At 65.4% G+C, this 47,159-nt stretch carries 36 protein-coding genes; 26 read left to right on the top strand and 10 right to left on the bottom strand.

What is annotated here, in order from left to right:
• Positions 1–70: 70 nt before the first annotated feature.
• Positions 71–535, bottom strand: a complete 465-nt coding sequence (iagB, locus tag HA052_RS21330) for a type III secretion system invasion protein IagB (RefSeq protein ID WP_166453493.1) — start codon at positions 533–535, stop codon at positions 71–73.
• Positions 532–2,226 (bottom strand): HilA/EilA family virulence transcriptional regulator, encoded by a 1,695-nt coding sequence (locus tag HA052_RS21325; protein ID WP_166453492.1) that lies wholly within the window; start codon positions 2,224–2,226, stop codon positions 532–534. Before HA052_RS21325 ends, iagB begins: the two co-directional genes overlap by 4 nt.
• 614 nt (positions 2,227–2,840) lie before the next feature.
• On the opposite strand from HA052_RS21325, the gene HA052_RS21320 reads away from it, so the two are divergent.
• From HA052_RS21320 to HA052_RS21295, 6 genes are all read left to right on the top strand, one after another.
• Positions 2,841–3,242, top strand: a complete 402-nt coding sequence (locus HA052_RS21320; RefSeq protein WP_166453491.1) for a hypothetical protein — start codon at positions 2,841–2,843, stop codon at positions 3,240–3,242.
• 57 nt (positions 3,243–3,299) lie between these two features.
• Positions 3,300–5,909, top strand: a complete 2,610-nt coding sequence (locus HA052_RS21315) for a hypothetical protein (RefSeq protein WP_166453490.1) — start codon at positions 3,300–3,302, stop codon at positions 5,907–5,909.
• 34 nt (positions 5,910–5,943) lie between these two features.
• Positions 5,944–6,786 (top strand): IQM protein middle domain-containing protein, encoded by an 843-nt coding sequence (locus HA052_RS21310; protein WP_166453489.1) that lies wholly within the window; start codon positions 5,944–5,946, stop codon positions 6,784–6,786.
• A 317-nt stretch (positions 6,787–7,103) separates the two neighbouring features.
• Positions 7,104–8,633: a hypothetical protein gene (locus HA052_RS21305; protein WP_166453488.1), complete on the top strand. Its 1,530-nt coding sequence runs from the start codon at positions 7,104–7,106 to the stop codon at positions 8,631–8,633.
• A gap of 362 nt (positions 8,634–8,995) precedes the next feature.
• A complete protein-coding gene (locus HA052_RS21300) occupies positions 8,996–9,376 on the top strand; it encodes a DUF1484 family protein (RefSeq protein ID WP_166453487.1) in 381 nt (126 codons plus the stop codon).
• Positions 9,377–9,401: 25 nt separating this feature from the next.
• Positions 9,402–9,797, top strand: a complete 396-nt coding sequence (locus HA052_RS21295; protein WP_166453486.1) for a hypothetical protein — start codon at positions 9,402–9,404, stop codon at positions 9,795–9,797.
• A 169-nt stretch (positions 9,798–9,966) separates the two neighbouring features.
• On the opposite strand, the gene HA052_RS21290 is transcribed toward HA052_RS21295, so the two are convergent.
• The 3 genes from HA052_RS21290 to HA052_RS21280 form a co-directional block, all read right to left on the bottom strand.
• On the bottom strand, positions 9,967–12,603 hold the full coding sequence (locus HA052_RS21290; RefSeq protein WP_166453485.1) for a patatin-like phospholipase domain-containing protein: 2,637 nt from the start codon (positions 12,601–12,603) through the stop codon (positions 9,967–9,969).
• A gap of 130 nt (positions 12,604–12,733) precedes the next feature.
• The gene (locus HA052_RS21285) at positions 12,734–14,611 is read right to left on the bottom strand and encodes a GMC family oxidoreductase (protein ID WP_166453484.1); all 1,878 of its coding nucleotides are present in this window, start codon (positions 14,609–14,611) and stop codon (positions 12,734–12,736) included.
• A 10-nt stretch (positions 14,612–14,621) separates the two neighbouring features.
• Entirely contained in the window at positions 14,622–17,072 is a 2,451-nt protein-coding gene (locus HA052_RS21280; RefSeq protein ID WP_081548854.1) for a hypothetical protein, read from the bottom strand.
• Between the two features lie 403 nt (positions 17,073–17,475).
• Between HA052_RS21280 and invF the strand changes: the two genes are divergently transcribed.
• From invF to HA052_RS21185, 19 genes are all read left to right on the top strand, one after another.
• Positions 17,476–18,255, top strand: coding sequence for an AraC family transcriptional regulator InvF (gene invF, locus HA052_RS21275; RefSeq protein WP_166453483.1), 780 nt, complete (start codon positions 17,476–17,478; stop codon positions 18,253–18,255).
• A complete protein-coding gene (sctC, locus tag HA052_RS21270) occupies positions 18,252–19,991 on the top strand; it encodes a type III secretion system outer membrane ring subunit SctC (protein WP_166453482.1) in 1,740 nt (579 codons plus the stop codon). The genes invF and sctC overlap by 4 nt, the downstream gene beginning before the upstream one ends.
• Positions 19,981–21,111 (top strand): YopN/LcrE/InvE/MxiC type III secretion system gatekeeper, encoded by a 1,131-nt coding sequence (locus tag HA052_RS21265; RefSeq protein ID WP_346774577.1) that lies wholly within the window; start codon positions 19,981–19,983, stop codon positions 21,109–21,111. Before sctC ends, HA052_RS21265 begins: the two co-directional genes overlap by 11 nt.
• A gap of 106 nt (positions 21,112–21,217) precedes the next feature.
• Positions 21,218–23,281, top strand: a complete 2,064-nt coding sequence (locus tag HA052_RS21260; protein WP_166453481.1) for an EscV/YscV/HrcV family type III secretion system export apparatus protein — start codon at positions 21,218–21,220, stop codon at positions 23,279–23,281.
• A 15-nt stretch (positions 23,282–23,296) separates the two neighbouring features.
• Complete coding sequence (spaK, locus tag HA052_RS21255) at positions 23,297–23,704, top strand: SPI-1 type III secretion system chaperone SpaK (RefSeq protein ID WP_166453480.1); 408 nt, start codon at positions 23,297–23,299, stop codon at positions 23,702–23,704.
• On the top strand, positions 23,701–24,990 hold the full coding sequence (gene sctN, locus HA052_RS21250; protein ID WP_166453479.1) for a type III secretion system ATPase SctN: 1,290 nt from the start codon (positions 23,701–23,703) through the stop codon (positions 24,988–24,990). The genes spaK and sctN overlap by 4 nt, the downstream gene beginning before the upstream one ends.
• Complete coding sequence (locus HA052_RS21245; protein ID WP_166453478.1) at positions 24,974–25,426, top strand: SpaM family type III secretion system protein; 453 nt, start codon at positions 24,974–24,976, stop codon at positions 25,424–25,426. Before sctN ends, HA052_RS21245 begins: the two co-directional genes overlap by 17 nt.
• Complete coding sequence (locus tag HA052_RS21240; protein WP_166453477.1) at positions 25,414–26,493, top strand: SpaN/EivJ family type III secretion system needle length determinant; 1,080 nt, start codon at positions 25,414–25,416, stop codon at positions 26,491–26,493. The genes HA052_RS21245 and HA052_RS21240 overlap by 13 nt, the downstream gene beginning before the upstream one ends.
• Positions 26,493–27,386 carry a YscQ/HrcQ family type III secretion apparatus protein gene (locus tag HA052_RS21235; RefSeq protein WP_166453476.1) on the top strand — a complete coding sequence of 298 codons (894 nt, stop codon included), beginning with the start codon at positions 26,493–26,495 and terminating at the stop codon, positions 27,384–27,386. The genes HA052_RS21240 and HA052_RS21235 overlap by 1 nt, the downstream gene beginning before the upstream one ends.
• The gene (locus HA052_RS21230) at positions 27,376–28,035 is read left to right on the top strand and encodes an EscR/YscR/HrcR family type III secretion system export apparatus protein (RefSeq protein WP_166453475.1); all 660 of its coding nucleotides are present in this window, start codon (positions 27,376–27,378) and stop codon (positions 28,033–28,035) included. Before HA052_RS21235 ends, HA052_RS21230 begins: the two co-directional genes overlap by 11 nt.
• A 187-nt stretch (positions 28,036–28,222) precedes the next feature.
• Complete coding sequence (locus tag HA052_RS21225; protein WP_166453474.1) at positions 28,223–28,483, top strand: EscS/YscS/HrcS family type III secretion system export apparatus protein; 261 nt, start codon at positions 28,223–28,225, stop codon at positions 28,481–28,483.
• Between the two features lie 5 nt (positions 28,484–28,488).
• Complete coding sequence (gene sctT, locus HA052_RS21220) at positions 28,489–29,265, top strand: type III secretion system export apparatus subunit SctT (protein WP_166453473.1); 777 nt, start codon at positions 28,489–28,491, stop codon at positions 29,263–29,265.
• 1 nt (position 29,266) lies between these two features.
• Positions 29,267–30,430 (top strand): EscU/YscU/HrcU family type III secretion system export apparatus switch protein, encoded by a 1,164-nt coding sequence (locus HA052_RS21215; RefSeq protein ID WP_166453472.1) that lies wholly within the window; start codon positions 29,267–29,269, stop codon positions 30,428–30,430.
• 266 nt (positions 30,431–30,696) lie between these two features.
• Positions 30,697–31,200, top strand: a complete 504-nt coding sequence (sicA, locus tag HA052_RS21210; protein ID WP_081548835.1) for a type III secretion system translocator chaperone SicA — start codon at positions 30,697–30,699, stop codon at positions 31,198–31,200.
• Positions 31,197–32,951 carry a type III secretion system translocon subunit SseC family protein gene (gene sctE, locus HA052_RS21205; RefSeq protein ID WP_166453471.1) on the top strand — a complete coding sequence of 585 codons (1,755 nt, stop codon included), beginning with the start codon at positions 31,197–31,199 and terminating at the stop codon, positions 32,949–32,951. Before sicA ends, sctE begins: the two co-directional genes overlap by 4 nt.
• Positions 32,952–32,967: 16 nt before the next feature.
• Positions 32,968–34,227, top strand: coding sequence for an IpaC/SipC family type III secretion system effector (locus HA052_RS21200; RefSeq protein ID WP_166453470.1), 1,260 nt, complete (start codon positions 32,968–32,970; stop codon positions 34,225–34,227).
• Positions 34,228–34,367: 140 nt separating this feature from the next.
• Positions 34,368–35,549 (top strand): type III secretion system needle tip protein SctA, encoded by a 1,182-nt coding sequence (gene sctA / locus HA052_RS21195; RefSeq protein ID WP_166453469.1) that lies wholly within the window; start codon positions 34,368–34,370, stop codon positions 35,547–35,549.
• 374 nt (positions 35,550–35,923) lie between these two features.
• Positions 35,924–38,872 carry a hypothetical protein gene (locus HA052_RS21190; RefSeq protein WP_166453468.1) on the top strand — a complete coding sequence of 983 codons (2,949 nt, stop codon included), beginning with the start codon at positions 35,924–35,926 and terminating at the stop codon, positions 38,870–38,872.
• Positions 38,869–39,165 carry an acyl carrier protein gene (locus HA052_RS21185; RefSeq protein WP_166453467.1) on the top strand — a complete coding sequence of 99 codons (297 nt, stop codon included), beginning with the start codon at positions 38,869–38,871 and terminating at the stop codon, positions 39,163–39,165. Before HA052_RS21190 ends, HA052_RS21185 begins: the two co-directional genes overlap by 4 nt.
• Here HA052_RS21185 and HA052_RS21180 read toward each other — a convergent pair.
• From HA052_RS21180 to HA052_RS21165, 4 genes are all read right to left on the bottom strand, one after another.
• Positions 39,117–41,480, bottom strand: coding sequence for an ATP-binding protein (locus HA052_RS21180; RefSeq protein WP_166453466.1), 2,364 nt, complete (start codon positions 41,478–41,480; stop codon positions 39,117–39,119). The two genes, HA052_RS21185 and HA052_RS21180, sit on opposite strands and share 49 nt — an antisense overlap.
• A gap of 4 nt (positions 41,481–41,484) precedes the next feature.
• Positions 41,485–42,177 carry a response regulator gene (locus tag HA052_RS21175; RefSeq protein ID WP_166453465.1) on the bottom strand — a complete coding sequence of 231 codons (693 nt, stop codon included), beginning with the start codon at positions 42,175–42,177 and terminating at the stop codon, positions 41,485–41,487.
• 642 nt (positions 42,178–42,819) lie between these two features.
• On the bottom strand, positions 42,820–43,566 hold the full coding sequence (locus HA052_RS21170) for a hypothetical protein (protein ID WP_166453464.1): 747 nt from the start codon (positions 43,564–43,566) through the stop codon (positions 42,820–42,822).
• Between the two features lie 511 nt (positions 43,567–44,077).
• Positions 44,078–45,091, bottom strand: a complete 1,014-nt coding sequence (locus HA052_RS21165) for a zinc-binding alcohol dehydrogenase family protein (RefSeq protein WP_166453463.1) — start codon at positions 45,089–45,091, stop codon at positions 44,078–44,080.
• A gap of 123 nt (positions 45,092–45,214) precedes the next feature.
• On the opposite strand from HA052_RS21165, the gene HA052_RS21160 reads away from it, so the two are divergent.
• Positions 45,215–46,120, top strand: coding sequence for a LysR family transcriptional regulator (locus tag HA052_RS21160; RefSeq protein WP_166453462.1), 906 nt, complete (start codon positions 45,215–45,217; stop codon positions 46,118–46,120).
• A 219-nt stretch (positions 46,121–46,339) separates the two neighbouring features.
• Here HA052_RS21160 and HA052_RS21155 read toward each other — a convergent pair whose 3' ends face one another.
• Positions 46,340–46,789, bottom strand: a complete 450-nt coding sequence (locus HA052_RS21155; protein ID WP_166453461.1) for a hypothetical protein — start codon at positions 46,787–46,789, stop codon at positions 46,340–46,342.
• Positions 46,790–47,159 lie beyond the last annotated feature (370 nt).

The following is a 47,159-nucleotide window of genomic DNA, read 5'->3' as shown; positions in this document are numbered from 1 at the left end:
GGACAGGCCCTGGGGAGGGCCACCGGGGCCGCGGCGGGCAATGCGCGCGCGGCGGGGGGAAGCGAGCGAATCATGAGAGCTCCTTGCTTGGGGATGGGGCGGCTTGGCGCAGTTTCTGGTAGCGCCGCCATACTTGCTCGGCGTAACGCATGCGCAAGGCGCGGCGGCTGGGCGCGGTGCCGGCGTTGTAAGCGCCCACCGCCTCCCAGGAATAACCGTAGCGTTTCATCATCTCGGCCAGGATGGAGGCGCCGACGACCACGGATAGGCAGGCGTCGCCCATCAACTGCGGTTCGGTGACGCCCAACTGGCGCAGCCGCGGCAGATGGGTGCTGTTGATCTGCATCAGGCCCAGGTCCCGGCTGCCGTCGCGGTTGCGTCCCACCGCGTCCGGTTTGAGCCCGGACTCCTGCTGGGCGATGGCGTAGAGCAAGTCCGGCGCGATATTGAACATGCGGCCGGCGCGATCCCAGCAGTCCGCCCGCGCCGCGCCGGCGCACAACAACAGTACGGACAGCAGATAGACGCGGATCACGCGGCCTCCGGCTGGCAGGGCTGGGCGTGTTCCGCCAGCTCGCTCAGACGCGGATCATGACGCCAGGCCTTGATCCACAGATAGCCTTCGGCTTGCAACTGGCGCCAATGTTGGACAGCGGCCTCCGGGCCCTGCGCGGCCAGAATCAGCGGCAGCAGGCTGGAGCGCACCTGGCGGCTGTCCACCTTGGCGAGGAAGGCGCGCAAGGCGGGCACCGCGGCGTCGCCGCGACGGCAATAGTCCACGTAGCTGTGATTGAGGGCGAGCAGGCCCGCTTCCTCGCCGGAGTCGCGCACCGCCTGCACCAACTCGTCGGCTTGCGCATGCTGGCCTTGCAGCCCCAGCAGCAGCGCCAGCACGCTTTGCAGCACCGGGTGGTTCTGGCCGTATTGGCAGAGCTGGCGCTTGCCCAGCGACACCGCGTCGTCGATGCGGTGTTCGTAATAGGTCAGCCACAGCTTGAGAATGCTGGCGGAGATGCGCGAGGGGTCGCGTTCCAGGCAGGCGTCCAGCGCTTGCTGCGCCTGGGCCAGCTTGCCTGACAGAAATAAATGCCAGGCGTGGTAGTAATGGATGTCGACGGCATCCGGCGCGAGCATCCGCGCCTGTTCGAACAGAGCCTCGGCCACTGCCTGCTCCGAGCGCATGCTGCTGAGCAGGGCCAGCAAGCCCAGCGCCTGGGGGTTGGACGCGTCCAGCTCCACCGCCTTGTTCACCGCCTGCTGCGCCTGAATCAGCGCCTGGGCCTGGTCGAACAGGCCCAACTGGGCCAGGGTCAGATAGCACTCGGCCAAACTGCAGTAAGGCAGCGCGTGGCTGGGGCCGGCGTTGACGCACTGGCGCAGCAGCATCAGCGCGCGACGCAGGCTGGACGGGGTGTGTTGCTGCAGTTCGTGGCGGCCGTTCAGATAGGTGATGGCCATGTCCAGCGAGCCCAGCTCGTTGTTTTGGCCCTGATTCCAGCGCAGGCCGGGAATGCGTTGCGGCAGCAGGCTGGCCAGCCGGGTCTGCAGCGCGGTGATTGGCTGTTCCGGGCTCAGCTCTATGCTTTCATGGTGGATCAGCTGATGGCCGGCGGCGCGCACCAACTCCACCCGCAGCTTCCAGACGCCGCCTTGTTGCAGGGTCTGGCCGGCCAGGTAGTAGTCCGGGCGCAGCTGATCAATCATCGCCACGATGTCGGTGACGTCGCGGCAGTTCTCGGTGATGGTGGCCGGCAGCACGATCAGGCCGAACGGCGAGTAGCGCGACAGGCATTGCACCAGAGCGTTGTGCAGACTGACCGCGTCCAGTTGCGGGTGGGTGCGGAAGGGCAGCACGGCCACCGAGCATTGCGCCGCCAGCGGCGTGGGTTTGGACACCATGGCCACCGGGCGGCTGAAGCGATAGCCCTTGCCGTACACCGTGTCGATATAACGGCAATCCTTGGTTTCCAGCAGGATGCGCCGCAGCGCGTAGATACAGCGGGTCAGCGACTCTTCGTTGACTTCGCCGTCCGGCCAGACGCGGTCCAGCAGCGCGTCCTTGCTGACCAGCTCTCCCGCCGCTTCCAGCAGGGCAGTCAGCACAGCCAGTTCCTTGGGCGGAATGCTGATCTGCTGCTCGCGGTGCAGCAGCATGCCGTCGAAGTGAAGGACGAAGTCGCCAAAAACAAATTGCCTGTTCATGAAGCCATCTTTATGTAACGCCATCTTCTAGTTCCTCTTGCGCGCACGGCGCAATAGCGCATGGCGGACCATGCGGATCGAGTCGACCAATGTCGCGACTTGTGTGCTATTCCCCGTAGCATCGCGGCATGTCGGCGTGTTTTTTGTTCGGTGGATCTGTTGGGTGATTTGCGCTGGTTCTTGGGGCCGGCTGCGGATTCGCATCGCGCGGCGTGTGTCCGCCGCTTCCCGCCCGCTGTCGCCTGGAATTGCCAGTGTCGTCAACTGGCGCTCAAAGCCTTTATCCGGTCATAAAAACAGAGAGAGTGGATGGTACTTTTGCCGACGAGGGCCAGCTTGCAAAAAATGTTCAGCGAATGACATGGTCTTGTTTGTCCTGTTCTTATGTCATTGGGTTGATAAGTAGGGTTTTGATTTCCTTCGCATAAATTTAGGGTATGTAGGAATACTACGTGAGGGAGTGCTTGCTACAAATGGGAAAACTCTCAAAAACGAGGGGTCGGCGAGAGCCGGGCCGCGGCCGATTTATGCAAGTTCGGACACGGGGGTTGGGGTAGTTTGACGCTGTCGCCGAGCATGCGCCGGCGGCCCCTCATCACCGTCGTTCTGGCCTCGCCGCCAAATCAGGAGCGTTTGAAATGTCTTTTAATGTTTTGTCGAAGCCGACCGCCGACCCCTCCCGTTTGGCGGGGTTGTCCGAGCCGCAGCCAAGCGCGGCGTCCGCGCCGGCGCAAAGCCCGTTCGCGGCCGCGTTGCGCGGCGGCGGCATGACGGCGCAGGCGCCGGCTGTCGAACAGAAGCCGGGATCCAGCGCCGCCGACGCCTGGCAAGCTGTGCAAGCCGGGTTGGCTCGGGACTGCGCCAAATATCGCGATTTGGCGGCACAGGGCGTGAAAGACGGCACAGTCAGCTCTGAGACGCGGGGGCAATTGCAAGGGTTGCTGCTGCGCTTGACGGAGATGGGGCGGGAGCTGCAGTCGGAAAGGCCGTCGCCGCTGGCGCTGGCCGCGAACTTGAAGGCCGGAAACGGCGAAAACTAGGCAGACGCGCGGGCCCGGCCCGGCGTTTGAGCCGCGATGCGGCGCGAGGAGGCATCCATGTTGGACACAGTTGCAAGCGGGGCGGGTACGGTGCGGTTGCAGGGCTTCCGCCGCTTATCGGAATCTTCGGCGCCACGGCCGGCGCAGGGGCTGGCCGCGGCGTTCAACGGCGCGCGCGGCGCGCCGGAACGCAGCGTGGAAGACGCGCCGCCGGCGCGGGGCAGCCAGGTGGTGCTCAGCGACGACAAGCTGCGTTTGCGGCGCGAGGACCTGGGCCAGACCTTGCTGGCGATGAAACGCGAAGCGTATCGCCAGGCGGAGCCGGAGCGCTCGCGCTGGCCGCGCTGGGTGCAGGCGCTGAACATCCTGCCGCGCAGCCACGCAGTGGCGCCCAAGACGGTGGCCATCGTGGAAAGCTTGCGGCAGACGCTGGCGGCCGGCGACGCGCGGGCGCCGCTGGACATCAAGGAATGCGCGCGGCTGTCGCTGGACATGGAGGCGCTGACGCGCGCGGCGGCGCCGGGCAGCCCGCTGGCGGAACTGGGTCAGCGGCTGGCCTTGCTGGGCCAGGCGGCCTGGGCGCAATTGGCGCGGAAGGAGGCGGAAGCGCAGCTGCTGCCGCAATTCCAGCGTTTTGATCAGCCGGGCGCCAGCCAGGAGCACAATGTCGGCGCTTCGGTCGGCGTCGGCGTCGGCCTGGGGCTGGGCGAAGCCGGCGCCGGGGCCAAGGCCACTCTCAGCGTGGGCCTGGCCTGGAGCCGCGGCATGGACAACGACGACGAAGGCTTCGTATTCCAGAACCAAGGCAAGGCGGTGTCCGCGCGCGCCGGGGTCCAGGGCGGCGTCGGCGTCGCCTCCTTATCCGGCGCGGTGGAAGGCCGCCGCCAACGCACCGTGGCGACCGAATACGCCAGCGCCACCGCCTTCGTCAAACTGAAGGCGGACCAACTGGCTCACGGCTCGCGCCGAGACACTTTGGGCCTCAGCGCCCGCACCGCGGTGGGCGCGCTGATCCGCCTGTTCCGCCCCAGCCACGGCAATGAATTGCGCCAGTACCAGCAACTGCAACAGCAGGCGGCGGATCAACAACAACGGCTGGGCGTATTGCTGGGCTGGCTGGGGCAGCGCGACAGCGCCGCCTCCCTGCCCGGCGCGCAAGCGCCCTATCTGCCGCCCAGCAAGGTGGACAGCGTCAAGGGCAGCGCTTCCGCCCGCGCCGAAGCCGTCGGCGTCGGGGCCGGCGTTGGCGCGGCGGTGGAGCGCATCGACATCCAGGCCGACGCGCTGACGCCGATCTGGCAAGGCCTGCGCCAGGAGCAGGGCGCGGCGCGCAACGCGACGATCGCGCAGCAGCGGCTGGCCGGCATCGAACAAAAAGCCGCCGCGCTGATGGGCGCGGACGCGCGCAACCATCCGTTAAGCTGGCTCAGCGGCGCGCAGAACATGACGGCGCTGCGCGAACTGGCGCCGGAAAAGCTGCGCGACGCAGCGGACGGTTTACGCGCCGAATTCGAACATTTTTGCGCCGTAGCCCAGCAACTGGACGCCGGCATCGGCAAGCGCCAGGGCGGCGCGGCGGTGGAGCGCTCGATCCAAGCCGCCTGGCGCGCGGGGAGCCGCGAGGAAACGCTGGCCAATATGGCGCTGGCCCACGCCGCGCTGACCCTGACCGCGGCGGGCAAGGGCGACGAGACCCTGTTGCAAAGCCTGGACCAGTTGGCGCCGCGTTTGTACGCGCCGCCCATCCGCCACGACGCGGCGGCGCTGGCCAAGCGCACCAGCTTTCACGACGTGCTGCGCCTGCAGATCCGCGACCGCAGCGTCGCCTTGGACCTGGGCGGCGCGCTGGGCCCGCTGGGTCTGAAAGCGGAAGCCTCGCTGACCGAGCGCACCCGCGTGCACCACAACCCGGTGCGCGCCGGCGACTACAAGGACGTGCGCTTGAGCCTGTCCGGCAATCTGAGCGGCTCTTGGCCGCTGGACGCCTTGCGCGACGCGCTGAGCGCGCAGCTGGCGCCGCACGGCCTGGCCGCCGAAGTGCCGGCGGCGCTGGCCGGCCTGCAAAGTTCCGTGGGCTTGCAAGGCGGCGGCGCGCTGACCCTGCTGCTGCGCTTTTACCGGCCGCAATACCAGACCCAGGCCGATTTCCCGGCCGAGGCCGCCGGCTTCCGGCTGCAACTGAGCCGGATCAGCGCCAGCGGCAACCTCGGTGTGTCCGCCTCCGGCGGCGTGCCGCTGCAGCCGGGGGTGTCGCTGGAACTGGGCCTTAACGCCGGCTCCTCCGCCACCGCGGTGCTGGGCGAGCGTTGGGGCGACAACAGCCTGAGCGCGCCGCTGATGCACTATCTGCACCTGAAGGCGGTGGACGAGAGCGAGCGTTGGCCGGCCATGAGAGAGGCGCAGCGCCCGGCGCTGGAAGCCCTGTGCCGCAAACTGGCCGAACCGGGCTCGGCAGCGCGGCAAGAGGCCGGCTACTACTTGAAGCGCCAGGGCGTGGACGGCGCGGATTTCTTCGCCGCGATGGCAGACTACGCCGCCAGCGGCTCCAGGCGCGCCGGGGACGCCGCGCTGGACGCGCTGGACGCGATGATGGAACGCCAGCTCCCTCTATGGCAGGCGGACAAGCAGAGTTTCGCCGGTTGGGAAGAACTGCCGCTGGCGCGCTAGCGGGCATGGACAAGGAACAAGAGGACAAATCCTGATGAGAATCACGGCAAGCGGCGCGGCCATGCCGCCGCCGCGCCCGGATGCGCCGCCGCCGGCGGCGTCCAGCCGGCTGGCGCAAGCGGTCAAGGGCGTCGACAGCGTTTGCGAACCCGCGCCGCGGCCCTTGGAGCGTTTCCGCGACGCCGCCCGCTTTGTCGCCGCGCTGATGCCCAGAGAAAGCGAAACCGGACTGGTGGACGAAGAGCTGCGTGAAGCGCGCGACCCGCGCCATCGCTACCGGGAATACGCGCAGCCGGCGCACCGGCAATGGGTGGCCAGCGGCGACAGCGCCAGGGAAAACTTCTTCGCCTGGATGGATGCCCGCCCTCAGCTGGAAATCAATTTGGCGAGGCCCGGCCAGCCGCCGCGCATGGCGCGCCTGGGCGACGCGCCGCAAGTCAGCTATCTGAGCGACGCCGCCGCGCTCAAGCCTTATTTGGCCGAAGTGGCCGACGGCGTATGGCGGCGGCCGGACGGCGCGCTCATCGACACCGCCGGATCCAAGGGCAAGCTGGGCATGCCCGGCTACGCCATCCTGGTGCTGGACCGCGACGACAGGCTGTTCGTCCACGACGCGGTGCTGGGGCGTTTGCACCATACCAGCACCAGCGCCGGCAAGCCGGTGCGGGCGGCGGCGATGATAGAGCTGCGCGACGGCAAGGCCAGATCGCTGGTGCTGTCCTCCGGCCACTATATGAGCGATCTGGACGATCTGGAGCGGCTGCTGGCCTTCCTGGACGGCAAGATGGATCTGTCGAAACTGGCGGTGCTGGCTCCGCATGAAGACCGGGCGGAACTGGCGGAGGTGATGGCGCCTTACCGCCAGGCCGGGCGTTGAAGACGGAATGTTCTCAGAGCTTGTTCAATGTCTGCTGCGCTTCGTGAAGCGTTGCAGGGTGAGTACAAACTCAACATGCTCATGTACCGCTAGACCATTCCGTTTTTTCGCTCGTTTTCGCCTTGCCTCGTCCTTGCCCGCGAGACTTTGAACAGGCTCTCACACGCAAGCGGCGCGCCAAATCGGCGCGCCGCTTTATTTTGACGGTGTTCAGCTTAGTCGTTGGCCTTCTTGTTACTGTGGTCTTTTTCTGAAAGTTTGGATTGGCGCTTGGTGGGAGATTGGCGGCTGAATTCAACCTTGAAAGGAAGCTCGCCATGTTTGTATCCAGATCAGGCGGTACGTTGAACGCGATATTCGGCATGGACGCCCAAGGCAAGCCGGAGGCGACGGCCAAAAGCGGGCCGCAGGGCGTGGCCTTGTCGGCCGCCCAGCAGCAGGCGGTCAGCAACAGCAAGTTTTTTGAAGCGGGCGCCAGCATGTCCTTGCTGGACCGGCCGGGCAAGATGGGCGATGTGTTCGACCAGCACGCACGGCAATTGGCGGGCTTGCTGCGCCACATGCTGGAGGGGCAGGGAGAAGCCGCTGGCCGCACCGTGTATTTCCAGGGCCGCGAACAGACGCTGGGCGCGGTGTTGCAAGCGGCGATCAAGCCGCTGTCGGCGGAGTCGGACCAGATTGGCCGACAGATGAATGGCGGGCAGGACTTCCAGCCTTGGCTACTGGAGACGCTGAGCACCCCGCTGCAAGGCCGCGCCGATGGTTCCGGCAAGCAGGGGCACGCCGAACTGCTGACCAAGATCCGTACCTTGAGCGCGTTCGGCACCACGGTGTGGCAACTGATGAACCCGGTGGAAAACCAGGCCAAGCCGGAACTGTTCTCCCAGCACAAACAGGCCAACGCCGACGCCTGCGGCGCCTTGTTGCGCGAGGCGGGCCTGTCCGCGCAGGCGGATGACTTCGCCGCCCGCTTCAAGGAATTCGCCGGCAAGACCCGTACGCCGGGTTTCGATAATCCATTGAGCCGCGCGCGCAGCGAGCGCATGCCTATGGTGGCGACGGAAGAAGGCGGCGCGCGCGCGGTGAACGGGGTGTACGAGGATGCCGCCAAATATGGCCTGGGCTTTGGCCAAGTGGTGCAGCGCACCGTCGATGGGGCGGACGACGCGGCTTTGCGCCAGGCCTTGGGCGACCGCAACCAGAATATCAATGCGATTCCGCGCGAAGGCGCGCCTATCGCCGATCTGAGCCGCCCGTTCACCATGTCGGAGGCGGACATGGGCGCGGTGCCGGAGGCTTATGCACAGCTAGGCATCGGCAAGATGCTGGAACAGCATGCCATGACGCACGGCACCGGTATCAACCGTTGGCAGCCCTTCGGCGCGTTTGCGATGGAGAGCAATACGCAAGGCCTGCCTTCCGCAGGCGCTCAATCCGGTGGTACCTGCGATATTTTGCTGGCGCTCAATACCCTGGGCGAGGAACGGATTTACGGCAAGCCTGAGCTGGCGTTGGCGGCTGGCCTGGGGATCGCCGCCTTCATGAATTTTGGTGGCTATCACACCTTTGCTGAAACCTTCCCCATCGCCGAGGCCGCCGCCGCCAACCGCCCCTATGTGCCGACCAATCTAGCCGCGGTGAATCAGCCTGAACTGTATCAGCGCATGCAGGCGACGGCGGAAACGCATTGCCCCGAGGGCAGCGAGCAGATGGCGCGTTTCCTGAGCGCGCATGCGGATACGCTGGCGCCGCTGCTGAGCCAGCATCCCGACTTGGATCTGAGCCCGCGCGCGCATGATGTGGAGTTCCACGGTACGCCGGCGCAGATCGAGCAGTGGCGCGCCTGAGCGGCGACTTCTGCCACCGAAAGGCCGCGGCCTCCCCGCTGTGGCTTTTTCGTGCCGCGGGCGGGGGCAACCCCGTCCAGCGTTCTTGACGCCCGCCGCCAGCCTGTTTAGGCTTTGCTCCGCGCCGTGCTCAATCACGCGGCGCAGGGTTTGCAAGCCCATAAATTAGTTCTATAGCAGACAAATCAGTTCGCTTTTGGCGCTGTTACGTCTGCTGCCACGCCGTACCCATTCGGGGCGGGCCGTGGCAGGGAGCCTCTCGGGGCTACCGGTCGTTATAGAACTAGCCGGTCTTGCAACCTTGTCATGTGCCTGCCCCAGCCTCGCCTGGGCAGGTTTCCAAAGATGACATGGAGACCGTGATGACCTTCTCTACCTTTCCTCCCGCCATGCCGCCGCCCGCCTGTCCTCATTGCGCAGGCCAACGCCCCACGCCCGCCGCTGTGCCGGTGATGGAGCAGCTACACCTTTGTTCACAGCGCTTGCCCGCCGCCGTCGGCGATGTGGCGCTGCTGGGCGAATTGGGCCGGCAACTGAGTCATTGCTACATCGAACTGGACACCGCCCTGCTGAGCGGGGTGATGGACATGCGCGCCGCCCACACCGGCTTACAAGCCTTGATCACCTTGTTGGAGCGCCGCGACGAGCCGCTGCTGTTCACCAGCGAGGACGCCTTGGCCTTGCTGGAGCCGATACAGCAGCGTTTGCAACGCGGCCTGGAGCACGTCAATGGCTTACTCTGATAAGCGGGAGGAGAACCTGGCTCTCATGAAGCTGCTGACCCAGCACAACCACGCGCTGAAGCTCGCAGCGCGCTTGATCATTGTCTATGAAGCGCATATCGGGACGGTTGCGCTGGCGAACGACCACCCGGACCACCCGGACTATCAGGCCAACACCCACGCCATCAATCAGGAGATCAAGAAGGCGCTGCTGAGTTTTTACCTTTGGGAGAAATGGCGGGGCGAGCACGCGCAAGCCCGCGCCGCCTTGCTGGCGATGTGGGCGTCCGGGGAGTGGACCAACCGCGACACCTGCGCGCGGCTGTGTTACCGGCAGGCGGGCTTCAGCAATATGGCCGTCGCCCGTCAGGCGCTGGTGGGCGCGCCAATGCCGGCCTCTGTCGCCGTCAAACGCCAACGCACCGTGTGGAAAGCACCGTAAGCGGCTGTCCGGCGGGCCTATGGCGTCGAATCTGTTTCCGCGTGGGTATCGCTTCGCTCCTCCCACCCTACGGTTGGAGCCGCGTTTGGGTAGGGTGGTGGGAACCGTCAGGCGATACCCGCCAACTCGCTGCTGTCCGGCGGCTCGGGAAGGCCCGGCTTGCTTCCGTTTACGCGCCGCCGCCGTCCGCCGCCAGCCAGCCCGCGCCGTTGCGGTCCAGTTCGCGCACCGCCTGCTCGCCTATGCACAACCCCAGCTTGCGGTAACTCTCGAACTGGGATTCGTCGAACCACTGGTTGAGCGTCGATTGGTGAGGGAAGGCCGGATGTTCGGCGCGGTATTGCAGCACGTCCACCGGCTCCATGCCATGGCCCTGCAGGCAGGGTTTCAGATAGAGCAGGTGGCCGTTGGCGCCGGAGGCGTAGCGAATATAGCCGACGGCGAAGGCGGCCCGGCTAAGACCGGTGGCCGGGTCGCGGCGGATGGCGTCCACGTCGATATGGATTTCCGCGCCCAGGTCTATCCGGCATTTGCGGATGGCGTTGCCCAGATCCTCGAAAGTCATTTGTTCGTCTTGACCGGCGTCGCTGATCACGATCAGCCGGCATTCCCGCCGCAGCAATTCATACAGGCCCAGGTTTTCGAAGTGGCCGCCGTCGCTGAGATAGACGAAGTCCGAACGGGCGTTGGTCCGGCCCAGCAATTCATTCAATAGATAGACCCAGCCCTGCGGCGGGGACATCGCCTGCAGCGCGGCGCCGGGCTTGCCCGGATTGGGGCACCAGCGACCCAGCCGCACATTGAACACCGTCAGCAGAAAGGTCACCGCCGGCGAGCTGTGATAACCCTGGTTGGGGCTGACCGCGGCGCCGGACACCGCCATCAGCGAGCCCAGCATCGGTCCCTGCTCGGCCCCGGTGGCGTCGTCGTGCATATAGGCGCGGGTGGGCACGAAGGCGTCAATGGCTTCCGGCGCGCTGTCGGGAAATTTGTAGCCGCAGTACAGCGGAGTGAAGGTGAAGGAAGCGGCCTTGCGCTGCTGCCAGGCCAGGTCGTCGCCGGCCACCAGATTGAGAGTGGTGTTGATCAGGGGGTAGGGCCGTTGCGGAGGTCCGGAAGGCGAGCCGGACAGTTCGGCCAGCGGCAGGTCGTCGTCGGCGTTGAAGCCGGTGAAGCGGTTGACCGTGTCCGCCCGCCGCGGCGCGCTGGCGCCCAGATAGCCGCGCGTCAGCCGGTTGCGGTAGAAGTTGTGCAGCGAGAACAGATTGATGTCGAAACGGGAGGAGGCGAACACGGCCAGCCCGACGAAGGCCAGGATCAGCGCCGCGTACAGCCCGCCGCCCATGCCCTGCTGTTCCGAGGCGGCGAAATGCAACGCGGTCCAATCGCTGAGACCGCAGCGCTGAAAGCCGCACAACTGCTGGCGCAACTGCCAGCCGTCGGCGCGGATCTCCAGCGCCGCCAGCAGCCAGCTGAGGCCGGCGCTGAGCAGGATCAGCAAGCCGGCGACGAAGACGTAGGGCCCGATGCGGGCGACCAGATCGCGCCAGCCGGCGGGCTGGCCGCAGCCGGTTTTGGCGGACTGGCCTTGCCAGACCGCGGCTAAGGTGGTCAGCAGCCAGGCCGGCAGGGTTAGCGCGCGCAGCCAGTCGGCGCTCACCGCCAGCAGCGGCAGCGACAGCGCCACCACGAGGAACAGCAGCACCAGCGCCAGGTCCAGCGCCAAGAGCAGGCCGCCCAGGCGCGACCACCATTCGCGCTGCAGGTCGGAGAAGCTGCGTTTGACCAGGCCGATGTGCAGCGCGGCGCTGAGGGCGAATACCGGCGGCAGCACGGCGAAGGCGCCGGCCACCACATACCAGGCCTGGGCCAGCGGCGCGCGGATGCCCAGGCCGTAATCCAGCGCCTGCAGCAAGAGCCACAACTTGCCGCCGCCGGCCAGGCCGGCCAGCAGCGCCCACAGCACGCTGCGCAGATAGCCGTTGCCGCGCAGCTGGCTGAAGCCGCGCGCGAGCAAGGCCCAGTAGCCGGCGTAGGCCAGGCTGGAGACCAGCGCCACCCGCCATAGCGGCAGCTGGTGCCAGAAGTCGGCGCGGTTTTCCTGTTGCTGGAGGGTGAATACCGCCATCGCGTAACAGAAGAGCAGCAATAGCCCTATGCTGCAGGCCGGGGCATTGGGCGAGGCGGCGGTTTTGCCGTCGCGGGTGGTGGCGCGCGCCAGCAGGGCGGACAGCACGGCGGAGGCGGCGGCCACGGCCAGCGCGGCGGCGCCCGCGTAGGGCCAGGCGGCGAGGCTGCGCGCCAGGCCCACCAGGAAATGGGGCCCTAGCAGCAGCGCCAGCAGCAGGCTTTGCAGCACGACCTGGTTGAGGATGAAGTTGCGCCAGTAGGTGATGACGGCGGACAGGGTGTCCAGGCTGAACAGGCCGGTCTTGGGGGTCAGGTAGTTGCTGTAGTCGCGCAGGAACTGGATGGCCGGCTGGCGGCCTTGATGGTCGCGCAGCGTCTGTTCCATGCCGGCGTTGCCGGCGCGGCGCTTGAGCGCGGACAGCCAGCCGCCAAGGTAGCCGCCGCCGGAGACGGTGGACAGGTAGTCGAACTCGCGCAGCCAGCGGCTGCTGGCCAGCGCTTGCAGCACGCCCAGATTGAAGGTGGCGCTGCGGATGCCGCCGCCGGAGAAGGCGAGGCCGGCTTGCGGCGCTTCGCCGCCGCCTGGACGTTCCACGCCTTCTTCCGCCCGCGCGGCGGCGAGGCCGGCGCGTTCGTCGGCGTTGACTTGGGAGAAGGGCTGGGTCGGGGTGCTCATCGGGTCCTTTCCGACGGAATGGGTCGAGGTGGCGGCGCGGGGAGATGATATGAGTTTGCTTCCCTTTCCTCTTCACGCCTAAAGGCCACTCGGCAAGGCCGGTTCGCGCCGGGACGCCATCCCGCAGCGCTTATGAGCGCTTGGCGTCTTCCAAAATCGCCTCCGCCGCCTTCTCCGCGATCATGTAGACCGCGGAGACGATGAAGAAGCCGGGAATGCGCGGAAACACCGAGGCGTCCACCACGCGCAGGCCGCTGACGCCGTGGACGCGGAAGCGGCTGTCCAGCACGCCGCCGGCTTCGCGCGCGCCGATGGCGCAGCTGCAGGAGGCATGGTGGCCCCAGGCGTTGTCGCGGACGAACTGACGCAGTTCATCGTCGCTTTGCACGGCTTCTCCGGGCAGTTCTTCTTCCGCGATCAGATTCTGTTTTTTCAAATCGGCGGTGAGGCTGCGCACGAATTTGATGCCTTCCACCACCGAGTCCAGGTCCTGATCGCCGCCGGCGCTGCCTTCCTCGAAGTAGTGGAAGTTGATGTCCGGCGGATCGCGCGGGTCGGCGGAGCGCAGCGTCACCGTGCCGGCGCGGTTATTGGTGTGCGCCTTGAGAATGGCCCAGGTCAGGTAGTTCAGGTGTTCGGGAAACAAGCGCGAGTAGCCGGGGAAATAGCCTTTGAACAGGCCCAGCAGCGCGAAGCAGAACAGGTCCGGCAGCGGCCGCTCTTGCGCCGAGCGGCGGATCACCGCCAGCACCGCGCCATTGGTGGTGTAAACGCCCTTGCGGCCTTCCGCCCATTGCTTGTATTGCGGGTCGCCGGGCGCGAATTCCGCGTCTTTCAGCACTTCCCAGTGCTTGAAGTTCATCCGGTTGACCACGCCCACTTCGTAGCGGTCCTGCAGGTTCTGGCCGACGCCGGGCAGGTCCACCCGCGGCGCGATGCCGTGCTCTTGTAGGTGGGCGGCCGGGCCGATGCCGGACAGCATCAGCAGCTGCGGGCTGTTGAAGGCGCCGCCGGCCAGGATCACTTCGCGGCTGCAGCGGATTTCGCGGCGTTCGCCGGGGGCGTCGCTGACCCGGCCGCTGGCGCGGTAAAGGCCGGCGCCCTTCAGGTATTCCACGCCCACCGCGCGCTGTCCTTCGTCGAACAGCACCCGGGTGGCCAGCGCGTCCAGCTCGACGCGCAGCCGGTCCGGGTGGCGGGCCGCCGCGTCCAGCACCCGTTCGCGGCTGCCGTTGCGCTGATGATTGCGGGTGGCCAGCGGCGGGTAGCAGACGCCGACGGCGTTGTCGCGCACCAGCCGCCAGTCGTTGGGATCGGCCTGGCCTTGCAGCAGCCAGCGCCAGCTGCGGTGCGGCACGTCCACTTCGTCAAAGACCTTGTCCACCGACACCAATAAGGTGTCCACCAGGCCGGCGTCGCCCAGCGCGGATTCCGGAATCGCCTTCTCGGTTTGCAGCCAGCCGCGCCAGCCGTGGCGGGTGGGATTGACGCCGAGCAGGCCCAGCCAGCGGTACAGCGGGCGGTGGTGGCAGTTTTCCAGCCGTTCGAAATAGCCGCGCATGTGGTCCGCGCGCCAGCTGTCGTCGCCGGTGAGTTGGGCGATGCCGTCCCAGTCTGCGTTGTGCGGGTAGACGGTGATCATGGCGTTGTGGGCGGTGCAGCCGCCCAGCGCGCCGGCGCGCGGGTAGAGCACGCCGTCCACTTTTTGGCCGTTCCATTCCGCGCGGTATTTGGGGTCGCGCTTTTGCTGGGCGTCGTCGGCGTAGTGGCGGACGAAGTAGTCCAGCTTCATCGCCTCGTTTTCCGAGGCCAGCGCGTGGAACACCGGCACGTCGTAATCGTCGGGCAGCCGTTCCGCCTGGGGCTGCCAGGCGTCGCCGCCCTTGAGCGCGCGCGGGTCGCCGCCGGCCTCCAGCAGCAAGACCCGGTGTCCGGCTTCGGCCAGCCGCGCCGCCAGCGTGCCGCCGCCGGCGCCGGAACCCACCACGATGTATTCGTATTCGTCCATGGCGCGCGCTTTAGAAGGTTTTCAAGAATTCGATCAGCGCGTATTTGTCGCTGTCGCTGAGGCCGGGCTCCTGGGTCTGGTAGCCGGTGCCGAAGTAATGGCCGCGGTTGACCACGAAGTCCGGGCAGGTGCTCAGTTCCAGCATGGGCTGCGCCAGGTTGGCGAACACCTTGCGCGCTTCTTCGTCGCTGGCCCCAGGCGGCAAGGCCTTGAGGTCGTGCTTGATCTTGAGCAGCAGCTCCAGCAATTTTTTATCGTGCTTGAGCCGTTCGCCCAGCGAGGGGTTGTCCAGCGTCACCTGCAGGTTGGCGATCAGGTTGACCGGGGTGCCGGCCGGGATAGGCCCCAGCTCCACGCCGTCCTTGCCGAACAACCAGGGCAGATAGCGTTGCAGCGGGCCTTGCAGTTCTTGCAGCGCGTCCGGCAAGTAGCCGACGGGCACGCGCAGATAGCTGCGGGCGGTGGTGCGGTCGATCACGCCGGGCACTTTGTCGCCCAGCATCTTGTCCTTCTCGCGTTTTTCCGGCCACAGCAGTTTCTGGATGGAGTCGTTGAAGGACTCCATGCGCGCCGCCACCGACGGGCTGGGGTTGAATTTGCCCAGGCTGTTGTTGAGCAGGAAGGGCGCGGTGGACCAGACGCTGATCAAAGAGGCGGGGCGGGTGTAGCCGCGGCCGCCGGCCGGCATCTTGTACTGAGAAGGCGCGCCGGTGAAGGGGTTGTGCACGGTGATCTCGCCGACCGAGGGCAGGTCTTTATAGGTTTTGGACGAGAAGTTGTCCCAGATATTGCCCTTGAGCGCGTTGGTGGCCAGCGGGCTGCAGGCATTGGTTTGCAGTAAGGTCACCGGCACCCGCAGTTCGGTGGACAGGTAGTTGTCTTTCAGGAAGTCGTCGGCCTGGACGATCTGGCGCATCTGCGATTTGAAGTCCTCGGTCTTGGTCCAGTCCCAGTATTTGTTGAAGCAGGCCAGGTAGCCCGGACCGGCGCAGCCGGCGGTGGGGTCCAGCGGCGGGACTTTGGGCGGCAGCTTGCTGGAGTGGCAGCGCGCGCAGTTTTCCGCGAACACCACCTTGCCGCGGCTGAGCTGGGCGGCGTCGCGGCTCAGGTATTGCTGGCCGCCGGGGGCGTCCTTCAGCTTGTGCGGGTCCGTGCTCTTCAGGAAGAACAGCGCCATGTTCACGGTCTGCTGCTCGGTGGATTGCCAGTACACCGAGTTCTTGCGCGCGTCCGCGATCTGGATCGGGGTGATGGTTTTGCCGCCCACCAAGGGGTTGAAGTGCAGCAGCCATTCCTCGCTGAACAGGCCGATGTTCAGATAGACGCGGTTCAACGCGCCCAGCGCGCCCACCGAGTCCGAGCCGTCCTTCAACACCCGCGGCGTCCATACGGTTTTGGGCGGCTGGAAGAACTGGGTCAACGGGCCGTCTTTGACGAAGTCGTTGAACTGCTTGTTGTTGAGTCCGCCACCGGCCAGGGTTTCCTTGCCCCAGCGCTTGGCGATGTCCAGCCGAGGCCCCAGGCCGTACACCGCGTTCATGGTGCGCGGGTTGTTGATGGAGTCGGTGGAGATCAGCGAGGTGTCCAACGCGCCGGGGCGCGAGGTGTGGAACAGCTGGAAGGGGAAGCTGCTGGGGTCCGCCTGCCAGGAGAAGATGCGGTCCACCCAGAAATACTGGGCGCCGACGTTGGAGCTCAGGTTTTCCCACTTCGGATGTTCCGGGTCCGCCGGCGGTTTCACCGGGTTGGGGCCGACGTGGCAGAACGCACAGGACATGCCCACGCGGTAGGGGCGGATCAGGTCTTTGTCGTTGTAATACGCCGGGTCTTCGTAATAGCGCTTGGCGTCCCATTTCTTGGCGGCGGCTTCGTCGAAGGCCGGGTTGGGGAACAGGCGCAGGCCCACCACGCCGGTGGCGTAGCCGTAGAAGGAGCCGACGGGCAGGTTCTTGCCGCGCGCGCCGATGATCACGCCGGGGTATCTCTTCTCATTCTCGAACGGGTCTTTCGGGCAATCGGCGCGGCGCTGGTCCAGCCACAGGCCGAAGCGCTTGTCGTCCGGGCCGGCGGCCTTGTCGAAACAGGGTTCGTTGACCAGGCCCAGGTAGTTCCAGCGGTTGTCGCGGCTGAACTTGAGGCCGGGATGGGAGGACAGGGTTTTGAGCAAGTCCAGGTTGCCGACGCTGACAGTGGCGAGCTTATCCCACAGCCTGTCGTTGCCGCCGGTCCACACCAGCCAGGTGTTGCGCCCCTTGACCTCGTCGGCGTTCAGCGCCACCGCGCTGTCCATGTCCTTGAAATAGTCCTCGCTGGCGGCGGGGAAGGATTCCACCGTGCGCTGAGCCAGTTTGGCCTCGTCCTGCACGGTGCCGGGCTTGGGCTGATCGTCCCGGCAGCCGGCCAGGCTCAACAGCAATAGCAGCGCCGCTCCCCGGCGCAAGGTGAGGTTCATCCTAGCCATCGCATTTTCTCCAGTGGGCATCGCGGCGTTTTTGATTTTAAGAATTCATTTGGCATTTAAGGGCCTATCTCTGCCTATAGCACGGCGGCGGCGGCGGCGGCGTCTGCGTAGCTTTGCTGAGCGTTATTACTGATGGCGAAAAGCGGCGGGCATGGTCGATAGTTGAAAGTTGCCCGCGGCGGGGAAAGAGATAATCGCGACGCTGATTGAGCCCGCGCGGAACGCGTGAGCGAGACCGTAGCGGCTTTTGTCGCGCGGGCGCCGCAGCGGGGGGCCTGTTCTTTGTGTCTGGCGGGCGTTGGAGCGAAAACTCGGGTTCCCATCAGATTTGCATCAGGATTCGCCCGCGGCGCTGGGGGACACTTTCCCAGTCCAAGCACGAGCCCGGCAGGGCGTTTGACCGATGACCGATAACGATGTGTTGCACCCGCTGGAGACTTTGGAGGCCGCCGCCAAGCGCTGCGCGCCGGCCCAGGACGTCTGGTTGCTGCCGCCGCGCCGGGAAGAGGCGCGGCTGGAACTGAGCTGGGAAGAGGGCGCGGAAACGCTGACCCTGGCGGCGGATTGGCAGGGCCTGCTGTTGCTGGACCGCGTGGAAGTGAGCGTGGTTGCCGGCGCGCTGCCGTTTCAGCCGGTCCGGCTGGAGGCGTTCAGCAAGCTGCTGGCCTTCGTCGACGAAGCCAAGACCGACGAGGCCCGAGACGCGGACGCGCCGGCAAGCGAGGCGCGCTGCGCGCAATTGCCGTTGGCCGATCTGACGGCCTGGCAGGACCGCAAGCGTTGCGAGTACTGGTTCTTGCTGCAGGTGTTGGCGCCGTCGCCGGCCTTCGCCGCGTTGCTGACGCTGCTGCGTCGCAGCGAGAGTTATTGGCTGGTGCGCTTCCTGCTGGCCCAGTCCGCCTGCGGCGACAAGTTGCAGGCGCTGGGAGAGCGCTACGGCGTGTCCTACTCCCACTTCCGCCGCTTGTGCCGCCACGCGCTGGGCAACGCGGCCAAGACCGAGCTGCGCGACTGGCGCATGGCCCGTTCGCTGCTGGACGTGGCGGAGGGGCGGGAAAACCTGACCCAGGTGGCGCTCAAGCACGGCTACGCCTCGTCGTCGCATTTTTCCAACGAAATCAAGGGACTGATCGGCGTTTCGCCGCGCGGTCTGTCCAACATTATTCAACTGGCCACCAAATGAATCGAAGCTTTTTATCCGCCGCGCTGCTGGCCGCGGCGCTGCTCGCGGCCGTGCCGGCCGCCGCCGCGCCGGAACCGGCGCGCGCCGCCGACTCCGCCGGCTACGTCGCCAAGAAGGAGGGCCTGCGTTCGTTCTTCGACGCGATTTCCTCGCGGCTGAAAAAGCCGGTGATCGTCAGCAAGCAGGCGGCGCGCAAGCAGATCAGCGGCGATTTCGACCTGGCCAACCCGCAGGCGCTGCTGGACAAGATGACTCAGCAGCTGGGCCTGATCTGGTATCACGACGGCCAGGCCATCTATGTCTACGACGCCAGCGAAACCCGCAACGCGGTGGTGTCGCTGCGCAATGTGTCGCTCTCCGCCTTCAACGACTTCCTGCGCAAGTCCGGCCTCTACGACAAACGCTATCCGCTACGCGGCGACAACCGTAGCGGAACCTTCTACGTGTCCGGGCCGCCGGTCTTCGTGGATCTGGTGGTCAACGCCGCCGGCTTCATGGACAAGCAGAGCGACGGCATTGAACTGGGCCGGCAGAAGATAGGCGTGGTGCGGCTCAACAACACCTTCGTCAGCGACCGCAGCTATGAGCTGCGCGACCAGAAAATCGTCATCCCCGGCATGGCCACGGTGATAGAGAAGCTGCTGCAGGGCGAAGACAAGCCCTTGCAGACCGCCGGCGTCAATCCGGCGCGGCCGCCGGCGCGGGGCAGCGACATCCCGGCGATGCCGGACTTTCCCGCCGGCGGGGAGCTCAAGGCGCCGGCCTACCAGGCCGGCTTAAGCCTGCCCGACGCGCTGAAGCAGGACGCGGCGGCCGGCGACATCAAGGTGATCGCCTACCCGGACACCAACAGCCTGCTGATCAAGGGCACCGCCGAGCAGGTGCGTTTCATCGAGAACCTGGCGCTGGCGCTGGACGTGGCCAAGCGCCACGTGGAGCTGTCGCTGTGGATCATAGACCTGGACAAGGGCGACCTGGATCAACTGGGCGTCAACTGGAGCGGCAGCGCCACCGTGGGCAACAAGCTGGGCGTGACGCTGAACCAACCCTCCTCGCTCAGCACCCTGGACGGCACCCGCTTCATCGCTTCGGTGATGGCCTTGTCGCAGAAGAACAAGGCGAATGTGGTGTCGCGCCCGGTGGTGCTGACCCAGGAAAACGTGCCGGCCATCTTCGACAACAGCCGCACCTTCTACGCCAAGCTGGTGGGCGAACGCAATTCCAGCCTGCAACACGTGACCTACGGCACCCTGGTCAGCGTGCTGCCGCGCTTCTCCGCCGATGGCCAGATCGAGATGTCGCTGAACATCGAGGACGGCCGCGAGGCCAAGACGCCGGATTACGACAAGGACCCGCAGGACGCCTTGCCCGAGGTGGGCCGCACCCGCATCAGCACCGTGGCGCGGGTGCCGCAGGGCAAGAGCTTGCTGATAGGCGGTTACACCCGCGACGCCAATATCGAACAGAACAACAAGGTGCCGTTCTTGGGCAGCCTGCCCTTGGTGGGCGGCCTGTTCCGCTACCGCAGCCAGAACCAGAGCAATACCGTGCGCGTGTTCCTGATTCAGCCGCGTGAGATCGACGACCCGCTGACGCCGGACGCCAGCGATCTATCGGCGGCGGTGGCCAAGGAGGGCGGCATCTCCAGCGATCCGCTGCAGCAATGGGTGCGCGACTACCTGGACCGCGAACAGCGCGCCGACGGCGCGGCCAAGGGCGCGACGCGTGGACATTAGCGGCCGTCCGCCGCCGGTCTTCGGCGTCCGCTCGCCCAAGCACCAGGGCAAGCTGGACGCCCAGCGCGACGCCCAGCGCCAGGGCGAGGCGCGGCAGGCGGACGCGCAGCAGGTGGAGGACGCCAGCCCGGCGGCCGAGGTGCAGCGCTTCGTCCAGTCCACCGATGAAATGTCGGCGGCGCTGACCCAGTTCCGCAACCGCCGCGATTACGACAAGAAGCTGGGCCATCTGGCCGACAGCTTCGAGCGGGTGCTGGACGAGGAAGCCCAGCCCAAGGCGCAGCAGATCGTGAACGTGGCCAAGTCCCACGGGATCAGCGCCGAGGAGTTGTTGCGTCAGGCGCGTTCCTTGTTCCCGGACGACAGCGATCTGGTGCTGGTGTTGCGCGAACTGCTGCGCCGCCGTCAGTTGGACGAGGTGGTGCGCAAGCGCCTGCAGGCGCTGCTCAAGCAGGTGGAGGAGCAAGCCGAGGCCAAGCCTTTGAAGGCCGGCATCAATTGCGCGCTGAAGGCGAGGCTGTTCGGCAAGGCGCTGTCGCTGAGCCCCGGCCTGCTGCGCGCCAGCTACCGCCAGTTTCTGGAGAGCGAGGCGGCGGAAGTGGAGATTTACGCCGACTGGGTGGGCAGCTACGGCTACCAACGCCGGGCGGTGGTGTTGGATTTCATCGAAGGCGCGCTGCTGGCCGACATCGATTCGCTGGACGCCAGCTGTTCGCGGCTGGAGTTCGGCAACCTCCTGGGCCGGCTGAGCCAGCTCAAGCTGCTGCGCTCCGCCGACGCGCTCTTCGTCGGCCGCATGTTGGGCAATCCGCAGGTATGCGCCTTCAATCCCAGCGAGGCGGACTGGTTGTTGTTCCTGCTGTCGTTGCTGCAACAGCCGCAGCAGCTGGACGGCCTGTTGGCGGAGACGGTGGGCGACACCGCCTTGCTCAGCCGCCACAGCGAGCATTCCACCTTGCTGCAGGCGCTGTACCAGGCATGCAAGGCGCTGCCGCCGCAGTTGTTCGTCGACGAACGCTGGCTGGACGCCTTGCAAGAGGAATTCCGCCATCTGGCCGCCATCGCTTATCGCCACGAGCTGGCCGAACGCCGGCGCGAGGCCGAGGGCGGCGCGGAGTAAACGAGAACCGCCAGGCAAGGTGGGGGGACGCGTCCCGTCTTGCCTGGCTGTTTTTTCCGGCGGGCCGCGGTCCGCCGCCACTATCGAATCGCTTGGATGACTAACGGTGTTTAACTCCCTGCTCAACGGCGCGCGCTCGCGGCCGGAATTGCTGATCCTGCTGTTGATGGTGATGATCATCGCGATGCTGATCATCCCCTTGCCCACCTATTTGGTGGACTTCCTGATCGGCCTCAACATCGTGATCGCCGTGCTGGTGTTCATGGGCTCGTTCTACATCGACCGCATCCTCAGCTTTTCCACCTTCCCCTCGGTGCTGTTGATCACCACGCTGTTCCGGCTGGCGCTGTCCATCAGCACCAGCCGCCTGATCCTGATCGAGGCCGACGCGGGCGAGATCATCAACACCTTCGGCCAGTTCGTCATCGGCGACAGCCTGGCGGTGGGCTTCGTGGTGTTTTCCATCGTCACCGTGGTGCAGTTCATCGTCATCACCAAGGGTTCGGAACGAGTGGCCGAGGTGGCGGCGCGCTTCTCGCTGGACGGCATGCCCGGCAAGCAGATGAGCATCGACGCCGACCTCAAGGCCGGCATCGTGGATGCCGACGGCGCGCGCGAGCGCCGCAGCGTGCTGGAGCGCGAGAGCCAGCTTTACGGCTCCTTCGACGGCGCGATGAAGTTCATCAAGGGCGACGCCATCGCCGGCATCATCATCATCTTCGTCAACTTCATTGGCGGCATCTCCGTGGGCATGACCCAGCACGGCATGGACCTGTCCACCGCGCTGTCCACCTACACCATGCTCACCATCGGCGACGGCCTGGTGGCGCAGATTCCCGCGCTGCTGATCGCCATCAGCGCCGGCTTCATCGTCACCCGCGTCAACGGCGACGGCGACAATATGGGCCGCAACATCATGAGCCAGTTGCTGGGCAACCCGTTCGTGCTGGTGGTGACCGCGGTGCTGGCCTTGGCGGTGGGCATGCTGCCCGGCTTCCCGCTGATCGTGTTCCTGATCCTGGCCGCGGCTTTGGGCGGCCTGTTCTATTACAAGCGCCGCCTGGCCGGCAAAGGCGCGCCGGGCGCGGCCCAGACTCCCGCGAGCGCGGCCGCCGGCGCGACGCCGGCCGGAGGCAAGGACAGCACCCTGGGCCTGATCGGCAACCTGGACAAGGTGGCGGCGGAGACCGTGCCGCTGATCCTGCTGGTGCCCAAGGCGCGCCGCGCCGCGCTGGAACAGGCTCAGTTGGCCGAGCGGCTGCGCAGCCAGTTTTTCATCGACTACGGCGTGCGGCTGCCTGACATGCTGCTGCGCGACGGCGAAGGCCTGCCGGACAACCGGGCGGCGGTGCTGATCAACGAGATCCGCGCCGACGAGTTCGAACTGCATTTCGATCTGGTGCGCGTGGTCAATTACTCGGACGAGGCCGCCGCGCTCGGGGTGCAGCCGGTGTTCAGCGCCCAGGGCGCCAGCCAGTGCGCCTGGGTGCGCCCGGCCGACGGCGACAAGTTGGCCAAGCTGGGCTACCAGTTGCGCCCGGCGCTGGACGAGCTCTATCACTGCCTGGCCGCGCTGCTGGCGCGTCACGTCAACGAATACTTCGGCGTCCAGGAAACCAAGCACATGCTGGACCAGCTGGAGGCCAAATACCCGGACCTGCTCAAGGAAGTGCTGCGCCACGCCACGGTGCAGCGCATCGCCGAAGTGCTGCAGCGCCTGCTGGCCGAACGGATCTCGGTGCGCAATATGAAGCTGATCATGGAGGCGCTGGCGCTGTGGGCGCCGCGCGAGAAGGACGTGATCAATCTGGTCGAGCACGTGCGCGGCGCGCTGGCGCGCTACATCTGCCACAAGTTCGCCAGCGGCGGCGAGTTGCGCGCGGTGATGATGTCCGCCGAGGTGGAGGACATGGTGCGCAAGGGCATACGCCAGACCTCCGCCGGCGCCTTCCTCAACCTGGAGCCGGCGGCCTCGGACGAACTGATGGACCTGTTCGCGCTTGGCCTGGACGGCATGGGCATCGCGCACAAGGACCTGGTGCTGCTGGCCTCGGTGGACGTGCGGCGCTTCATCAAGAAACTGGTCGAAACCCGCTTCCGCGATCTGGAAGTGGTGTCCTTCGGCGAAATCGCCGACAGCGTGTCGGTGAACGTGATCAAAACCATTTAAAAAAGGATTCCGCCTATGTTCGCCATGGATATCGCCCAACTGGTCCGCGCCGCTTTGGAAGAGAGCGGGTGCGATCCCGCCCTGCTGGGCGAGCTGGACAGCCACTCCACCATCGCTCTGGATCTGCACGATCTGCCCAGCATCCACGTCAGCGCCCAGGACGGCGAGGTGTGGTTGTGGTCGCGCTTGGGCGAGCACAACGAGGCGGTGCTGGCCCAGCGCGCCGCCCAGCTCTTGCAGGACCTCATGCAGGGCTGCCATTTCGCCCGCGGCGGCCAACTGCAACTGGCCACCAATGACGGCTATCTGGAACTGAAAGCGATGGCGCACCCGGATTATCTGACCGACGGCAAGCGCTTCTCCGAAGCGCTGAACGGCTTTTTCGACGCGCTGGAGCGCTTCAGCGAGTCGCTGCTGCGATGAAAGCGCCGCGCCTGCTGCGCCGGCTGGCGTATCCGCAACGCCTGTCCGGCCCCATTCTGGAAGCCGCGCTGCCCGAGGTGGCGATAGGCGAGCTGTGCGACATCCGCCGCAGCTGGCAGGACCGCGACGTGGTGGCCCGCGCCCAGGTGGTGGGCTTTCAAGGCCCGCGCGCGGTGCTCAGCCTGATCGGCAACGCGCGCGGCCTGTCGCGCGAGGCGGTGTTGCAGCCTACCGGCCGCGCCTTGGCCGCCTGGATAGGCGAGTCGGCGCTGGGGGCGGTGCTGGACCCCACCGGCAGCATCGTCGAGCGCTTCGCGCCCGAGGCCGGGGTGGGCGGCGAGGAGCGCGGCATCGACGCCGACCCGCCGCCGTACTCTCGGCGCGTGGGCATACGCGAGCCGCTGGCCACCGGGGTGCGCGCCATCGACGGCCTGCTGACCTGCGGCGTGGGCCAGCGCGTCGGCATCTTTGCTTCCGCCGGCTGCGGCAAGACCATGTTGATGCACATGCTGATCGAGCAGAGCGACGCCGACGTCTTCGTCATCGGCCTGATCGGCGAGCGCGGCCGCGAAGTGACCGAATTCGCCGAATCGCTGCGGGCCTCGCCCAAGCGCGAGCGCTGCGCGCTGGTGTTCGCCACCTCGGACTTCTCCTCGGTGGACCGTTGCAACGCGGCGCTGCTGGCCACCACGGTGGCCGAATACTTCCGCGACCAGGGCAAGAAAGTAGTGCTCTTCGTCGATTCCATGACCCGTTACGCCCGCGCGCTGCGCGACGTGGCGCTGGCCGCCGGAGAACCGCCGGCGCGGCGCGGCTACCCGGCCTCGGTGTTCGACAGCCTGCCTCGGCTGCTGGAGCGCCCCGGCGCCACCCGCGGCGGCAGCATTACCGCCTTCTACACCGTGCTGCTGGAAAGCGACGACGAGCCGGACCCGATGGCGGACGAGATCCGCTCCATCCTGGACGGCCACATCTATCTGAGCCGCAAGCTGGCCGGTCAGGGCCATTACCCGGCCATCGACGTGCTCAAGAGCGCCAGCCGCGTGGCCGGCCAGGTGTGCGACGGCGGCCATTTGCAGGCGGCCTCGGCGCTGCGCGCCTTGATGGCGCGGCTGGAGGAGCTGCAAGTCTTCATCGACCTGGGCGAATACCGCCCCGGCGAGAACGCGGACAACGACCGGGCGATGAACGCGCGCGAGGCGCTGCGCCGCTGGCTGCGCCAACCGGTGGACGAGGGCGCGGGTTTCGCCGACACCCTGCGCAGCCTGCATGAGCTTGTTGCCTAAACTGGGCGCGCTGCTGCGCCGTTGTCAGGCGGCGCAATCGCGTTGCGAGGCGGAACTGGCTCAGCTGGCGCGCCAGGACGGCGCGCTGGCGGCGGAGCAAGAGGCGTTGGCCTCGCAGGGCCAGGGCCTGCGCCAATTGCTGCTGGCGCAACGGCCGGCCGGGGCGATGAGCCGCGGCCAACTGTTCGCGCTGCAGCGCAAGCAGGCGGTGCTGCGCCGCCAGTTGCAGAACCTGGATCTGCAAAACGGCCAGCTGGAAGAACAGCGCCAAGGCCTGGCCGGCCGACGCGAGGAACAACAGGTCTTGCGCCGGCAATGGCTGCGCAAGGAAGACAAGTATCAACGCTGGGCCAAGTTGCAGCGCCGTCAGGAACGCATGCGGCGTTTGCGGCTGGACGAGGCCGAGCAGGAAGAGAGGACGATATGGAAGCGATGACGCCCATTCCCGCGCCGAGCGCGGACACCCGGCCGGCAAGCGCGGCCGATGCGGACGGCGCCGCCGAGGCCTTTGCCCGCGAAGCCCAAAGACAGCGGCAAGACGCCGCCGATCCGGACCGCGACGGCGAGGACGAGGCCGGCGAGCGCGAGCAGGACCGCTCCCGCCTGCCGGCAGGAGCGCTGTGGCAGCCGCCGCTGCCGCCGCACTGGAACGCGGCGCGGCTGAACGCCGGCGGCCGACGCGCAGCGGAAGCCGCCGTGTCCGCGCCGGACAAGCGGGGGCAGGCGCCTTTGGGCGATGGCGAACGGCCGACCGCCGACGCGCGCGGCAAGACCGCCGTCGGGCCGCAGGGCCTGCGCGCCGCCGCGGCGGCGCTGGCGGCTGAGCACGCCGCCAGCCTGACGCCGGCGGCCGACGCGCCGGTCAAAGTTGGGGCGCAGACGCTGGGGGTGCTGTTCAAGGCCGAGCCGGCGCCGCGCAAAGCCGAGCACGCGCCGGCCAAGGGCGAGGCCGCGCTGCCTGGGGCCGCCGCGCGCGTAGAAACGTCTATCGCCATGCCGACGGCTACGCCGACGCCGCATGGACGGAGCGCGCCGAAAGCAGACGCCGCCGCGCCGGCTCCCGCGCCGACGCCGGCCGTCACGCGCGAAGGCGGCGAGGCGCGCAAGAACGAGACCGCGCCGGCGGCCGCCGCGCCGGTTGTGCCCCAGCAGGCCCAAGCGTCCGCGCCGGCAACGCCGGCGCGCGACACCGCGCCGCCGGCGCGCCCGCGGCAGGACCCGGCCCAGGCTCAGGCCCAAACGGCGTTGTCCGCGGCCAGCGCGCCGGAACCGGCCCAGCCGGGCCTGACCTACCGCTTCCAGCGCTGGGGCGGCGAACACGCGGTGAACGTGCAAAGCCAGCCCGGCGGCGTGCTCAGCCTGCAGCCGTCGGACAGCCTGGTGCAACAGCGTTTGGGCGAGCAATGGCAGTCCGGCAACCCGCAGCAATGGCAGATGGCCCGCGACGACGGCCGCGAGCAGGGCCGGCAGCAGCCACAGCGGGATGAGGAGGAGGACGCTTGATGCTGGCGCTCAGACAAATCGACGCGCGCGAGCGCGCCTTGCAGCGCGCCGCCGCGGCTTGGCGGCGCCAGGGTTGGGACGCGACGCTGGAAACGCCGCCGCGCGGCGGCCTGTGGTTGTCGGTGGCCGACGCCGAACAACGCTGGCAGGGCTGGCTGCAAGCGCGCGCCTGGCTGGAGAGCGCCGCGCCGGAGTTGGCGCGGCTGGCGCTGTCCTCCGGCGTGGAGGCGCAGGCGGCGCAATGGCTGGCGGCGGCGGAACGGCCGTTGACGCCGCCGATGCCGGAGCTGGCCTATCAGCGCTTGAGCCTGGGCGAAGCGGGGCCGGGCGACGCTTTGCCGCGTCAAGCGCTGCTGCGGGTGATGTGCGCGGAGGGGCCGCTGTGGCTGGAGCGCGCGCCGGAGTTCGAGGCGGGAGACGCGCTGGACCCGGCGCCCTTGCTGAGCTGGCCGCTGCGCTTCGTCATCGGCGACAGCCGCCTCAGCCTGGGTCTGCTGCGCGGCGTGACGCGCGGCGACGTGTTGCTGATCCGCGAGCCGACGGCGGCGGTGCGCTGCCACGACCGCGCGCTGGGCACTTATCAATCGTATGAGGAAGGAATCGTCATGGAATGGGATGAATCGCAACAGGCGACGGAGCAGGAAGCGCCGGCGCGAGACATGGGGCAGCTGCCGGTGGAACTGGAGTTCGTGCTGCATCGCGGCCGGATGACGCTGGCGGAATTGCAGGACTTGTGTCGTGGCCAGTTGTTGAACCTGCCGGCCGACGTTGAGCGGCGGGTGGAAGTGCGCGCCAACGGCGCGCTGCTGGGGCGAGGCGAACTGGTGCAGCTGGCCGGCCATCTGGGGGTGGAAGTGACAGAGTGGCTGGGCGGAGCCGCCGATGTCGAATGATATTTCGCTGATCGCGCTGCTGGCTTTCGCCACGCTGCTGCCTTTCCTGATCGCTTCGGGCACTTGCTTCATCAAGTTCTCCATCGTGTTCGTGATGGTGCGCAACGCGCTGGGCCTGCAGCAGGTGCCGTCCAATATGACGCTCAACGGCATCGCGCTGATGCTGTCGATGTTCGTGATGCTGCCGATCGCGCAGCAGGCCTATAGCCACTACCAGGAAGAGCAGGTCAGCTTCAACAGCGTGGAGTCCGTGAGCAACTTCGTTGAGAACGGCCTGGACGGCTATCGCGGCTATTTGCAGAAGTATTCCGATCCGGAACTGGTGAGCTTTTTTGAAAAAGCCCAGGCGCAGCGCACCGAACGCGAAACCGGCAATGCGGCCGAGGACGAACAGCCGTCCCTCTTCGCCTTGCTGCCGGCTTACGCGCTCAGCGAGATCAAGAGCGCGTTCAAGATCGGCTTTTATCTCTACCTGCCCTTCGTGGTGGTGGATTTGGTGATCTCCAGCATCTTGCTGGCGCTGGGGATGATGATGATGAGCCCGGTGACGATTTCGGTGCCGATCAAGCTGGTGCTGTTCGTGGCGTTGGACGGCTGGACTTTGCTGTCCAAGGGGCTGGTGTTGCAGTACCTGGATTTGGCTTCGTAGCGGGCAAAACCGCCGATGCTGCGTTGCGCCTCCTTGTCGTACGACGGGTACTGCCTGCGTCGGCGCGCCTTGCCTCGGCCGCTGCGCTCGGTTTTGCTTCCCGAGTCCTGGAGAGCTGAATGGCTTTCATGGAGCGGGCGGAGTGCCGCGCTTTCCATGCCGCCCGCCTCAATTTTGGAGTTTTGCTATGAATGATCTGGTGTTCGCCGGCAATAAGGCGTTGTACCTGGTGTTGCTGATGTCGGCCTGGCCCATCATCGTCGCCACCGCCATCGGCCTGCTGGTGGGCCTGTTCCAGACCGTGACCCAGTTGCAGGAGCAGACGCTGCCCTTCGGCATCAAGTTGTTCGGCGTCAGCCTGTGCCTGTTCCTGCTGTCCGGCTGGTACGGCGAAACCCTGCTCGGCTTTGGCCGGGAGGTGATGCGCCTGGCGCTGGCCCGAGGCTGAGACGAATGCAGTTCGGCCTGTTCTTCGAAATCCACGGCTGGGTGGCCTCGGCCGCGCTCGGCTTCGCCCGCGTGGCGCCGGTGTTTTTCATCCTGCCCTTCCTGAACAGCAATGTGCTCAGCGGCGTGGTGCGCACCTCGGCCACCATGCTGGTGGCGCTGGGGCTGTGGCCGCATCCGGTGGAGGCGCTGCCGGCCTTTCAGGCGCTGCCCTTTATCGCGATGATCGCGCGCGAGGCCGCGGTGGGCCTGCTGCTGGGCTGCTTGCTGGCCTGGCCGTTCTGGGTGTTCCACGCGCTGGGCAGCATCATAGACAACCAGCGCGGCGCCACCTTGAGCAGCAGCATAGACCCGGCCAACGGGGTGGACACTTCGGAACTGGCCAATATGTTCAATCTGTTCGCCGCCGCGGTGTATCTGCAGGGCGGCGGCATGAGCCTGATGCTGGATCTGTTCCGTCAGAGCTATCAGCTGTGCGACCCGCTGGGCGCGTGCACGCCGGCGCTGCAGCCTACGCTGAGCCTGCTCAATCAGGTGATCAGCAAGGCGGTAGTGCTGGCCAGCCCGGTGGTGGCGGCCTTGCTGTTGTCCGAGGTGGTGCTGGGCCTGCTGTCGCGCTTCGCGCCGCAGATGAACGCCTTCGCGGTGTCGCTGACGGTGAAGAGCGCGGCGGCGCTGCTGATCATGTTGATGTATTTCGGCCCGGTGTTGCCCGACACGGTGATGCGGCTGGCCTTCCCGCCGACGGCGCTGCCTGGCTGGCTGAGCGCGCCGGTGCGCTGAGATGTCGAACAAGACCGAACAACCCACGCGCAAGCGCTTGCAGGACGCGGCCAAGAAAGGCCAGTCCTTCAAGAGCCGCGATCTGGTGGTGGCCTGCCTGACCCTGTGCGGCGTCGCCTATCTGGTGTCCTTTGGCTCGCTGGTGGAGCTGATGGGCGCTTTCCGCCAGGTGATCGCCGGCGGCTTCCAGCAGGACATGCAGGGCTACGCCCAGGCGGTGGCCTGGCTGGGCATCAAGCTCTTGCTGCCCATCTTCTTGCTGTGCATCGTCGCCTCCGCCTTGCCGTCCTTGCTGCAAAGCGGCTTCGTGCTGGCCAGCGAGGCCTTGAAGCTCAATCTGGAGGCTTTGAACCCGGTCAACGGCTTCAAGAAGCTGTTCAGCCTGCGCACGGTGAAGGAGGCGGTGAAGGCCTTGCTTTACCTGGCCAGTTTCGTGGTGGCGGTGCTGGTGCTGTGGCACAAGCACAAGGCCCTGCTGTTCGCTCAGCTCAACGGCGATCCGATGGGCATGGCGGCGATCTGGCGCGAACTGCTGCTGGCGCTGGTGCTGACCTGCCTGGGCTGCATCGTGGCGGTGCTGGTGCTGGACGCGATCGCCGAGTACTTCCTGTTCATGAAGGACATGAAGATGGATAAGCAGGAGGTCAAGCGCGAGATGAAGGAGCAGGAGGGCAATCCGGAGATCAAGTCTCGCCGCCGCGAGGCGCATATGGAGATCCTGTCCGAGCAGGTGAAGTCCGACATCGAAAACTCGCGCCTGATCGTGGCCAACCCCACCCATATCGCCGTCGGCATCTATTTCAAGCCCGAGTTGCTGCCCATCCCCTTCATCTCGGTGATGGAGACCAATCAGCGCGCGCTGGCGGTGCGGGCCTATGCGGAGAAGGTGGGCGTGCCGGTGGTGCGCGACATTCCGTTGGCGCGGCGCATTTTCGCCAGCCACCGCCGTTACTCCCTGGTTAGCCTGGACGAGGTGGAGGAAGTGCTGCGCTTGCTGATGTGGCTGGAGCAGGTGGAAAACGCCGGAGCGGAGGCGTCTGAGCCTGCACCGGAGCCGCCGCCGCAGGCGGAGCAGGGGAACGACGCGAACGCCGCCGGGCCTGTTGTGGATAAATCCGCCGCCAAGCCCGCCTCTGTGGATAAGCGAGACGATCAGGAGGGCTGAGCGCATAGACGCGCCCCAAGAGCCTTCCCGCCCGCCGGGAGGGGCCGGCAACGCCAATCTTCCCCCGCGCGGCGGCGGCCTCAAAACCCGCAAGGCCGTATTGAACACGCCCGGATAGCCGATGCGCCGTTGCCATGAGCGATTCCTGAATGTTTCCCCCCGCCGACCGCTGTTAAATGACAGCGACGACGGTCATTTCACACCCAAGACAACCGTCGTCTCTAGCCAGCTCTGCCGGGTTGGTGACAGCGACTAGGAGAAGTTTGATGAACCCTGAAGACAGTGTCAGCGACGACCGCCTGGCAGAGATGGTCTGGGAAGCGGTAAGCGAGGGCGCCACCCTGAAAGACGTGCACGGCATTCCGCCGGACATGATGGAAGGCTTGTACGCCCACGCTTACGATTTTTACAACAAGGGAAGGCTCGACGAGGCGGAAACCTTCTTCCGCTTTCTGTGCATCTACGACTTCTACAACCCCGACTACATCATGGGGCTGGCCGCCGTGTGCCAGCTCAAGAAACAGTTCCAGAAGGCCGCCGATCTGTACGCGGTGGCCTTCGCCCTGAGCAAGAACGACTACCGGCCGGTGTTCTTCACCGGACAGTGCCAGTTGTTCATGCGCAAGGCGGCCAAGGCCAGGCAATGTTTCGAGCTGGTGTGCGAGCAAAGCGACGACGAGTCGCTGCGCGCCAAGGCCCAAGTGTATCTGGATAGTTTGCAGGAGACGGAGGCCGAGCAATCCCGTCAGCAGGAAAAGGAGCAAGCATGAGCGGTAACACTATCGGTCAAGGCTTCAATCTTGGCAGTGCCGAGCTGGCGAAAGCGCTTTCGGGCAATACCCAGGCGAGCGAGAAATTCGTCGACGCCGCGCAGAAGTCGGCGCAAGCGCTGTTCACGATGCGCGTCAGCGATGACGCCGGCGCCGCCAAGCCGCGCGGCGACCTGAACACGCCGCCGCTGACCCAGCCCACGGCCAAGGCAAAGGAAGAGCTGGACGGCGCGGGCAAGCTGACGCTGCTGCTGGGACAGTTGATGTCCTTGCTGGGCAACGTTTCGCTATCGCAGCTGGAAAGCCGCATCGCCACCTGGCGCGCAATGATGGACGCGCAAGCGGCGATGGGCCAGAAGCTGTCGGACGAATTGCAGCAGGCGATAGGCGAGGCGGAACAAGCCACCGAAGCCTACCAGACGGCACTGGGCGATTTGAAAACGGCCAAAGAAACGTTGGAAGCGGCCAAGCAGAAACTGGCCCAGGCCCAGGCCAAGCTGGATGGCCTGACACCGGAAGACGCCGGCTACCAGCAGGCGCTGGCGGCGCGGGACCAAGCCTCCAATGAAGCTCAGGCCGCCAAGCTCAAGGCCGACAAGGCGGAACAGGCCGCCACCGACGCGCACAACTTCGCCAAGGACAAGACCGCCAAGGCCGACTCGTTGTTGACCCAGGCCCAAGGCCTCAATACCAAGGGCGGCGGGGTACAGCAAGGCGCGGAAGACCATCTGACCGGCGTGGCCAAGCTGACCATGTTGATGGCGATGTTCGTCGAGATGGTGGGCAAGAACAGCGAAGAAAGCCTGAAAAACGATCTGGCATTGTTCCAGGCCATGCAGGAAGGCCGCCAGAAGGAAATGGACAAAAAATCCGCCGAGTACCAGGAAGAAGTGCGTAAGGCGGAAGAACTCAATCGCACCATGGGGTGCATTGGCAAGATTCTAGGCGCGGTGCTGACAGTGATCAGCGTCGTGGCCGCAGTATTCACCGGCGGCGCCAGCCTGGCGCTGGCCGCGGTGGGCCTCGCGCTGATGGTGGCGGATGAGGTGGTCAAGGCCACCACCGGGGTGTCCTTCATGGAAAAGGCCATGAAGCCGATCATGGACGCCGTCATGGCGATGTTGAAGCCGCTGATGGACCTGGTGGGCAAGATCGTCAGTGAAACGCTAAAGGCATTCGGCGTGGATAAAAACCTTGCGGATACCATCGGCTCCATCGCCGGCATGATTTACGCCGCGGTTGCCATGGTCTTTGCGGTGGTGGCGATCTCCATGGTGGGCAAGGGTGTCGCTAGCAAGCTGGGCGGCGCTCTGAGCAAGATGATGGGCGATTCGATGCGCAAGATGGTGCCCACCCTGCTCAAGGAAATGGCCAAGAACGGCAGCAAGGTGTTGACCCAGGGCTTCCAGCGCCTGGCCAACAGCCTGGGCCTGCCCAAGGACGCCGCGGCCAAGCAACTGATGGCCAACACCCTCAACCGCGTGGTGGTGGGCGGGGAAGTGGCGCAAGCCGCCACCCAGGCCGGCGGCAATGTGGCGCAGGGCGTGTTCATGAAGAACGCCAGCGACATGTTGGCTGACTTCACCCTGGCGCGCGCCGCGATGGAGCAGATCGAACAATGGCTGAAGCAGGCGGTGGAAGTTTTCGCCAGCACCCAGAAAGTCACCCAGGACCTGACCACGATGATGTCTTCCGCGCTGCAGCAGAACGCTGAAGCCGGCCGCTTCGTCCTGCGTCAGAGTCACGCTTGAGTTAGGAGAGAATATTATGGCAACTATTATCGGCAGTGTTTCCACCCACAATCCGTTTCCCGCGGCGCTTGAGTCCGGCGCCGCTGAAAAATCCCCTGTCGCCAAGTCCCTGGTGGACATCAAGGACATCCTGCCCATCCTGAACAGCGCCGGCCGCGACGGCAAGGCGCTGGCCGAAGTGATGAGCGGCCCGCAACTGCGCCCGCCGTCCGCCGAGGTGAGCAAGCAAGTGACCGACGCGCTGAAGAGCTATTTGAGCGAAAAAGCCCAGGACCCGGCTTTTGTTCAGGACCTGAGCGCGGTGTATCAGAAGGTTGAGTCCGGCGTCAGCAAGCTGGTGGACGACAAGATCAAGGAGCAGGCCGAACAGGGCAAGCCCTTCGACATCAGCGGCATGGCGCCCAACGGCGCGGCCTTGATGGTGGCCGCCATTGTGCTGATGTCGGCGCTGCGCACCGCCGACAACACGCTGAGCAGCAAGCTGTCGCTGGTGGGCTTCGACGCCACCAAGGCCACCGCCGCCTCCATGGTGCGCGAAGGCGTGGCCAATCTGTCCAGCAGTGTTGTCCAGAGCGTCGGTCAGATGGCCATTACCGGCGTTGGCGCCAAGAAGAGCCTGAACGGCATCAACGCCGAGCGCGGCGCATTGAAGAACAACGCGCCCAAGCTGGCCAAGTTGGGCGACGAGGGCCGCAACATCCAGTCCACGCTGGGTCGCCAGAATACGGTCAAGCTGGGCACCGACGCCGACGGCCTGAAGCAGGTGGGCTTGAAGCCGCAGCAGCCGGGCGCGGCCAAGCTGGGCGCGGGCGAGCCGGGCACGCAGTCCAACGCCGCTGGCAGCGTGGCGGACGGCATGGCCGGCGACAAGATCGGTTTGAAGTCCAGCAACCAGAATCTGGGCAAGCCGCATGAAACCGCCTTGGGCAGCGCCGGCGAGGACTTGTCGGTGAAGAGCCAGATCGAGAAGCAAACGATGGACGACACCAAGCTCAAGGCTCAGGCCAAGCAAACCACCGGCAAGGCGATCATGGACAGCTCGTCCGCGGCCAGCAATATCGCCGGCGGTTCCGGCCGCTACGCCGCCACGCTGGAGCAGTCCGAGCAGCAGATCAGTCAGGCTTCCAGCCGCGTGGCCAATACCGCCTCCGAGGAAACCCGCGAGAGCAGCCGCAAATCCGACAGCTTCATTCAGGAGCTGCTACGCACCTTGGACAGCATCAGCCAATCCAAGAACGCGGCCATGGGCGCGGTGGCCGGCAACATTCGCGCCTGATCCGCTAGCCTGGAACCGGACGGGACCATCCCAGGCGCCGTCCGCCGGCCCGGCTACTCCGGTCGGGTCGGCCTTCCATACCATTCATCCCGCCAGCGCCTGGGCGCCTGCCTCGGCGCTGGCCATGCAGGGGAATTCCCATGAACGGCATTCAAACCACATCCTCCTTGCCGCTGACGCGGCCGCAAACGATGGAAACCCCGGCGGCCGCGCCGCGAGCCGATGTCGCCGGCGTCGCCGTTGAAACCCGCGCCGCCGCGCCGCAAGGGCCGGAGCTGTCCGCGCTCAACACCGCTCAGAACAAGGCCGACGCGTTGCGCCAGGCCAACGAGGCCGCCCGCCGTACCGTCGAAGGGCAGACCACCTATGAAAGCAAGCTGGCGGACCTGCGCTGGCAGGCGGCGATTGCCGGCGGCGAGCAGCCGGCGGCCGAGCGGCTTAATTTCCAGCGCGGCGCGCTGACGCGGGCGCTGGACCAGGCCCGAGACATGCAGACGCTGAATACTCAGCAACTCAAAAGCGGTCTGGGCGCTTTGGCGCAAAGCGGTTACGTGATGTCCGCCGAGCAACAGTCGAAGCTGCAGGCGGATATCGCCGACGTGTTCGCCGACGCTCCGCCCATGGCGCGGGAATTTGCCGCGCCGACGTTGTACACGGCCCCGGCGCCGGGCGCGGCCAAGGACATGATCTCCGACCGCGAACTGTGGGACTTGATCAGCGAATCCATCGGCAATATCAAGGACGGCTACTTGGGCGTGTATGAGAACGTGGTGGGCAAATACATCGAGTTCTACCAAGAGTTCAGCGACATCCTGTCCCAGATGGCCGGTTGGATCTCATCCAACGACAAGGGCGACAAAGTCACCCTGAGTGTGGGCGAGCTGTATGACGCGCTGAAGCAATTGAAGGCGAAATACGAAAACACGGTGTTATTCCCCACCAGCGGCACCACGAGCAAGGCCGAGGCGGACAAATGGGCTGCGGAATTGGGTTTGCCCAAGGAGTGTGTGAAGGAAAAACCGGCGGGTTCGGGCAAGTACGTGGTCGTTATCGACACCGGCCCGGTGCAGAAAATGATGACGGCGCTGGAAGGGTTGGCGGGCGGCGTGCCGGAGAAAGGCAAGAAGGTGGAAATGGACAACGCCAAGTTCCAGTCCTGGCAGTCCGGTTTCAAGGCGCAGGAAGAAAACCTGAAAAACACCCTGCAGACGCTGACCCAGAAATACAGCAACGCCAACTCGCTGTACGACAACCTGGTCAAGGTGCTCAGCAGCACCATCAGCAGCTGCACGGAAACCGCCAAGTCCTTCCTGCAAGGTTAAGCAGGCGGTTTGACGCCTGAGAACCTGTTCAATGTCTGCTGCGCTTCGTGAAACGTCGCACGGTGAGTGCAAGCTCAAAATGCTTATGTACCACGAGTACATTCCGCTTTTTCGCTCGTTTTCGCCTTGTCTCGCCCTTGCTCGCGAGACTTTGAACAGGCTCTGAGGCCGGGCGCACCGTCGCCGGCCTCAGGCTCTCGTCAACCGTCATCAACATTTTAGAACCTGCTCACGAACTGCTGGGCTGCGGCGATACGGCGTTAAAAACAAGCTCGAAATGCTCATGTACCCCTCGTACATTCCGCTTTTTCGCTCGTTTTCGCCTTGTCTCGCTCTTGCTCGCAAGATCGTGAACAGGTTCTTAGGAGAGCAACATGCCGGGACTTTCCGGATTATCACGCGCCCATTCCTGCCCGGACCTGTCCGCGCTGTTGAATGGACCGGCGCGGCCGGCCAGCGCCTTGGTGCGGCAGCTGAGCGAGGCGCGCAGCAGCGACGCCGCGCCGCCGCGCCGCCACTCGCTGGCCGATCTGGCCAGCTACAAGGCGGACTACAGCCGCGATAGCGTGGGAGCCTTGTTCGCCGCCTCGTCGCAGTCTCAGCGTCTGGGCGAGTTGTATCAGGGGTCGCCCAACCGCTACGCCAAGCTGGAAATCGCCGAATTCGCCAAGGTTTATAGCCAGTTGAGCCAGCAGGAGGGCCTGAACGAACAGGCGCGCCAGGCGCTGGACGGGCTGGCGCAGCAGTACACCGAGAAGATCTTGAAGGACGGCCTGGGCGAAAAATCCGTTTTTGGCCCGTGGACGCCGAGAACCGACAAGCACTATCAGCAGCGCAGCAAGCTGGAGCACAAGCTGGCCGTTATGATGGAGCGGCAATGTCCGGGCGGCGTGTTGCAGCTGGGCAATGACTTCATGCGTCGCGAGGTGGTGCCTTTCATCCTGTCCCGCGTCGAGTCCCACTTGGGGCGTCAGCTGGACGAGAACACCTGTCAGCGTCTAACCGAACTGGTGGACAGCGCGGCGATGAAGGCTTTTGAAGAACTGCGGCTGCGGCGCGGGGAGTTGATAGAGCAGCGCGGCGTCAGCGTGGGCACGCTGGCGCGCGACCTCGACACCGTCGCCATCCTGCCGCAGCTGCTGCGCAGCCTGCTGGAGGGACAGGGCCAGGGCTCGAAAGACCCGGAACAGCCGGAGCCGGTCCGCGCCGATCAGCCCGATCCCGGTCCGGGCTCTCAGCCGAACCCGGACCCCGGTCCGGCGGGACCGGGCGAAACGCCGCGGCCGCAGGAAGTGCATTACCACTTCAACTTTAACGACAACAGCCAGGACAATCGTCAGGACAACCGGCGTTGGGACAAGCGCGGCGACACCTATCTGGGCGATGTGAACAAGGGCAACCGCCATCACGGCGGAGCGCCCTCGCGGCTGGTGACATTCTTGCGCATGCCGGCGCCGCAAGTCGCCCGCAGCCAGGATTTGCCCAAGCCGCAGCAGGCCACCGTGTCCGAGCTGATGAACACGGCGCTGGGCGAGGAGATGCTGACGGCGCCTACGCCCGGCGCGGCGCAGGCCGGCAAGTTGGAGGCGACCGTGCGGCAGGCTCGGCTCAGCCCGCCAGCCATGCCGCAATCGGCGACCCTCGGCGGCGCGTCGTCCGGGGTGGAGCAGGGCACGCAGACCGATGCCGGCCAGGCCTTGCGCGACGCGGCCAGCCAGGTGACGGGAGCCTTGTCCGAGTTGATGAACACGGTGCAGGGCACGCAGACCGATGCCGGCCAGGCCTTGCGCGACGCGGCCAGCCAGGTAACGGGGGCCTTGTCCGAGTTGATGGACACGGCGCAGGGCACGCAGACCGATGCCGGCCAGGCCTTGCGCTACGCGGCCAGCCAGGTAACGGGAGCTTTGTCCGAGTTGATGAACACGGCGCAAGGCGCGCAGACCGATGCCGGCCCGAGGCTGCGCGACGCGGCCCGCCAAGTGAGCGGGGCTTTGTCCGAACTGATGAACACGGCGCTGGGCGAGGAGACGCTGACGGTGCCCACGCCCGGCGTGGCGCAGGCGGGCAAGCTGGAAGCGACGGCGCGGCAGGCGCGGCTCGACCTGCCGGCCACGCCGCAGTCTGCGATCCTCGGCGGCGTGCCGTCCGGAGTGGAGCAGGGCACGCAGACCGATGCCGGCCAGACCTTGCACGACGCGGCGGGCCAGGTTGCGAGGGAATTGTCTGGCCTGGTGAACTCAGCGTTAGCCGGGCATGCCAGGCAGGGCTTTCAGCCGCACAATGCCACTGTGGTAGATACTGGCTTGCGTCTGAATCAGGCCGAGCGCAAGGTGGCAGATGGTTTGTCCAAGGTCTTGAATTCTGCAGCCGGCCTGCGGGTGGAGGGACGGAAGGTGACTGACGTCGCCGCAGTGCGGAGCGCGGCCAGCCAACTGGTGAGCAATGGGGCCATGCCACAAATCATCCAGCCGCTGACGGCGCGAGCGAAGGCTGAGATGCCGCCCGCGGTGGCCGTTGGCGGCGAGGGGCCGGCCGCGTTGTCGCCGCGTTTCGAACCCAACACGACGGATCAGCGGCGCCGCGCGTTCCTGCAAGGGATGCTGAACGGCGCCACCGCCGCGACAGCGGCCCAAGACGTGGAGTCGCTTCAGTCCGCAAGGCCTGATCTGGAAGCTGCCGAGCCGACCACGGCGTATTTTCAGCCGGTGAACATGAGCGAACCGACCGTCAAAAAGGCCGAGCTGCGGCAGAACGAGGCCTTGGCGCAATTGTCCGTCAACCCATCCTTGATGGATGGACTGCGCGCAGCCTCGAAGCCCGCGGATAGCGTGCCGGCCGAGTTGACCTCAATGCGTTTCCAGCCGGTGACCATGAGCAAACTGGGCGTCAAAGTGGCCGAGCTGAAGCAGAACAAGGCCTTGGGTCAACTGTCCGCCAGCCAGGCCTTGATGGAGGGATTGCGCACGGCCTTGCAGCCTGCGGACAGCACGCAGGGCGAGCATTGGGAAGCGATACTCGACACCGTTTTGCCGGACGACGTCTTGGCTCAACAGGCCGTGTTGAAGCAAGCGTCCCTGCCGGAACCGATTGACACCTTGCGCCAAGTGCTGAATACCCATCCGCAGCGCCTGGTATTGGCTGAGTTCGCCAAGAGGTTACGAGACCAGACGAATCTGTGTCCGTCTGTTTCTGGGGGGCCTTATCCCTTGGTGGGGGCTTTGTTGGAGGGGCTGGGCGTTAGTGCCAAAGCGCCGTCCCGCGTTATCACTACCGTGGATGGTAAGTATTTTGATGCCAGCGGTGTGAAGGGAGCGGCGCAGTGAGCTCCGAACTTGAGCAGCAAGTGGTGGCGGTAATGGCCTGTTGCCTGTCGGTGGATGAGTCCAAGCTGCTGCCGCAGGCGCGGTTGGTGGACGAGTTGTACGCGGACTCGATGGAGCTGCTGGACATGGTGCTGTTGCTGAACGACGAGTTCGGCATCGAGATCGGCGTCGACGACATCGTCGACATCAAGACCGTGGCCCATGTCTGCCAGGTGGTGGAGCGGCAGCTGGCGGGGCGCCTCGCTCAGTCGCCGCTCGGCTCCGCTTGCGGCAGCGCCGCCTCCAGCGCCTGAAGCAGATCCCGCAGCCGGGCGGCGTCCGGCTGCGGCAGGCGCAGCGCGGTTTGCATTTCCGCCGCCAGCGCCGGCAAGCGCGGCAGGCCGGCGCTGAGGGCCACGCCGTGCAGGCGGTGCGCGTAGTGTTCCGCCTGCGGCCAGTCCCGCGCCTGCAAGGCCTGGCGCAGCGCGGCGGCGTCGGCGTCGCAGCTGTGGCTTAGCAACTGCGTCAGCTCGCCGTCGGACGGGGCCGGCGCGGCGGGCGCCGGGCCGGGGCGGTGGTCCAGCCACAGCGTCATGATCTGTTCCAGCTGGGCCAGCCTCAATGGCTTGGTCAGGCAGCTGTCTATGCCGCTGTCCAGGCAGCGCTGCTGGTGTTCTATGCCGGTAGTGGCCGAGATGGCGATGATGGGCAGATAGGGCTGCCACTGCAGCGCCGGGTGGCGGCGCAGCCGCAGCGCCAGCTGATAGCCGCTGATGCCGGGCAGGTTGCAGTCCAGCAGCGCCATCGCAAAGCGCTGGCCCTGATCCAGCAAGGCCAGCGCGGCGGCGCCGTTGTCCGCCGTCACCGCGCGGTAACCCAGTTGCAACAACTGTTGGGCGATGATGAAGCGGTTGGCCGGCTGGTCCTCCACCACCAGGATGGGGTCGCAGGTTTCCTTGAGCGCCGCCGGCGCGCTGACGGCGTCCAGTTCCGCGTCCGCGGCGGCTTCGGCCGGCGAATGGCGCACCGGCAGCCACAGCGTGACCGTGGTGCCGCGCTCCGGCTGGCTGTCCAGCGCGATGCGGCCGGACATCAACTCAACCAGTTGCCGGCAAATCAGTAAGCCCAGCCCGGTGCCTCCGTAGCGTTGCTGGGTATGGTCCGCCTGAGCGTACTCTTGAAACAAGCGGGCTTGTTGTTCCGGCGCGATGCCGATGCCGGTGTCGCTGACCTGGATGCACAGCAGCGCCCGTTCCTTTTCTATTTCCTGCAGTTCCAGCCGCAGGCTCACCTCGCCCTGACGTGTGAACTTGACCGCGTTGCTGAGCAGATTGCTCAGAATCTGGCGCAAGCGCACCGGGTCCACCACCAGCAGGCGGCTGCACAAACCCAACATTTCCAGCTGTAGTTCCAGCCCTTTCTTTTCCGCGCAGGCGCGATAGATCGCCGCCACGCCGCTGGCCAGCGCCGCCGCGTCGGTGGCCAGCGGCTCCAGGCGCAGCCGCTGGGCGTTGAGCTTGGACACGTCCAGCACATTGTCCAACAGCTCCAGCAAATTCACCGCCGAGGCGTTGGCCAACGCCGCCAGCTCGCGTTCGCGCGGCGGCAGCTCGGCCTGGCGCAGCAGCTCCACCGAGGCCAGCACCGCGTTCATCGGCGTGCGGATTTCATGGCTCATCACCGCCAGGAAGGTGGATTTATCCGCCTCGCTGCGCTGGGCGGCGCGGCGCGCGGTGTGGGCGCGCTGAGCGAACACCAGCAGCAAGAGCAAGACCAGGCCGACGCCAGTCAGCTCCAGCGCGTAGTAGCGGGCGATGGAGCGCCAGGAGGGCGCGCCGTAATCGGTGGTTTGCAGCCAGTCTTCCAGCATGTGCTGGGTATCGTCCGCGGTGAGCTGCGCCAGCGAATCATTGATGATGGACAGCAACTGCGGCTGGTCCTTGTTGACCGCCATTGATACCAGTCTGGGCATTTCGCTGACGCTGCCGGCAATGCGCAGCGAGCCGTAATAGCGGCGGCGGATCACGGACTGCATCACCGCGTCCAGCCCCACCGCGGCGTAGGCCTTGCCGTCCGCCACCGCGTCCAGCGCCGCCAGCGGCGTGGGCTTGGCCACAATGTCCACGGCGGGAAAATTCTCGCGCAGGAAGTATTCGTAAGGGTCGCCGCTTTCCACCGCGATGGTCTTGTTGGACAGCTTGGAGGTGCTGAATACGATGGGCTTGTCCGGTTGGGTGACCAGCACGGTGCTGCCGGAAAAGTAGGGATCGCTGAAGCGGATGCGCCGTCCCGCTTCCGGCGGGATCAAGCCGGAGGATAGCGCGGTGAGCAGGTCGATGCGGCCGCTCAGCATCATGTCCACCGCTTGCTGGCGGTTGGCCACCGGCACCAGCTCGAAGTGCAGGCCGCTGATATCGGAAATGCGGCTCAGATACGCCTGGGTCAGGCCGCGGTGCTCGCCGTCCTCCATGTATTCGATAGGCCAGCCGTGAGGGTCTATCGCGTAACGCACCACCGGGTGCTTGGCCAGCCAGGCGCGTTCCGTCGTATTGAGGCCGGCGCGGCTGAAGCTGGCCGGGAAGCAGAACGCCAGCAGCAGACAGGAGAACAGCAAGAGGCGCGCGCGCATGGCTTTAGTGGCTGGCCAGCCGGCTTTGCAGCTTGAACAGCTCGTTGTCGCTGCGCAGGCCCAGCTTTTTCAGCGCCGATTGCTTCTGGTTGCTGATGGTTTTGATGCTGCGGGAGAACTTGACGGCGATGTCGCTGACCGTCATGCCGTCCAGACAGCAGCGCAGCACTTCGCGTTCGCGGGGGGATAGCTCCGGGTGATCCAGCAGGCTGCGCAGCATGGCTTTCTGCGGCGCCGGCAGGTTGACGCAGCTTTCATTCAGCGCGGCGCTCATGGCCGGGCTTAGATAGTTGTGGCCGTCGGCCAGCAGGCGGATAGCCGCCACTAGCTCGTCCAGGCTTTGTTCCTTGCCGATGAAACCGTGCGCGCCGCAGCGCAGCGCCAGCGCCACCGTGGCCGGGGTGTAATAGGCCGACATCACCAGGATGCGCACTCGGGCGAAGCGCCGGCGCAGTCCGCGGATCAGGCTGAAGCCGTCGATGTCGCCGGGGCTGAGCGCGTAATCGGTAACCACGACGTCGACGCCGTCGTGCTGCTTCAGATGCTGGATCAGCGGCGCGCTGCTGGTGAATTGTCCGGCCACGTTCAGGTCCGTTTCATCGGCCAGGCGGCCGGCCAGGCTGTTCAGCACCATCAGGTGATCATCCAGCAAGGTGATCTGTATCGGCTGGCTCCGCAATGATTTGGCATCAGGCATATGAGTATCCCAACAGATGGCGGCGCGGCTGCGCCTTGCGCCATGGTTATGTCTCTGAACCTGTGTACTCTGTTGCGCGGGCGGCGGCTCCGGTTTCGCTCCGGCATCAGGCTTGGTATAGGCCATTACGCAAAGGTTTGGCGGCAGGGAACGCTTGCGCCGCCGGTCTGGCCGGTTGAGGGAACGGAGAGTGGAATGGCGGGACGGGCCAGGCGCTGCGGCGCGGCCGGCGTTGCCTGCGGCGGGGCCGGAGGCGAAAGCGTGCGCATTCGTGATCTCGTTCCCCGGATTGTTAAAGACGGCCAGCAGGCCATTATTCCGCGCCGGCTGCGCCTTGTGAAGCGATTTCGCAAGCCTATTCGCCGGGCATTGCGGCGGCGAAAACGTAGTGAGCGGCGCTGGCGCGAGGCCAACGCCGCCCGGCGCAGGGTGGACGGAGGTTTTAGAGCCGGTTCACCATCTCGCTCTTGCTCACGAGATCGTAAACAGCCTATAAGGCATCCAGCGTGTACAACTGGCCGGGCAGCCCCAAATCTTTGATCAGTTGCTGCGCCGCCGTGATTTCATTGTTCTTGTTGCCATCACGCCAGATAAAAGGATGGCGAGAGTCAGCATGGCATATCGTAAATAGATATTGATCGCTTAGTCGTCTATGAGTTCAGCGTTGAATGGCTTGGAGCTAGATTGAGGGTGATCTTTCTGGTAGTTATCAATCATGGATTGCTTGAGTTCTCCAGCCGCTTCTTCATCCATCATGATTTCACCATAGTAGGCCGGTAGCGACTTTATATTTGACGGATTTTCCTCCCCAAATACCCCAATGATTGCATAGTTGGGAATATGGGTGATGTTTACCTCGTTAGAGCCATCGTAATTCAATCGGTTGTTGACAGTATTGCTTTCCATGTCAAAAGCTTTGTGGTGGCTTGGCAGGAGCTTGGTGTCGATGACGTAATGGATGTTGCCATAGTTTTTGCAGTGGTCAAAGTCTTTGGCGGTGGATACTCCGCTTTGGCCCGTAGCTCCTACGCCCATGGTTTGGCCTGTTTGAGGATTATTAATGCCAATTCCCGTGCTTTCCCGATAGTGTTGTGGATTGGATAGGTCATTTTTTGATTCAAATCCATTGCTTAAGATTTCCGGTCGAAAACTTAATTCACTACGGTAAACCAAGCCCTTGTATTGGTATAATTCATGGCCATCGAGGGTGGAGTCGTACTCAGTGTGTCCCTCCGCGATATTGCCTTGGCAAAGTTTTTGAATAAGACCTTCTTTGAAGGTAGGGTCAGAATTCAATTTTTCAGGATTGAAAGAGGGTGTATGGGTTTCTGTTGTGCTGGAGAGGCTGCGGCCAGTCAATGCCGAGGTGTTGATAGATAGAGATATCATATGTTTCCTTTGTCGTGGGGGCCGTTAATCGGCAAGATTCTAGCAATGGCAGCCTCCGATTCATTCGGGTGGAATCTTTAAATCGACGGTGGCGCTGCAACAATAACCGCTAACAAAACTTATCCAAACACTTGAGGTAAGGTGCGCCGAAGCACACGGTACAAGTAGTATGATAAGTTGGTGAAACACCGGGTCAGGAGTTTTGTTAGTAGTGTTAAGACTTATGACATGTTGCCAGTGATAGGGTGTTTCGTCTTGCAAAAATAAATCATGCTATTTGCAATTGCACGCTAGGTTGGAGTTAATTCAGGATGCTGAGATCTGCTTTTGGTTGCGGTAGGTATGCTTTTTCTTAGAATCTGTTCAAAGTCTCGGGAGCAAGAGCGAGACAAGGCGAAAACGGCTGAAAAAGCGGAATGGTCATAGGGTATATGAGCATTTCGAAGCGGCGCTTCGAAGCGCCGCTCACCGTGTGAGTTCTCACGACGCACAGCAGATTGTGAACAGCTTGTTAGAAACCCGAGAGCACGATCTTGCCCTTGGCCCGCTTGCTCTCCAGCAAGGCGTGGGCGCGTTTCAGGTTGGCGGCGTCGATGCGGCCGAAGCGTTCGGCCACCGTGCTGCGGATCAGGCCGGCGTCCACCAGCTCGGCCAGCCGGTTCAAGAGCAGATGTTGTTGAATCTGGTCGTCGGTGCCGAATAGCGAACGGGTGTACATGAACTCCCAATGCAGCGACACGCTCTTGCGCTTGAGTTCGCGCACGTCCAGGGAGGCCGGATCGTCGATCAGCGCCAGCTTGCCCTGCGGCGCTATCGCGGCGGCGATCTCTTTGAAGTGGGCGTCGGTCTGATTCAGGCTGGCCACGTAATCGACGCTGGCGTAACCGATGCGCTTGAGTTCCTCGCTCAGCGGGAGGCGGTGGTCGATCACATGGTGAGCGCCCAGCTCCTTGACCCAGGCCTGGGTTTCCGGCCGCGAGGCGGTGCCGATCACGGTCAGCCCGGTCAGCCGGCGCGCCAGCTGCACCAGGATGGAGCCGACGCCGCCGGCCGCGCCCACCACCAGCAAGCTCCGGCCGCTGGGCGCGCGGTTGTCCAGCACTTGCAGCCGGTCGAACAACAGTTCCCAGGCGGTGATGGCGGTCAACGGCAAGGCGGCGGCCTGTTCGAAGTCCAGGCTGTGCGGCATGCGGCCGACGATGCGCTCGTCCACCGCGTGCCGCTCGCTATTGGCGCCGGGGCGGTGCAGCGCGCCGGCGTACCACACCTTGTCGCCGGGCTGAAACAGGCTGACCTTGCCACCCACCGCGCGCACCACGCCGGCGGCGTCCCAGCCCAGCACCTTGGCTTGGCCGGCCTCCGGCGCCGCGCCGGCGCGGACCTTGGCGTCCACCGGATTGACCGAGACGGCTTTGACCTCCACCAGCAGATCCTGCTCGCCGATGACGGGTTCCGGCAATTGCACGTCCTGTAGCGATTCCGGATGCTCGATCGGCAGGTTCTGGTAATAGGCGACGGCTTTCATATTGGCGTTCTCCATAGTGTGCGGGCCGATAGGGCCCGGTCTTGATGGACAGATGTTATTCCTGTTTTTCCGGGTGAAAAACCGGCTAAAATTCGATTCAGTTTCAAAGAAATTTTGATAATCATGGTCCGTTTCGAAGATTTGCAGGTATTCGTCCGCGCCGCGGACAACGGCAGCCTGTCCGCCGCCGCGCGCCAGCTGGACCTGAGCCCGGCGGTGGCCAGCGCGGCGTTGAAGCGGCTGGAAAAAACCGTGGGCGCGCAATTGCTGGCGCGTTCCACCCGCAGCCTGCGGCTGACCCTGGCCGGAGAGCGCTATCTGGCCCATGCGCGCGCCGCGCTGGAAGCGGTGGAGGCCGGCGGCCAGGCGTTGGCCTTGCAGCGGCAGGCGCTGAGCGGGGAGCTGTCGCTGTCCATGCCGTCGGACCTGGGGCGCAGCCGGCTGCGCGGCTGGCTGGACGCCTTTCTGGAGCGGCACGCCGGCCTGAGCCTGCAATTGCGGATCAGCGACAGGGTGGCGGATTTGTATCGGCAACCGGTGGACGTGGCCCTGCGCTACGGCGTGCCGGAAGACTCCAGCCTGGTGGCCCTGCCGCTGGCGCCGGACAACCGCCGGGTGTTGTGCGCATCGCCGGACTATCTGGCGCGCCACGGCGGGCCGCAGTCGCCGCAGGAACTACGCCGCCATCAATGCCTGCGGCTGGTGCTGGGCGCGGCCTTGCACGAGCGTTGGAGTTTCAGCCAGGGCCCGCTGCGGGAGCAGGTGACGGTGGACGGCCGCCGCCAGAGCGACGACGGCGAAGTGGTGCGGCGTTGGGCGTTGGAGGGTTTGGGCATCGCCTATAAATCGCGGCTGGACGCGCTGGACGACTTGCGCGCCGGCCGTTTGCTGCCTTTGCTGGAAGACTGGCAGACCGAAGCCGCGCCGCTGTGTCTGGTGATCCCGCATCGTCTGATGCTGTCGCCGGCGGTGGCGGCGCTGCGCGAGCATTTGCAGGCTTGCCTGGAGGATTACCTGGCTGCGCCTTGAGCGTTGGTTTTCGGTGGGGGTTGGTGGGTATCGCCTACGGCTCCACCCACCCAACTAAGAACCTGTTTACGATCTGCTGCGCTGCGGCGATACGGCGTTGGAAAAGACCTCAGAATGCTCATGTACCGTATGTACATTCCGCTTCTTCGGTCGTTTCCGCCTTGTCTCGCTCTTGCTCGCGAGAGCGTAAACACGTTCTATGCCACCCACCCGCTTAGGTCAGCGATTGCGCAGGCGGATGCGGCGGAAGCGCGCTTCCAGGCTGAAGCGCTGTCCGAGTGCCAGGTAGATCTGATGTTGGCTATCGACATGGCGATAGACCCGGACCCGGTCCGCGCCCAGCAGCATCATGATTTCCAGATAGTTGAAGAAGCCCATCCACTGACCGCGACCATCGCGGTCGTCAAAATCGATGTCGCGCGCCACGCGGCTGAGCAGGCCTTTGCCGACGTATTCGCGGTTGTCCTTCATCCATTGCAGCAAATGGGCCGCGCATTCGCGGCCGTAGGTGACATTGGAGGGGTAGTCCTTGCTGGGTGTGGGCATTTGCCAGTAATGCCGATAGGTGCGGCCGGGGCAGAAGCGAACAAAGGGAAGCAAGGCTTCCTGTTGCTCCAGCGAGTGCAGTTTGTAGCGACGACGACGGGGAAAGTTTTGAGAGTGTTGCATGGTGTTTCTCCTGCTGTGACACAAGATAAACCACCTGCCGGGGAAGCTGAGGTATTAGGCAGGCGCGTGGCAGGATTGGCGTACCGGTCCGAAGTCTAGCCGGCGAGTGCATAGCACTCTCCCACCATGCGCCTGCCAAAATGGCATTGCCATGGATAAAGCAGCCAACGCAGCACGCTGCGTTGGCCTGTCGACTTCGGAAACGAGACGCCAATCCCGTGTGCCGCGTGTGGGCGGCAACGGGGGGATTGTTGCCGAGGGGGCGCTTGGGGTCAAGGTGGGGTGGTTGGTGTGGCTAGGTGTGTGGGTTTTGTATCCGCTGCGCGGATGATGTTTTTGGTGCCGGTTTCCACGCAGACCGAGCGAGGCA

It is taken from the genome of Chromobacterium fluminis, from assembly GCF_011602385.1.
GTDB classification, from domain to species: Bacteria; Pseudomonadota; Gammaproteobacteria; order Burkholderiales; family Chromobacteriaceae; genus Chromobacterium; species Chromobacterium fluminis.
This window is presented reverse-complemented; position numbering and strand designations above follow the sequence as displayed.

Excerpts from the sequence above, each read along its gene's own strand:
- HA052_RS21325 (WP_166453492.1), bottom strand. The coding sequence starts at position 2,226 with ATGGCGTTACATAAAGATGGCTTCATGAACAGGCAATTTGTTTTTGGC.
- HA052_RS21285 (WP_166453484.1), bottom strand. The coding sequence starts at position 14,611 with ATGGACGAATACGAATACATCGTGGTGGGTTCCGGCGCCGGCGGCGGC.
- HA052_RS21295 (WP_166453486.1), top strand. The coding sequence starts at position 9,402 with ATGAAGCTGCTGACCCAGCACAACCACGCGCTGAAGCTCGCAGCGCGC.
- HA052_RS21235 (WP_166453476.1), top strand. The coding sequence starts at position 26,493 with ATGCTGGCGCTCAGACAAATCGACGCGCGCGAGCGCGCCTTGCAGCGC.
- HA052_RS21215 (WP_166453472.1), top strand. The coding sequence starts at position 29,267 with ATGTCGAACAAGACCGAACAACCCACGCGCAAGCGCTTGCAGGACGCG.
- HA052_RS21160 (WP_166453462.1), top strand. The coding sequence starts at position 45,215 with ATGGTCCGTTTCGAAGATTTGCAGGTATTCGTCCGCGCCGCGGACAAC.
- sctN (WP_166453479.1), top strand. The coding sequence starts at position 23,701 with ATGAAAGCGCCGCGCCTGCTGCGCCGGCTGGCGTATCCGCAACGCCTG.
- HA052_RS21310 (WP_166453489.1), top strand. The coding sequence starts at position 5,944 with ATGAGAATCACGGCAAGCGGCGCGGCCATGCCGCCGCCGCGCCCGGAT.
- sctT (WP_166453473.1), top strand. The coding sequence starts at position 28,489 with ATGCAGTTCGGCCTGTTCTTCGAAATCCACGGCTGGGTGGCCTCGGCC.
- HA052_RS21180 (WP_166453466.1), bottom strand. The coding sequence starts at position 41,480 with ATGCGCGCGCGCCTCTTGCTGTTCTCCTGTCTGCTGCTGGCGTTCTGC.
- sicA (WP_081548835.1), top strand. The coding sequence starts at position 30,697 with ATGAACCCTGAAGACAGTGTCAGCGACGACCGCCTGGCAGAGATGGTC.
- HA052_RS21280 (WP_081548854.1), bottom strand. The coding sequence starts at position 17,072 with ATGGCTAGGATGAACCTCACCTTGCGCCGGGGAGCGGCGCTGCTATTG.
- HA052_RS21240 (WP_166453477.1), top strand. The coding sequence starts at position 25,414 with ATGGAAGCGATGACGCCCATTCCCGCGCCGAGCGCGGACACCCGGCCG.
- sctE (WP_166453471.1), top strand. The coding sequence starts at position 31,197 with ATGAGCGGTAACACTATCGGTCAAGGCTTCAATCTTGGCAGTGCCGAG.
- HA052_RS21320 (WP_166453491.1), top strand. The coding sequence starts at position 2,841 with ATGTCTTTTAATGTTTTGTCGAAGCCGACCGCCGACCCCTCCCGTTTG.
- invF (WP_166453483.1), top strand. The coding sequence starts at position 17,476 with ATGACCGATAACGATGTGTTGCACCCGCTGGAGACTTTGGAGGCCGCC.
- sctC (WP_166453482.1), top strand. The coding sequence starts at position 18,252 with ATGAATCGAAGCTTTTTATCCGCCGCGCTGCTGGCCGCGGCGCTGCTC.
- HA052_RS21300 (WP_166453487.1), top strand. The coding sequence starts at position 8,996 with ATGACCTTCTCTACCTTTCCTCCCGCCATGCCGCCGCCCGCCTGTCCT.
- HA052_RS21165 (WP_166453463.1), bottom strand. The coding sequence starts at position 45,091 with ATGAAAGCCGTCGCCTATTACCAGAACCTGCCGATCGAGCATCCGGAA.
- HA052_RS21305 (WP_166453488.1), top strand. The coding sequence starts at position 7,104 with ATGTTTGTATCCAGATCAGGCGGTACGTTGAACGCGATATTCGGCATG.
- HA052_RS21170 (WP_166453464.1), bottom strand. The coding sequence starts at position 43,566 with ATGATATCTCTATCTATCAACACCTCGGCATTGACTGGCCGCAGCCTC.
- spaK (WP_166453480.1), top strand. The coding sequence starts at position 23,297 with ATGTTCGCCATGGATATCGCCCAACTGGTCCGCGCCGCTTTGGAAGAG.
- sctA (WP_166453469.1), top strand. The coding sequence starts at position 34,368 with ATGAACGGCATTCAAACCACATCCTCCTTGCCGCTGACGCGGCCGCAA.
- HA052_RS21175 (WP_166453465.1), bottom strand. The coding sequence starts at position 42,177 with ATGCCTGATGCCAAATCATTGCGGAGCCAGCCGATACAGATCACCTTG.
- HA052_RS21225 (WP_166453474.1), top strand. The coding sequence starts at position 28,223 with ATGAATGATCTGGTGTTCGCCGGCAATAAGGCGTTGTACCTGGTGTTG.
- HA052_RS21245 (WP_166453478.1), top strand. The coding sequence starts at position 24,974 with ATGAGCTTGTTGCCTAAACTGGGCGCGCTGCTGCGCCGTTGTCAGGCG.
- HA052_RS21155 (WP_166453461.1), bottom strand. The coding sequence starts at position 46,789 with ATGCAACACTCTCAAAACTTTCCCCGTCGTCGTCGCTACAAACTGCAC.
- HA052_RS21200 (WP_166453470.1), top strand. The coding sequence starts at position 32,968 with ATGGCAACTATTATCGGCAGTGTTTCCACCCACAATCCGTTTCCCGCG.
- HA052_RS21315 (WP_166453490.1), top strand. The coding sequence starts at position 3,300 with ATGTTGGACACAGTTGCAAGCGGGGCGGGTACGGTGCGGTTGCAGGGC.
- HA052_RS21290 (WP_166453485.1), bottom strand. The coding sequence starts at position 12,603 with ATGAGCACCCCGACCCAGCCCTTCTCCCAAGTCAACGCCGACGAACGC.
- HA052_RS21190 (WP_166453468.1), top strand. The coding sequence starts at position 35,924 with ATGCCGGGACTTTCCGGATTATCACGCGCCCATTCCTGCCCGGACCTG.
- HA052_RS21230 (WP_166453475.1), top strand. The coding sequence starts at position 27,376 with ATGTCGAATGATATTTCGCTGATCGCGCTGCTGGCTTTCGCCACGCTG.